Origin of the sequence: Tenacibaculum sp. MEBiC06402 (assembly GCF_049239625.1) — a bacterium.
Classification (GTDB): Bacteria; Bacteroidota; Bacteroidia; order Flavobacteriales; family Flavobacteriaceae; genus Polaribacter.
This window is the reverse complement of record NZ_JBMKKT010000089.1, coordinates 1-57,671: the sequence shown is the minus strand read 5'-3', so window position 1 is coordinate 57,671 and position 57,671 is coordinate 1. Positions and strand designations below refer to the sequence as shown.

The window sequence follows — 57,671 nt, the reverse complement described above, 5'->3', positions numbered from 1 at the left end:
TACGGAGCGCTACCCACAGAAGAAAATGTAAAGTTGTATACGCACTTGTCGATAAGAGAAGATGCGCATACGCTGTATGGTTTTATTGATAAGGTAGAAAGAGAAGTTTTTAAGTTGTTAATTTCTGTTTCTGGAGTAGGTCCAAGTATTGCTCGCACTATGTTGTCCTCTATGACAGCGGAAGATGTGCAACAAGCTATAGCATCTGAAAATGTAAAATTAATTCAATCGGTTAAAGGAATAGGAGCTAAAACTGCTCAAAGAGTTATTATTGATTTAAAGGAAAAAATTCTCAAAACCTTTGATATTGACGAAGTTTCAGTAGCTGAAAACAATACTAACAAAGAAGAAGCGTTATCTGCATTAGAGGTTTTAGGATTTGCCAGAAAGCAATCAGATAAGGTTATAACCAATATATTAAAAGAATCGCCATCAGCTTCAGTAGAAGAGCTGATAAAAAAGGCACTTAAAAACTTGTAAAAGAAGTTGAGAAAATATTTTCGTAATAGATTTTTTACAGCACTTGCTATTTTAGTAAGTGTTGTTTCATTTGCCCAAAACACAAATAAAAAAGACTCTATTTCCACAAAAAAAGATACGATTATTCCACTGAAGTACGACTTTAACTTTAATCAAAAAGGACATCTTTTTTTAAATAACCCAACAGATGTACAAGTCAGATATGATAAATCAATAAACAAGTTTGTAATTGTTGAAAAAATTGGGAATTACGTAATCGGAACTCCAATTTATTTGACACCTCGCGAGTATGATAAATATAAACTTAAAAATGATTTAAAATCGTATTTCAAAGAAAAAGTAGACGCTACCAATCCTAATAAAAAAGGAAACGATAATAAAAGAAAGAACTTACTTCCTAAGTACTACGTAAATTCAAAATTCTTCGAATCTGTTTTCGGTGGAAATACAGTAGAAGTAATTCCTACTGGTCAAATAAGTATTAAGCTAGGAGGTATTTATCAAAACACAGAAAATCCTCAAATTTCTGTTGAAAACCAAAGTAGTTTTACTTTCGATTTTGACCAGCAAATTAGTGCTAGTATCCAAGCAAAAGTCGGAAATCGATTACAAGTAACTGCTAACTATGATACACAATCTACATTCGATTTTCAAAATATTATAAAAGTTGAGTACGCACCAACCGAAGATGATATTATTCAAAAAATTGATGCAGGTAACGTAAACTTACCAATTAAAAACTCTTTAATTAATGGAGCGCAAGCTTTGTTCGGAATTCGTGCAGATTTTCAATTTGGTAAAACTACAATAAGAACAGCTTTTTCACAGCAAAACTCTCAATCTAGAAACGTGGTTGCCGAAGGTGGTGCAGTAATAGAACCTTTTGAATTACGCGTAACAGACTATGATAATGATAGACACTTTTTTTTATCACAATATTTTAGAGAAAATTATAGCAAAGCTTTAGCAAATTACCCATTAGTAAGCAGTCCAATCAACATAAACCGAATTGAAGTTTGGGTAACAAATAGAAATCAGAATGTTAGAGATTACAGGAGTATAGTTGCTTTTGCCGATTTAGGAGAATCAGATTTAGACAACATGGTAAGTGCCGATTTTACCTCTGGTACGGCGCAAGAAAATTATGTTGATGTGGTAACAAACCCAATTAATGTTCAAGGAACTCCGATTCCTTACAATGCAGTAAACGATATTAATGATTTGTTATCTCCTGGTTCTGGAATTAGAGACGTGAGTACTTTAGAATCTACAGTTCCTGCTGAAATGGGACAAGGTAGAGATTATTCGTACTTACAAAATGCAAGAAAGTTACAGCCGAATGAGTATACTTTGCATCCTCAACTTGGTTTTATCTCTTTAAATAGAAGATTAAATGACGGTGAAGTCTTAGCAGTTGCTTATGAGTATACAGTTGTAGGAGCATCAAATAATGAAACAATTTTTAAAGTTGGAGAATTCTCTAATGATGGAATTAATGCTCCAGCAAACATTGCAGTTAAATTATTACGTAGTGAGATTTTAACTACAAAACGTCAAGTAGGAACAGATTTTATACCTTTTCCAACATGGCGATTAATGATGAAGAACGTATATGCTTTAGGAGCGTATCCATTGCGTCAAGAAGGTTTCCGTTTTGAATTACTCTACCGTGATGATGAAACAGGAATTTTACAAAATACGCTACAAAACGCTCAGCAAATTGATTTACAAAATAGAACTTTAATTAATTTATTCAATATTGATAAGTTAGACCAAAGTCAGTTTAAGGTCGATGGAGGAGATGGTTTCTTTGATTTTGTAGAAGGAATTACAGTGAACTCTGCAAAAGGATTGATTTATTTTCCGGAGGCGGAACCTTTTGGAGTTGATTTGGAAGCTAAAATTACAGATGCAACAGATCAATCGAAGTATTTGTTTAAAGATTTATACCTAACAACTAAAATTCAAGCGAAAAACGAGTTTCAAAATAAAGACAAGTTTTTCTTAAAAGGATATTTTAAATCAGAAACAAGTAGAGGGATTTCATTAGGAGCTTTCAATATTCCTAGAGGTTCTGTAAGAGTTTCAGCTGGAGGAAGAACTTTGGTTGAAGGAGTTGATTATGTGGTAGATTATCAATTAGGTCGAGTTCAGATTTTAGATCCAGGATTAGAAGCTTCAGGAGTTCCTATCAACGCTTCTGTAGAGAACAACACCTTCTTTAATCAACAACGTAAAACTTTTTTAGGTGTTGATGTTGAACATAAGATTAACGAGAATTTTATTATCGGAGGAACATTTTTAAATGTTAGCGAAAGACCGATAACACCAAAAGTAAATTTCGGAGCTGAACCTATTGATAATGTAATGTTAGGATTCAACCTAGATTTCTCTTCCGAAATTCCATATTTTACCAAGTTGGCAAACAAACTTCCTTTTGTTGAAACTGATGCGCCTTCAAATATTTCTGTTCGTGCAGACATGGCTTATTTATTACCAGGTTCACCAAGTGGTATTGATGTAAATGGAACAGCAACATCGTATTTAGATGATTTTGAAGCTACACAAATTCCAATCAACTTAACAGCGCCTCAACAATGGTTTTTAGCAAGTACCCCTATTGGTGATGGTGCTGCAAATGATCCGTTTTTTGGACAGCAAAGTACTTTAGCATATAATTCAAAAAGAGCAAAAATATCGTGGTATAGTATTGACCAATTATTTTATTCAAATAGTAGTAATAGACCATCAAATATTAATGACATCGAACTTTCGAGAAACGAAGTTCGCCAAATCAGTTTTTCGGAATTATTCCCAAATACAGATTTAGATATTACACAATTGAATTTGGTCCGTACTCTTGATTTGGCTTATTTCCCAAACGAACGAGGACCTTATAATTTCAATACGGGAACTGATGTAAACAATGATGGGACGTTCGTAAATCCTAATGAAAACTGGGGAGGAATTATGCGTGCGTTAACAACAACCAATAATTTTGAGCAAGCGAATGTAGAATATATTCAGTTTTGGTTAATGGACCCTTATGAAGGATATTCTATTTCAAATGAAGAAGGATTGCCATCTGGAGTTGATCCACAAAACACTATAAATCAAGGTAAATTATTTATTAATTTAGGAAGTATCTCAGAAGATATTTTAAGAGATTCACAAAAACAATTCGAAAATGGTTTACCAGGTGATGGAGTTAAAGTAGCAAATAGTAATGTTCGAGAAACTATTTGGGGTAATGTGCCTATTAATCCATCTATTTTATATGCCTTTAGTGCAGATCAAAATGAAAGAATAAATCAGGATATTGGTTTAGATGGATTGGCGAATAATGAGGAAAGATTATTTATTGATAGATTGAATACCGAACAAGGAGCAAATATCGATATAAGCAAGTTAAATCTTGATGATCCAGCTGGAGATAATTTCCAATTTTTTAGAGGAGCAGAATTAGATGGAGTTAACGCTTCTATAATTACTAGGTATAAAAACTTTAATGGAACCGAAGGAAATTCACCAACTATAGATCAATCAGGTGAAGATTTTCCAACTTCTGGTTCGACTTATCCCGATACTGAAGATTTAAACCGAGATCAAACAATGGATCCAGTAAGTGCTTATTTTGAGTACGAAGTTTCATTAAAGAAAAATGATTTAGTTAAAGGTTCTAACTTTATCGTTGATGTAAAATCGGAACCAATAACTTTACCGAATGGTGAATCTAGAAGTACAACTTGGTATCAGTTTAGAATTCCAGTACGTAATGGGTTTACCCAAGCTGTTGGAGGAATTACAGATTTCAACAGTATTCGTTTTATGCGTATGTACCTAACGGAGTTTAATATGCCAGTGGTAATGCGTTTTGCTGAGCTAGAATTAGTTCGTGGAGATTGGAGACGCTATACAAGAACCTTAGATCCATCAATTCCTGAGCAAGATTTAGATAATGACGAACTAAATAATTTTGAAGTTGGTGTGGTGAGTATCGAACAAAATGATGATCGTTATGAATTACCTCCAGGAATTGTAAGAGAGCAATTACAAGGAACCAACCGAATTCAACGTCAAAATGAGCAATCTTCTACAATAACAGTAAATGATTTAGAGCCAGGGAAGGCCAGAGCTATTTTTAAGAATATTAGCATCGATTTACGACGTTATAAAAATTTAAGAATGTTCTTGCACGCGGAGCAAATTCCAGGAAAAACTGTTTCCAACGGAGACATGTCTGCGATTATTCGTTTAGGAACCGATTTGAATGAAAACTATTATGAAATTGAAAAGCCGTTGATTTTATCAACTTCAAGCTCTTCACCATTAGAAGTATGGCCAGAGGAAAATAATCTCGATATTCTAATGACCGATTTATCAACTTTAAAATTGGATAGAGATGGAGCAAACGTATCGGCTGCGGATATTTATTCTGGAACTGCATCTAACGGTTTAATCATAAAAGTAAAAGGTAATCCAACATTAGCACAAGTAAGAACTGTAATGTTAGGAGTTAAAAACACAACTATTAATGATAGAAGTGTAGAGGTATGGTTTAACGAATTGAGAGCTGTTGGTTTTGATAATCAAGGAGGTTGGGCAGCTGTTTTAAATGCTGACACTAATTTTGCGGATGTTATTGATTTATCTTTAGCAGGAAGAATGTCAACAGTAGGTTTTGGTAATGTTGACCAACGTGTACAAGAAAGAAGCCTTGAAGAACAAAAACAATATAATGTTTCTACGAATGTTCAGTTAGGTAAAATGATGCCTAAAAATTGGAACATGCAAGTTCCAATGAGTTACAGTTATGGAGAAGAATTTATTGATCCTAAATTCGATCCTCAATATCAAGATGTTGTACTTTCAGAAGCAAAATCAAGAGGTTCCGATCAAGCAAGAAGAAATGCTGAAAATGCTCAGGATTACACAAGAAGAAAGAGTATTAGTTTTATCAACGTAAAGAAAAATAGAAACCCTAAAAGTGATAAAAAACCAAAGTTTTATGATGTTGAAAATGTAGCTGTATCATATTCTTTTAGTGAAGAGTTTCATAAAGATTATAATATAGAACGTTTTGTAAACCAAAATTTAATGGCTGGGGTTAATTATAACTTTAATTTTAGTCCATTTGTAATAGAACCGTTTAAAAAGTCGGAGAAATTCAAGGGAAGGTATTGGCGTTTTATTAAAGATTTAAATTTTAATCCAGTACCGAAAAACCTTTCGATTAATTCAAAAATTAATAGAAATTATAATTTACAACAATCAAGAAACTTAATAGAAGGATTGACTGCACAACCTGAATTAATTCAACGAAGATTTTTATTTGATTGGGATTATACCATAGGTTTTGATTTAACAAAGTCTTTACAGCTAAACTTTAATGCAACTAATAATTACATCTATGATAGTTTTGGTCAAGATGAGAAACTAGAGATTTTTGATAAGTTCTTTACTTTTGGTCGTAGAAATCAATATCATCAAACCTTAAACGCTACCTATAAATTACCAATTAATAAGCTACCATATTTAAGCTTTATTACTTCTGATTATGGTTATACGGCAGATTTTGACTGGCAAGCATCATCAAGAAGTACAATCACAGAAGATATCAATGGAACTCCAGTAGAGGTAAGTATTGAAGATAAAGTTGGTAATATGATTCAAAATGCCAACAAACATAGTATTGGAGCAACCGTTGATTTTAAACGTTTTTATAAAACAATAGGCTTAGAAGATTTATTCTTTAAGAAGAAAAAACCTCAGTCAACTGCTAAAAAAGGAGTAGCCCTTGGAAGTAAACCTGTAAAGAAACAACCGATAAAATTAAAGAAGAATGCTTCATTTGGTAAAAAGCTTTTAAAAGGAACTTATGATGTGTTAACATCAATACAAAGAGCAAAGATTAATTTTACAAGTGAGAGTGGAACACTTTTACAAGGATTTAGGCCTTCGGTTGGTTTCTTAGGAAGAAGTAATTTTAACGGAAGTTTAGCGCCAACGTTAGGGTTTGTTTTCGGAAGTCAAACTGATATGTTGCGAGACGCTATTTCCAATGGATGGCTAGTTACAAGAGATGAAGGAGCTGATTATTTCAATAAAAATTACGGTAGGACAAAAAATGATAACTTAGATTATAATATTGCTATCAAACCGTTTAAAGATTTCACTATTGATTTAAGAGGAAATAGAACAAAAACTTCTAATATTACACAACAGTTAGATATTGTAAACTATACAACAGGAACGGCTCAAAATCCAGATTTAAAGGCTTTTGAAACAGGTAATTTTAGTACGAGTCATTTTATGCTTGGAACTATGTTTACGGATGGTGATCAATTATACCAAAATTTCCTAGACAATAGAGCAATTATTGCAAATCGAATAGGTAATCAAAATCCTACTTTACCTAATAATTCAGACCCAACCAATACAGATCCAGGTTTCAAAGAGAATGGTCAACAGGTTATGTTACCAGCATTTTTAGCTGCTTACACTGGAACAGATGCGAACTCTACAAGCACAGGTATCTTTAGAAATATTCCATTACCTAACTGGACAATGAGATATAATGGATTAATGAAGTTTAAGTGGTTTAAGAAAAACTTCTCATCTTTTACCTTATCACACAGCTACAAATCGTCATATAGTATACTTAATTATACAAATAATTTACAGTACGATAATTCGAATTTAAGCTTAACAAATAATTCAGGGAATTATCAACCAGAATTATTAATTTCGTCGGCAACATTAATAGATGAATTTTCACCACTTATTAAGGTGGATATGAAAATGCGAAACTCTTTTTCTTTACGTGGAGAGATTAAAAAAGATAGAAGTTTAACGTTGAATTTTAACAATAACACGTTAACCGATATTAAGGGAACAGAGTTTATCTTTGGTTTAGGATACCGAATTAAAGATGTTAAGATGGTTACTCATATTACTGGAAAGAAAGAAACATTAAAAGGAGATATTAACTTAAGAGCTGATGTTTCATTGAGAGATAACTTGACATTAATAAGATCGGTAGATGAGCAGAATAATCAAATCACTGGTGGTGAGAGATTATTCGGATTGAAATTTTTAGCGGATTATAACTTGAGTAGTAGCTTACGAGCATCTTTTTATTATAATCATAATACATTTGATTATGCTATTTCAACGAATTTCCCGCGCCAATCTATTAATGCAGGCTTTAACATTGTATATAACTTAGGAAATTAAAACTATAAACATATTAAATAAAATTACAAATGAATATTCCAGCTGAATTAAAGTATACTAAAGACCACGAGTGGGTTAAAGTTGATGGTGATGTTGCTATTATTGGTATTACTGATTTTGCACAAAGCGAATTAGGAGACATCGTTTATGTGGATGTTGACACCTTAGACGAAACTGTAGAAATCGAAGAAGTATTCGGTTCTGTAGAAGCAGTTAAGACGGTGTCGGATTTATTTATGCCATTAACTGGTGAAATTGTTGAGTTTAATGAAAAGTTAGAAGACGAGCCTGAATTGGTAAATTCTGATCCTTACGGTGAGGGATGGATGATTAAAGTTAAAATTTCTGATAATACTCAAATAGAAGGTTTATTAGATGCTGAGGCTTATAATGAAATTATTGCGGGGTAAAACCATTTTTTTCGCACTATTTATCACAATTACCATAGCGGTTTTAAGTCTTGTTAAGGTAGGAATCCAATCAATTAACTTTACTTATTTAGATAAAGTTGAACATTTTATAGCATACTTTGTGTTATGCTTTTTATGGTTAGTTTCGATTAAAAAAAGAGGCACGAAATTTGCAGTAATTTTAGCTGTTGTTCTATATGGAATTCTTTTAGAAGTTCTTCAATCTGTATTAACTGATTACAGAACTTTCGATTATATGGATATGTTGGCCAATACTTTTGGTGCGTTGTTCGCATTTTTGGCTTACAAACACATAGAAAAAAAGCATTTCAAATTGTTAAATAGCTTGTAAAAGTCGAAATAAATTACTTAAATTAGCAAACCTTATAAAAACTTTTAGGATGGAAATAAAGAAAAATCCAAAATTTAACCTTGAAAACTATAGTAAGTTGTTCATACAGCTAGGGTTAGTTTTGGCTTTGTTTGTAACTTATGTTGCAATTGAGCATAAAACGTATGACAAAACTTATGGCGATTTAGGGGTAGCAGACTTGGGAAATGAGATTGATGATGAGACGTTAGTTATTAATGCGCCACCACCACCGCCACCACCACCAGCAACTCCACCACCACCAACACCAGAGAAAATTGAGGTTGTTGAGGATGATAAAGAAATTGAAGAAACAGTTATCGAGTCTACTGAAACTGATGAGTCTGAGGCAGTGGAAGTTGATGAAATTGTTGAAGCAGTTGAAGAAGAAGAAGTTGTAGAGGATGTTCCGTTTTCTATTATCGAGGACGTACCTGTATTTCCGGGATGTACTGGAAGTAATCAACAAAAGAAAGAATGTTTAAACAAAAAAATGCGTAAACACGTTCAAAGACACTTTGATGCGGAATTAGCGAACGAATTAGGTTTACCATCAGGTAAAAAAAGAATCTATGTTCAATTTAAGATTGACAAAGACGGTTCAATTACTAGTATTCGTGCAAGAGCTCCACATCCGAGATTAAAGAAAGAAGCTGAGCGTATTGTTAGAAAATTACCGAGAATGAAGCCTGGAAGACAAAGAGGAAAGGCAGTAAGAGTTGGTTATACATTACCAATTACGTTTAACGTAGAATAGTATTTATACCTATATATTTAAAGGCAGCTCATCTGAGCTGCCTTTTTTTATGGCATGTTTTTTGGATTAAATTAGTTCTAATTTAAAACTATTACATTATGAAAAAGTCAAAAAAGCATCCAAGAAAACAGCTAGAAAATTTTTCAAATATTTTCATGCAACTAGGGTTGGTATTGGTTCTGTTTGTTGTTTTTGTAACACTTGAACATCAAACGGAAAAGGAATCAGAAAAGTACAGTTATCAATTTCCTAAACATGATGATAATACTACCTACACTATATCATCATTTACTAAGGTGCCGAAGCGTGTAGAAGTTAAGCAAGTGGAGCGAAAGGTTATTGTTAAAACTGTTCCATTAATTAAATTTAAATCGGTAAAGGATACGCCAAAAGCCATGGTAAATGAGCCGAATATTACTGTTCCAGATAATGCTCCTGTGATAAAAGCAGTTGTTCCTGTAGTAGTTAAGAAAGATACAGAGCCAAGTGGTCCCGTTTCAATGAATAGTGTTCAGAAAGCGCCTGTTTTTAAAGGATGTGAGGGCTTATCAGAAGTAGAAAATAGAAAGTGTTTTGAGAGTAGAATGAAGCAATTAGTATTGAGAAACTTTAATACAGAATTGGCAAATGAGTTGGGATTAAGAAGTGGTAAAAAGAGAATTATGACACAGTTCGTTATTGATAAGAATGGTTACGTTACTGATGTTCAAATTCGAGCTCCACACCCTAAACTTAAAAAGGAAGCGGGAAGAATTTTAGGTAAAATTCCTAAGTTAACCCCAGGTGTACAAAATGACAAAACTGTAAAAGTAAGATATACACTACCAATTAGTTTTATGGTAGAATAAATAGAAAAAACTCAATCATTCGATTGAGTTTTTTTAATTTTGATATATGAGTAAAACTAAAGATTATTTTTCGCACGAAACAGCTGTTGTTGATGATGGATGTATAATTGGAACAGGAACAAAGATTTGGCATTTTAGTCATATAATGCCAAATGCTACAATTGGTGAACAATGTAACTTGGGACAGAATGTAGTTGTTTCGCCAAATGTAGTTTTAGGTAAAAATGTAAAAGTGCAGAACAATGTATCTATTTACACAGGAGTAGTTTGTGAAGATGATGTTTTTCTTGGACCTTCAATGGTATTCACAAATGTGATTAATCCCAGAAGTGCTGTAAATAGAAAAGAAGAATTCAAAAATACTTTAGTTAAAAAGGGTGCTAGTATAGGAGCCAATGCGACAATAATTTGTGGAATAACCATTGGAGAATATGCTTTGATTGGGGCTGGAGCGGTTGTTACAAAAGATGTAGCTCCGTACTCTTTGGTGGTTGGAAACCCTTCGAAACCAATAGGATGGGTGAGTAAAAATGGACATCGTTTAAATTTTGACGAAAATGGCTTAGCAATTTGCCCGGAAACATCTGAAAGCTACGTACTTAGAGGTTCTCAGGTAATGTTAAAAAAATAATAATTTATTGTTAATTTATTTTGGACGAGAAGATTTATAGCATATATTTGTTATGTGGTTATAAACCACTTTCTTTTTCTTTTTCATAGCAATTTTTCCCACTCAAGTTTTGAGTGGGTTTTTTTATTTCATAAAGTAAATAACCATATACAATTAGATATTCCAAGGTAACAAACCATAAATTCTCCTGCCATGGTGAGTTAGAATAAGCTTGGTAGCTTAAAACAATTACAAAAGACCATACTAAAGGAAAAGTATATTTTGTAAAAATTGATAAAATTACTAATGTCGCCAAGTACCAAGGGTGCATTGTCGTTGTTGTAAAATAGTAAAAGGAAAAAACGACTAACATTGAAGTTATAATTTCTTCTGTTTTTTGATTCCTCTTATAGAAACTTATAAATAATAAAAAGAAGATTGTTAACACTGGTGCTATTTTACCGATAATTGCTATTTCATTATATCCTCGGAATAAGTAACCAATTTCTCGTAATAAATAATAAAAACTTGCATTAAATTCGAACGATCTAAACCAAAGTCCTACTGAATTTGTATAGCTTTCTATTAAAAATTCAGACACAAAAGGTAAAAATAAAATAACTGTTGTAATTATTATAATACCATAAAACAACATCAACTTGCCAATATTTTCTCCAAGAACAAGCTTTTCTTTTTTAACTAAAAACCTTTTTAAGAATATCGGGAGTATTAAAAGTGGAATCAATTTTATGCTAATTGAGAAAGCTAACATAAAAGCTGATAACATCCATTTTTTCTTTTGAAAAAGATATAAAGAAACTATTAAGAAAAATAGCATAACTGGTTCAAAGTGTAAATTGCCAGTAAGTTCAATAATAATAAATGGATTTAGAGCGTAAAAGAATATTCTATTTCGGTTAAGTCCGATTTTTTCCAATAGTTTAGCACCAAAATATAAGATACCGATATCAGCAAGTATAATCTGAATTCTCATTACTATTGCTGCTCCTAAAATGGATTTACCAGAGAATAATGCGGCTATATAAAAGCAAAACTGATTTAAAGGTGGATAGTTGGTGTAATGACTTCCATTCATTGGTCCCATACCCTTATAGAGTTCTTCAGCTTGTTCAATTAAAAGAATACCATCATCTATAAAGTTTTCGGGTAAAAATATATAAGGATTTAATCCTGTTAAAATCATCCGTCCATCCCATATAAAACGATAAAAATCTTGGGACAAATTGGGAATAGCAAACAAGAATATCAATCTGAAAAGTACTGCTATTATAGTTAAACTCTTGAAAGAATAATTTTTGTTAATTATGAAATAATAACAAACAAATAGACCACACCAAATAGTAGTTAATTTTACAAAAGAAGTTCTTTCTAAATGATAAGCGAAGAAGTAGTATAACAAACAAGAAATTACTGTAATCGCTATAAAAGAAAATCTCTTTTTAATCATTAGGCTTTTGAAAAAACAGATTTAAAGAAAACATAGCTGAAGCCAATAAATAACATCAAGTGAAATGGAAATAATCCAAAGTCTCCTCCTTGGTCACCAACAATAAAAGCACTATATAAACCAAAAGCAAAGTATAAAGCTAAAATTCCTTCAATAACAACATTTAAGGAAGGTCTTTTTTTGATATACTTATTATTTTTCCAGCTGTCTTTTAATGTTTTAATATTAAATTTTGGTGTTCTAACAAACTCACTTTTTTTACCAAAATGTCCTTCTAAGACGGCAATAGTATTGTGTAAAGAGAATCCCATTGCAATAGAAAAAAACGTAAAAAAAGCACCTATATATTTAATGAAATTTAGAATTCCACTACCAAAAGTTCTCTTGTACATGAACCAGTAGCAAATAAAGAATATCACTGTACTAGTTACGAAAAAGCTCATTATTAGAAAGTAAACTCTTAAGTGCGCGTATTCGTTTTTAATATATAGCATAGGAATACTTAAAACTCCCATTAAGAAAACACATGTAAACATCGAGCTATTTAACAGGTGCAAAACACTATGAACTTTAGTTTTAAAGTTTACATTTTTATTTGTCAGAATACGACCAAGCATTTTCTGAAAGTTTTCAGCTCCACCTTTATTCCATCTGAATTGTTGAGACCTAGCGGCACTTATCACCACAGGTAATTCAGCAGGAGTAACAACATCTTCTAAATATTTAAATTTCCATTTTTTTAATTGTGCGCGATAACTTAAATCTAGATCCTCAGTTAAAGTATCTCCTTCCCAATTTCCTGCATCAATGATACATTCCTTACGCCAAATACCAGCAGTACCATTAAAATTGATAAAATGCCCTTTACTATTTCTACCTACTTGCTCTAAAGAAAAGTGTGCATCTAAAGCAAAAGCCTGAACTTTTGTTAACGTAGAATAATTTCTATTAATATGTCCCCAACGTGTTTGGACAACACCAATTTCTGGGTTTTTAAAATAGATAACCGTTTTTTCAAGCCAGCAAGGTTTTGGTAAAAAATCTGCATCAAAAATGGCTATAAATTCTCCTTTAGCTATTTTTAAGCCTTCTTTTAAAGCACCAGCTTTAAATCCAACCCGATTTTCTCTTCGAATGTGTTGAATATCTAAACCAGTTTCTTGGAGTCTTTTTATATGAGCGCCTGTAGTTTCTACTGATTCATCTGTAGAATCGTCTAAAACTTGAATTTCTAACTTTTCTCTAGGATATCTTAATTCAGCAATATTATCTAACAGTCGTTCCATTACATACAATTCATTGAAAACAGGTAATTGAATCGTTACATATGGAACTTCTTCTTTTTTACTTAAATCAAAAGTTTCAGAATCATCTGTTTTTTTTCTAGCAGATAAATAATTAAAAAGCAAATTTAACTGCGCTAAAGCATACATGAATACTAGCAATAATGAAATGCTGTAAAGACTAATAATAATGTATTCGAGAATCATTATTTAAAACTGTATTTAAAGATCCAACTTAAAATTTTTACGCCCGCTAATATAGTTCCTTTTACGGTACCTGAAACTTTAGAAACGCCGATTCTATTTCTATATTTTACGGGTATTTCTAGATAAGAATATTTTCTTTTGATAGCTTTTAACTGCATCTCTACAGTCCAACCATACGTTTTATCCTCCATTTCTAGTGCTAATAACTTGTCATACTTTATAGCTCTAAAAGGACCTAAATCAGTGAATTTTGCTGCAAAAAAGACTTTCATTAAAAACGTAGCCAACCAGTTTCCAAAAACTTGTTGTGGAGTCATTGATCCTTTTTCACGTAGTCGTTTTACCCTTGAACCAATTACAAAATCGATATTATCATTAATAATTGGAGCAACAATTTCGGTAAGTTGTTCAGGATAATCGGAGTAATCTCCATCTAAGAAAATTATAATATCAGGATTTTTTGTTTGTTCAGAAATATAGTCCATACCCTTTAAACAAGCATATCCATATCCTTTCCTGTTTTCCTTTAGTACAGTGGCTCCAGCATTTTTTGCATTTATTTCTGTGTTGTCAGTAGAATTATTACTGACTACAATAACTTCATCTACATTTTTAGGAATATCATTAATCACTTTGGCAATAGAGTCTTCCTCATTATATGCCGGAATAATAACTTTAATTATGGGTTCCATGTACTATTTTAAATCGTTAAGATTATTTTCTCGTTTAAACGAAGAAAAATCTTTCCACTCTTTTATTTTTTTACCGTCTTTAAATTTAGAAGCTTTAATAAGTTTACGCCTTTTATAGATTAAACAATAACCATTTTTTTTATTGTTTTTTAATTGGCATTTATGGTTCACATTCCCGTCATTCCCATAAAATAACCACCACTTATTTTTCTGTCCTTTAACAAAATGTCCTTCTTTATCTTTTGACGAATTTCGGTTGTAAAAGTACCAATATTTATCTCTTAGACCTTTGATATAATGACCTTTCTCTTTAATATTCCCATTTTTATAATAGAAAACCCAATAATTTTCCTTTTTATCATTTTCTATCCATCCTTCAGACTTTATTTTGCCATTTTCAAAATAGTTTTTTTGATAAAACTTTTGAGCAAAGCAAGTTGAAGAAAGAATTAAGAGAAATAAAGCAATAACTAGTCTAATTTTCATTCATTAATTCTAATAAATCAACATCATTTCCTAATAAAATTTGAGTAGGATTAATTCTACCTTTTTCAGGACCATTTTCAAGTTTTAAAACTCCTCTTGGACATACAGCAGAGCAAATACCACATCCAACACAGCTTGAACGAACAATATTTTCTCCCTTTTGTGCATAAGAGCGAACATCAATTCCTTGTTCACAATACGTAGAACAGTTTCCACAAGAAATACATTGTCCACCGTTAGTTGTAATTCTGAATCTCGATTTGAAACGTTGCACTAATCCCATATAAGCAGCTAATGGACAACCAAAACGACACCAAACACGGTTACCTAAAATTGGATAAAAACCTGTTCCAATAACTCCAGAAAAAATAGATCCGATTAAGAATCCGTATGAACTTTGAATATCATAAGCAGATAACCCAAAAGCAACTTCTTTCCAACTTTCAATTTCTGCAAAATAGGTATATAAAGTCAAGGCAGTCATTAATGTAGCAAACACTAAAACCCCATGAATTAACCAACGTTCAACTTTCCACGAGAATAATGATTTACTTGATAATTGACGATAAGGATCTCCTAAAGTTTCGGCTAATCCACCACATCCACAAACCCAAGAACAGTACCATCTTTTTCCATAGAAGTAAACCATTACAGGAACAATTACCAATGTTAAAATGATTCCCCAAACCAACATAAATAAACCTAAGTTTCCACTTTGGAGTAAGTTATCTAAGTTATAATCAAAAAAGAAAGAATAGTTTAATGGCCAAGCGTTTTTAAAATCAAACCAAGGTTTGTTAAAAGCAACTAATATTTCTGGAATTAAAAAGGCAAATGCAATTTGAAAGAATAGAACAACAGCTGTTCTAACAATTTGATAGTTATTATGACGGTATTTTATGAACATACGTACAGCGAAAACTGTCATTACTGCACAATACATAAATCCATATAAAAACCACTGACTTGATTCATTTCCACTTAAGCTTTTACTAACGCCATTTACAGATAAAATTGGATTGATTAAGTAGTTAGGGAAGAAATACAACAACATATAAAATCCTACGAAAAACACGAATGCTACCATTCCAAGAATTCCTCTGTTTGTTGCCGAATGCCGAAAAATTCCATTGTTCTTAATTCCTGCTGGTCCTAATAATTTATAATCTGCACCAAAGAATATTAAACCTCCAATAATTGCAAAACCAAATGTTAACCAAAAAAACAAACCAGAATTATTACTAACCCAGCCAGTTGCGGAAGCTCGAGCAAGAGGATACACAAAGTCTTTGTATGTTTTATTCCACTTTACCCAGATAATTTTTTCCCAAGCTATTTCATCCTGACTTTTATGGTATTCATTTGATTTCTTTGCATTATCTAAAAGGATACTTGTTAATTCAGATGTACTTAACTCTTTATCAACAATATCTTTCTTAGCATTTTCAATAAAATACTCACTTTTTACTTGTTGCGAAGCCCATGTATTAAAGACATCTTCAGATACTTTATTTTTACCTGTGAAAATACTCAAAGTAAAAATCGTAAATCCTATTAAGCTAATTACAAGTCCTATATTTTTAATTACTTTCATTGTATTCTAATTTTTTATGCTTTGCTAAATATGCGTTTCCAACTTTTCTTTTTTACCTGAATACTAGTCCCATTTTCCCTATTGAATTTTGAAACTATTTCTTGTTCATACTGTTTATAAAACTCAGGATCAAAATTTGCATCGGCTAAATATTCAAGTACATGATTTACAGATTGCTTTTCCGATAAAACTTTATCAAAAAACTCATGACGCATTCTAATTCCAAAGGTGTTTATCCCAATAAATTCTTTAGAATCTTTATCAAAGTTTAAGTGAATGGCTTTCTTACCATCTTTATGCTGCCAAAAAAAACGAGCTTCATTTTCTCTTGGTTTTGCCCAAACCCAACCGTAGGTTTGGTATTCTATATCAATAAATTTAGCAGAGTTAAACCAATGCCCTGGTTTGTATTCGGTAGGATTTCCACAAATGGTTTGTGCAACAGTTTCTCCCATCATTCTTCCCGTATACCAAACAGCTTCAATTGGTCTTCTTTGTCCTATAGCTTCTCTTTGTTCTGCACAGTCACCAATTGCGTAAACATCCTTAATATTTGTCTCTAAAGAACGATTTACCAGTACGCCACGGTTTGTTTCAATTTCAGAATTTTTTACAAATTCTATGTTTGGAGAAACTCCAGCAGTTAAACCAACGACATTACATTCAATTTCTTCTCCTGTTTCAGCAATTACAATAGATCTAACTTGTCCTTTTTCATCAGATTTTATTTCTTTTAGATTTACTCCTAATCTTAAATCAATATGATTATCTAAAATTTCTTTATTAATCATTTCTGATTCTTCGTCTGGTAAAACTCCGTTCCAGAAACTTTTTTCTCTTACTAAAAAAGTAACAGGAATATTTCTGCTGTGAAGCATTTCAGCTAATTCAATTCCAATTAATCCACCACCAACAATTACAGCACGTTTACAAACTTTATTGTTTGGTGCATACTTTTCTAAGCTATCTAAATCTTGTTTATGGTACATTCCCATAACACCGTCTAAGTCTTGACCAGTCCAACCAAATTTATTCGGTTTAGAACCAGTAGCTATAATTAATTTATCATAGGCAAAAGATTCGTTGTTTTCAAGAATCAGATTTTTGTTTTTAGTATCAATACTAGCAACACGCGCTTGTTTTAATTCTATTCTGTTTTTTTTCCAAAACCAATCTTCATACGGTTTTGTGTTTTCAAACTTCATGTGCCCCATATAGATGTACATAAGTGCAGTTCTTGAGAAGAAGTGAGGTGTTTCAGAAGAGATAATGGTAATTTTTTTATCAGAAAGTTTTCGGATATGGCGTGCTGCCGTTACTCCAGAAATTCCATTACCAATAATAACGATGTGTTCCATGTTTTTGAGAATTACTTTTGCTTATGTCGATACAAAAGATAAGAATTTACGATTGGTCTAAATTTAGAATTGTTTTAAATAAGAGATAAAATGTAATTCATTGTAATTCCGTTCGACTTAGGAGGGGACTTTTTTACAAATACTAATAACAATGAAAAGAATTTCGATTTTAATAGCTGTGGCGCTTTTTAGCATTGCTTCATTTTCTCAGGAGGAAGAAAAAGAAGAAAAAAACAACTTACAAGTTTTTACACCTTCTAAATTATTAAACAAAGGACAATGGGATATTAAGTGGTTTAATGGTTTATATACAGAAACAAAACAAACAGGTCCAAATAGCAGTGATTCTAGAGAAATAGCAAGACAAAATTTCTTTACTTCTACGTTAGAAGTTTTTACTGGGGTATCTGAAAATAATAGAATAAATGTTGGAGGTATTATTGAGTATCGTTCGAATACATTTGGAGGACGACAAGCGCTTTCAGTATTTAGTTTAGAGGATACAAGTTCAGATAGAAAAGGAATATCATCTATTGCTCCTTCCGTTAAAATTCAACCATTCGAAAACATAGGAAACTTTTCTATTCAAAGTGCTATTCACATTCCTTTATTAGAGAGTGGAGATGAAGGAAATTCGGATGGATTTTTGGACCAAACTGCTTGGTCTTTTCAAAATAGATTCTTTTATGATTATACATTTCCAAGTGGAAAATGGCAATTATTTACTGAGTTAAATACCGAATACGGATTTGGTGATGATCAAAGTTTTGCAAATAATACTTTTTTAGTAGTTCCTGGAGCATTTATGAGCTATTTTCCAACTCAAGATGCAACGGTATTGGTTTTTGCTCAGCACTCTCAGCGTTTTGGAGATTTTGAACAAGATAACACAGCTTTAGGACTAGGTGGAAAATATCAACTTACAGATGTTTTAAATATTGAAGTTCTGTATAGTAATATTGTTCGCGGATATAATTTTCAAGGGCTAGGAGAAACATACAGCATTGGATTAAGAGCCTTATTTTAAGATTCTTTAATGAAGGAAAATGATTCTTAATCGTTATTTTTAACGTATGAAAGTGAGATTATTTTTCTTAATAATAGGTTTTACGTTTTTCCTTTCTTGCAACAGTCAGAAAAAAAAAATAAATGGATTAAGTTTCGTAGCGTCATCAGAAGCTATTAATGATAAACATACACAACCTGTTAAAAAGGCATCAGCAAATTATGTTTCGCTGATGCCTTTCGGTTTTATAAAAGATTTATCATCTCCAGAGGTTCGATACAATTCTAAATGGCAATGGTTTGGAGAAAAAAAAGAAGGGGTTCATCAATATGCATCGGCTTTTAAAAAAGAGCAAATAAAAATTATGTTGAAACCTCAAATTTGGGTTTCAAGAGGTGAATTTACGGGTTACATTGAAATGAAATCCGAAGAGCAATGGAAACAATTAGAAGAAACATATTCGAAGTTTATTTTAGATTATGCTAAAGTCGCTGAAGAAATAAATGCCGAGATTTTTTGTATTGGTACAGAGTTAGAAAAGTTTGTATTAAATAGACCTGTTTATTGGTCAAAATTGATTCAAGAAGTTAAAAAGGTTTATTCAGGTAAGTTAACCTATGCTGCAAATTGGGATGAATTTAAAAGAGTTCCGTTTTGGTCTGATTTAGATTATATCGGAGTAGATGCTTATTTCCCTTTAAGTGACCAAAAAACCCCAACAGTTGAAGAGTTTGAAGCCGGTTGGAATTCACATAAAACTGTAATTGGTAATCTTCAAAAGAAGTTTGATAAACCAATTTTGTTTACAGAATTCGGTTACAGAAGTGTTCATTATACAGGGAAAGAGCCGTGGAAATCGGATAGAATTAAAGGAGAAGTGGATTTACAAGCTCAAAGTAACGCCACCCAAGCAATTTATAATCAGTTTTGGAAAGAAGATTGGTTCGCAGGTGGTTTTTTATGGAAATGGTTTCACGATCATGAAAAAGTTGGTGGGACTAATAATAATAGATTTACACCTCAGAATAAACCCGTAGAAAAGTTAATTCAAAAATTATATGCGCAGTAGGATGCAGGTTTACAGGAGTTTTAAAAAGTTAGTATTGCTTTTTCTTTTTCTTACCTCATTGAGCGTGAAATCTCAAGAAAGTATAGTCTACGACATCAAAGTAAAGGGAGTAACAAAAACAAAACCTTCCTTTGTGAAAAGGTTATTAGAAACTAAATCGGGAAGTCCTTTAGATTCAATTACCTTAGATAAAGATATTACTGTTTTAAAAAGATTACCAGGAGTCGCGCATGCATACTATCAAGTTTTTCGTTCACATGATAACTTATATAATGTCTTTGTGTACATTCAAGAGAACTTTACCATTATTCCGGAATTAGCTTTTTGGACAACAACAAATAATCAGTTTGCTTACAAAATTGGAGTATATGAGTACAACTTTTTAGGTCGAAATATTGCTGTCGGAGGGTTTTATCAGAATAATGGCTACAATACCTATTCTTTTAATGTACGCGCTCCTAACTTGTTTACTAGAAAACTAGGTTTAGCATTTACGCATCAAAATTGGAAAAGTGAAGAACCTTTATTTTTTGACAATCAATCAGCAAATTATCTATACAACAATATCTCAACAGAAATTTTAGGATTATATCAAATCGACTTTAATCACCACTTAACTTTTGGAGTAAACTATTTCCAAGAGAAGTATGAATATTTACGAGGAGCTACAAGTCCGAATGTTCCACAGAATTTGAAAGTTGATAAAATTTTATACAAGCTATTGTATACCTATGAAGATTTGGATTATTATTATCATTATTTAGATGGATTCAAAAGCATCTTATATATGCAGTATGTTACTTCTCAGAATGATTTTCAAGATCAATTTATGATTGCCTGGAATGACTTTTTTTATTACGACAGAATTGGAAAAAAAGGAAATTGGGCTAACAGATTAAGAATTGGTTTCGCTTCGAATAATGAATCTCCTTTTGCTCCTTTCGCTTTGGATAATAATATTAATTTAAGAGGAGTTGGAATTATTGTAGATAGAGGAACTGCTAGTATTGTTTATAACACAGAATACAGACATACTTTATATGATAAAAAATGGTTTGCGCTACAAGCAAATGGCTTTATTGATGCTGGAACATGGAGAAAACCAGGAGGTGAAATAAATGATTTTTGGGAAGATCAAAATATTGAATTATTCTCTGGAGTAGGTTTACGATTTATCAATAAAAAAATCTACAATGCAATTTTTCGAATCGATTACGGATTTAGTTTGAAAGATAATACTAGCGGGTTAGTTTTTGGTATTGGGCAATATTTTTAATAATAATTGATTAAGACAGAAGAGCTTAAAATAATGAAAAAGAGTAAAGCTATTTTTGAGTAATTACATTTTAATTAACTTTGCCAAAAACTATGATAATTACCGGCAGTTTTTGTAAATGTCTACTATTAAAAATTTGCAAGTGAAAAAAAGACTACATTTTTTGATTATTCTACTTTCAATTTTGTGTAATTCAGAATTGTATAGCCAAGATATCCAAATAAAAAGAATGTCAGAGAATATTGAAATTAAAGAAGATTCTTCATTTGTAAGAAATGTTTCAGTTATTTTCCAAGAGACGGATAAACCATTTTTGTATCCTATTTTTTATGATGCCGAGTTAGAAAAAATTTCAAACGTTAAACTTTATGTCAAGAAAAAAAGACGTGATAAACCTATATCAAAAATAGAAACGTATGAAGAAGACGCGAAGTTAGATTTTATAACCAGTACAAAAATTAAATTTGTTATAATTCCTGCGAATAAGGAAATAAAACTTTCATATTCATCATCTTGCAAGGAGTTAATGTACTTCTCTAGTTTGCCATTTTTTTCGCATAACAAAATTGACACACTAAATTATAGAGTTCAAGTACCAAATCAATTCAATTTAGTACACAATACAATTTACAAAGAATCTTTATCTTTTTATAAAATCGATTCTACTAAAACTGAGTTAAACTCAGCATGGAATATAAAAGTATCTCCTAAGGAAATAGAGCCAGATCCTCTTCATTTTTTTAGAGTTTATAAAAACATGAAAAATCCTTTGATGCGAATTATTGTAACGCCAAATTCTTATAAAAATCGACCAACAAACTATATTAATGACTGGTATTTAGGAGAAGTTTCCTCAAAGAAAGGATTAAATAATGAAGTGAAGCAGAAAATAGATGCTTTGACGAAAAATGTAACAAATCCGTCCCAGATTGTAAATACACTATACAATTATGTAAGAAGTAACTTTAAGTATGTAATGATAGAGTTAGGCATGGGAGCTTTCGTTCCTACCCATGCAAACACGGTTTATTATAAGAAGGAAGGAGATTGTAAAGATCTTTCTAACTTTTTATCGGAAGCATTAAATTACAAAGGAATTAAAAGCGATATTGCTTTAGCAGCTACTTTTGATCATATCTCTGATTGTAACTTCCCTTCACTGAGTTCAGCAAATCATGTTATCACTACAGCATATGTTAATGATGAAGTTATCTTATTAGATCCTACTGATCCAATACATAGAGAAGGAACACCTGTTGAGAGTTTACAAGATCGAACAATACTTATAGTAAATAATAAAGGAGGAATTTATCACAAAGTAAAAAGTTTTACTCCTGAACAAAACAGAATTCTATATCAGTTAGATTTAAAGGTAGATAATACGGATATCAAAGGAGAATTTGAGGTTTTATACGAGGGAATTTCGAGCAATTTTTTGAAATATCGATTTAAGGATAAAAATAAAAAAGAGCGAATTGATTTTGAAAAAACGTTTTTCGAAGTAGTTTTTCGAAACCAAGCAATTTCGAATTTAGAATTACTTTACGACACTGAGAAGTTAGCTTACAAAGGAAATATTTCGGTAAGTAGTAAAACTTTTGATGATGATAAGAATAAATACTTATTTATAGATTTTTTACCTAAGATAATTGAGACTGAAAGCCGGGATTCATTTATAGAAGGTATAAATGCTGGAAATCCTTTTCATAAGATAGTACAAGCTAAAATAACTGTGAATGAACCTATAACGGATTTTAAACCAATCATTCATACTTACAAAGAAGAAGGAATTTCTTTAAACGTAACCATAAAACCAATTTCAAATTTAGAAATTGAATGTACATATGATTTTACTTTAAATCATATCTATTTGGAAGAAGAAAATGTGAATAAAGCAAATGAGATTTTAAAATCATTTAAAAAAATAATCAATGAACCTATTATCCTTGAAAAACAAAAAAGTTAGTTTACTCTTAATATGTACTTGCTTATTGTTTTATAGTTTCAATTCTGTCTTGAGTAATAACAACGATCCATTTTTAACGATTTGCAAAAAAGCAGATGGTTATTATACTTATTCATATACTGATGTAACTTATGCTAGTAATTGGGGAGGTTATAAAAGATACGTTTCTATAAGTAACAAGTTGGTGATAAATACATCTAAAGGAGTTGAAGATTATGCTTTTTTATATTTAACCGAAGATGAAAGTAATCATATAGAAAACATTAAAGTACGTACGCTAAAAGCGGATGGTACTATAGTTAATTTAGACTCTAGCCTTGTTTTTAAACGTGACTCTAAAAAGAAAAAATTTGGAGAAATAAAATATCCAATTCCTGGAGTAGAGCCTGGAGATACAATTGAAACAAATTACGTGTATTCTGAAAGATTAAATAGGAATGGTTTAAAAAACTATGTTAGTTTACAGACAGAACTTCCAAGCTTAAACTCACAATACTCAGTAAAAGCACATCCAGAAATGATGCTACGATACAAAGCCTACAACGGTTTTCCTGAACCATCAGTTGTAACCAATGATTCCCTGATTTATGCCCAGTTTTCAATGGATAAAGTCAAAGGAATTGTAAAAAATGATTTCAATTGTTTGCCATGTGAAAAACCATATTTGTATTATTCTCTTGATAAAAAAGGAAGCGAATTAATCACCTGGAAAAAAGTTTATAATGAAGAGTTTAATTTTGCTACCCAACCATTTGCATTGGATTATGACAGATTTTCTTATTACAAAAGATGGAAAAGAAGAGTAATTGGTAAAGCTAAGGATAGTTCCAAATATTATAAATTCAACTTATTACATGCTGAAGTTTTAAAGAATTTTAAAATGGAACCTGCTAAAGTAGAGGATTTAATAAAGTCTAGTGGTTATTTTTTAAAAGAGAAACGATTCGATCCGATAAGTATTAGGAGATTCTACAGACAAATATTAGAAGATTTAGAAATAGATTATTGGGCCGTATTTGCAAGAACTAAACACTTAGGAGCTATTAGTAAGCACTACATTAGAAAAGGAGAATTCGATCATATATTTTTTGCTTTTGAAGATGAAAAGGAAAATCTAGTTTTTTTATATCCACATGAGGATTATTTTAGATATCAAATAAATGAAGTTCCTACTTCTATTTACAATACCGATATAATTTTAGTGAAACCCCACTTAAAAAAGAAAAGAAAGAAAAAGGATAAGTTTATATCTCGAGATTTACAATTAGCAAAGGTAGATTCAGTTGCCGTTAAGTTCGCTAAGTTGCCAGGAATGAATTCAAACATTAATTACGGATATCAAGTCGTTTCTAGCAAAGTTGATATTGAAAAGAAAGAAACAACTTTTAAATCGAGGTTTAAAGTTTCAGGAGGATTATCTACCGAATTGAGAAGTTTTTATGGAATGTTAAATAAAAATGAAGAGGTTAGTAAGTATTATGATGCCTTAAATGAATTTAAAGGAATTGATACTACTTTAGATATAGATACAGTTACAAATATATCTTTAAACGGTAAGAAGCCTTTTGTTTTTAAAATTAATAGTGAGGGTACATTGAATAATGTAGTAACCTTTATAAACGATAGCCTTATTAGTATTTCTGTAGACAAGTTAGTAAGTCATAATCAACTTGAAGGTAGTTCTGATTCTGATGAGTTAAGTTATTATTTAGATTATGGATATAGTGATCTTTTAACCTATTATATAAACTTTCCGAGCGATATTGAGGTATTGGGATCTGAAAATTCAGATTTGAATTTTGAGAATAACTTTGGAAAATATTCTTTTGAGTTTAAGAAAACAAACAATAAACAAATTAGGTTAAAATCAGAGTATACAATTTTAAAAGACTTGATTCCTTTTGATAAACGAAATGAGATAGAGTTATTAAATGAAAAAGTTAAAGCAATTAAAAACAAACGATTCGTAATTAAACTAAAGAATACAAAATCATAAGAAAATAGAATAAATTCTTGTGAATTTAAAATATAAAAAAAGGATAATTCTACTGAATTATCCTTTTTAAGTTTATAATAATTATTGAGATATTACTTCTTCGGATGAACCAGTTTCATTTCATCAATTAAATGTTTTGCTCCTGCGTATTTATCAATAATGAATAAAATATAACGAGTATCCACCATGATGTTTCTACAAATTTCAGGATCGTAGTTCATATCACTCATGGTTCCTTCCCAAACACGATCGAAGTTTAGTCCAACTAAGTTACCATTTGCATCAATTGCTGGACTTCCAGAGTTCCCTCCTGTTGTATGATTTGTTCCTAAGAAACAAACAGGAACTTTTCCGTTTTTATCAGCGTATTGTCCGTAATCTTTCGTTTTATATAAATCTCTCAACTTTTGAGGAACATCAAATTCATAATCATCAGGAACGTATTTTTCAATAACTCCGTCTAAGTAACTTACCGGATTATAATATACCGCATCTCTAGGAGAATAACCTCTAACTTGACCATAAGTAACACGTAAAGTACTATTAGCATCTGGGAAATAACGAGCATTTGGTAAAGCTTCCATTAATGCCTTCATGTATTGTTTTTGTAACGCAACAATTGGTTGGTTTTTTTGTTGAAACTCAGGACTTATTTTAGTGTGAAACTCCTGAATCATAGGTTTTGCATAAGCGTAAGCTGCATCTTCATTTAGCTTTTTAACAACTTCATCTGGAGTACCTTCTAACAACTGTAAGGTTTTATCTAAATCTGTAAAACTTGTTGAGTCGTAAATAGAAGCATCGACATTTTTATTATACAAAGGCATTACATTTTTAAACACACCTTTATCTACATTTACATCGTAATTTTTATGAATTCCTTTTAATCTTCCGATTAGTGAATTCTTTACTTTATCGAATAATTCAGGTTTGTTTTTAACAGCCATTTCTAATTCAAATGCTCTAAAAGTCATTTGCATTAATTCGTTTGTTACTAGAAATACTTCTATGAAGTTTCTTCGTTTAATATTAATGCTAGCAAAATCTTTATACAACTTTTCAAACTCAGGTAAAATGCTTCCATATTTGTCTTCTAAGCCTTTTTCTTTTAGTGCTTTTTTAAAGATTTCTTCGAATTCAATTCGTTGTTGAATGGCATTACTTTTTTGAATTCCTAAGTTTTCACCAATCCATTTTTTCCATGCATTTGCAATTCTAGCTTGTTTTGAGGCGTATTTAATTCTAACAGCATCGCTAGCTTTCATTTGCGCATCAATTTCTTTCAAGGCCGCTTCTCTAATGGCTATATTACTTGGGTTGTATTCTTGGGTAATATGCTTAATTGCTGTTGCAGGCAAATACTCATTTGTTCTTCCTGGGAAACCAAAAACTAAGGTAAAATCTCCTTCTTCAACTCCATCTAAAGAAACTGGTAAAAAGTGTTTTGGTTTATAAGGCACATTATCTTTACTATACTTAGCAGGACGATTATTTTTATCAGCATAAATTCTGAATAAAGAGAAATCACCAGTATGACGAGGGAAAACCCAGTTGTCAGTATCACTACCAAATTTACCAATGCTTGTTGGAGGTGCACCAACTAAACGTATATCTTCAAAACGTTCGGTAACAAATAAGAAGTATTGGTTTCCTTTATAAAACGGACTTACTTTTACCAATTGCCAATCTTCTTTTGTTGTAGATTTTTTAATGACATTAATATTTTTGTCAATAGCTGATTGCTTTTCACGTTCAGTCATTGTATCTGTAACTCCTGCTAATGCTTTAGTTGTTATATCTTCAATACGAACGATAAATTCTACATATAAATCATTATTTGGCAATTCTTCATTTAAATTCATTGCCCAGAAACCGTTTTTTAGATAATCATTTTCTAAAGAAGAATGTGATTGAATTTGTCCGTAACCACAATGATGATTTGTTAAAATTAATCCTTTTGAAGAAATTACTTCACTAGTACAACCACCATTAAAATGTCCGATGGCATCTTTTAAACTAGATTTGTTTACGTCATAAATATCTTTTGCTGAAAGCTTACTTCCTAAAGATTTCATTTCTTTTTCATTCATCCCTTTTAATAAGGAAGGAATCCACATACCACCTTGTTGCGCGGTAACTTGTAAAAAAAGAAATAGGAATAAAAATTTTATATATCTCATTTGGTTTATTTGTTTATTCGATAAAGATACAAATAGCCAAATTATTTTTAATTATCATTTACATAACAAGTAATAAAAGAGAGATGTCAACCAGAATTTATTTCAGGTTCTCATTATGAAGAATTGCTTAGTAATATTATTAATATGGGATTCCGAATTAAATTCGGAATGACGTGAAAAATTATCTGTATAACTTGATGTAAAGATTCAGATTATTTTTTGTTAAGAGGATATAATTCTTGATTGATGAAGTCTTTAGGAAAGTGTTCATCTCCTTCAAAACCAATTTCAATGTCTCGTCCAGAATATGGAATATAATTGGTTTTAAAAAGATAATCCCAGATACTTAGGGTAATTCCGAAGTTTACTCCATTTTTTCTGTCTTCAGGTAGCTCTTTAGCATGATGCCAAATATGCATTTTAGGATTGTTTAAAATGTACTTCAAAAATCCATAATCCCAATTGATATTCGCATGATTTAAATGTCCAATGGTAATATTAAAGAAGTGAACAACTGCAACATCTTGCGCAGTAAATCCGCCCATTATAGCTAAAGGAATATACTTCATAGAATTGTATACCACAGGTTCCATCCAATGATAACGAAGATGAGCAGCAAACCCCATTTGTTTCACGGAATGGTGTACTTTATGAAAATTCCATAAAAACTCATATTTGTGCAACAATGTATGTGTATACCATTGCACAAAATCAATAATAATAAAGAAAGTAAAAATACGTAACCAATATGGGAATGAGTTGATATCAAACAATTGAAAACTTGAAACAGACAAACCAACTAAACCTAAAACATCATTAAATAATGCAGCAGCAGTATTCGATAATGCAATTAAAACGATGAGGTTTAATAGGAAAAAATTGAAGAACATATAAAAGGTATCCAACCAAAAATCTTTTCTAAAAGCAGGCTGATTTTTACGCCAAGGAAACGCAATTTCCAATCCCCAAACTATTAGAGAGATTAAAATTAATCCATAGAAATAATTCTCCCAATTCAGCTCGAAAAGAACAGATTGTTTGATGTAATTCCAATAATCAGAATACGATTTAGATATAAGGTCTAAGTACTTTTGCATCACAATATAAAAATACAACTATTAACTCAGATTTTATAGTCTTTTTTCAGCGCTATTCTTTACAGAAATTTGAAGTTAATTTAAATATGTATGCTACTGAGCCAATTTCCGTTGTCAATTTTGTGAAGTACATTTTTTACCGTGACATCCCCGTCGAAATTATGGCCAAAACCATCAATAGTTACTATATCATGCGGATTCACATATCCTGTTCCTTGAGTAATTATTATTCCATTCGCAACATTGCTCTTAGAATCATTAATTGATAAAGTTCCATCTATTACATTATTATCAAGAGATAATTGAAGTAACGAACTATCACTACCTTTATGCGTATTTAAGGATTTACAATAGACAATTAGTATTTTACCTATTTCTTTGTTAGTTTTAATGTCTACTCGTGTTATTAATGCCGAACAAATGGGGTTATTTTTACAATCATATCCTAATTTTATTTCTATCGAGTTTCCTATTTTAAAGGCTGAAGAATTAGCAATGGCAAATTTATCGTAGTCTACAATAGTTAATTTTATTTCATTATTTTTTGATAATAAAATTTCCATATCCGCTAACTCAACTATATTAGTAATATTAGTTCCATTAGAGAGTATTTCAAAGGTAACTAACCCACCTTGCTCATGTAGCTTGTTTTTTATCATGAGTTTAAGATAATAAATTAAAACATGTGAAATAAGGTTATCATTAGTTTAATGATATCTTTAGTTATATTTTTCATAACATTAAACACAATAGCTTGAATTCAATTCAAACTGTTGTGTTTAATTTGGTTTGTATAAGAATTAATTCCAAACTCCTGTTTTTGCAGTTTCTACAGCATATTCTGTAAATGTTTTAGCCTTTCTTCCAAGAACTTTTTCAATATCTGTTGAAATAAGTTGATTGTTAGGATTTGTCAATACATTACTAAACAAGTATTCAATTAACCAAACTACATCAGCAGGAATTTGTGCTTTACGCATTCCGTCAAGGTATTGTTCTAATGTAATTTCATGAAAGTTGAATTTTTTGTGAATAGCAAGTCCGATTGTAGAGACAACGTCTTTGAATGTAATTAATTCCGGACCTGTAACTTCAATGATTTCTCCATTAAAATTATCATTTAATAGAACTTCCGTGGCTACTTCTGCAATGTCATCAGCATCCACATAAGGAATTAAAACATCGGACATTGGTAAGGCAACATCTCCAGAAAGAATGGCATCTAAAAAGAAACTTTCACTCCAATTTTGATTGAACCATGAAGCTCTAACTATTGTGTAATCTAAGCCTGAATTCGCAACAATTTGCTCACAAGCTTCAGCTTCAACTTCTCCTTTTCCAGATAAAAGAACTACTTTTTTTACACCTAATTCTTTGGCTAAAGTGGTTAAGCTTTGAATAGCTTCTTTGGCTCCCGGAATTGCTAAGTCGGGATAATAGGTAACGTACATTCTTTCAATTCCTTCTAATGATTTTACCCACGTATTTTTATCATTCCAGTCGAAACTAGGTGATGCATTTCTTGATCCGATTCTTGGTTCAATTCCTTTGTTTTTTAATTGTTCTACTACTCGGCGACCAGTTTTACCGGTACCTCCGATAACTAAAATATTTGTGTTCATAATTGTTTGTGTTTTATTTTTTTATAAAAATTGAGATTAGTAATAATAGGAATGATATGAAACCAGCAATGGTTCTGACGTTATGAAATCCATTCCAATATCTTTCATAATAGGCTCTAAAACTTTTCAGTTCAGAGAGGTTTAATTTTTTGAGATTTAAAGAGTCTAATTCATTATTTAATGGAACATTTCCAAAAGCTGTAAATCCGAAAGTTCCAACGGCATATATGAGCATCGCAGATAAGACTAACCAGAATGTAGGTTTGTGATGAAACTGAGTTATTGAGTTGATAACTAAGAAAACTAAGCTTCCAAAGAATACAGCAAAGAATACAGGGTTTAGTATTTCTTTGTTGATGCTTTGCATGGTTTCTAAATAGGTGACATCTGTAATTTTTTTGGTTCCTGGAATAACTGAAACAGACCATGCGAAAAAGATTCCAGCAGATAAGGCAGTTAATACAACTGTTATAAAAAAGATGATAGTTTTCATACTTGTTGTTTTTTAATGAAATAGTTACCAAAGTATGTTGTGATGCAATAGAATTCTACCATAATGATGTAAAACATAGGATCACTAAAGAATACGGCATAACTTCCACCAGCAGGAATGATAAATATTGGAACCGTAATTAGAACATCTAGGATTGCCGCTGTACTCATAAAAATTAGCGCCAACTTTGCTGGTGTAATTTTTCCTTTTTTATAGTACATATAAGTTCCCAAAAAAACTGATGGAATAATGGCAAGGACCAGAGTAATATTAGCTTGTAAATCTGGATTACTCAAAACAGAAAATGAATAGGAAAGGAGGAAAGCGGTAACGCCTACTATCCAAACCAAAATAGCGGAAAGAATTGCTCTTGTTTTATTGTGAATCATAATTTTACTTTTTAATTATGACACAAAACTATAGTGACTGTAAAACAGTTACTTATTCGAAAAGAACAATGATTTATTCGAAAAGAATTTTAAACCTGACTTGGTCTGTAACCAAACTTTTTTTCAAAGGCATTTGAGAAAGATCCTAAACTATCATAACCAACTGCCCAAGCAGCTTCTTGAATAGTTTTTTGTTCTTTCTTAATAAGGTTGTAGGCTTTTTTTAATCGCTCATTTTGAAGATATTTAAAAACAGGAACTCCAAATTGTGCTTTAAATTCTTTCTTAAGTTTATTAGTGTTAGTTCCTATTTTCTGAGCGAGTTCTGTTAACGAAGGAGGGTTTTCCAAATCCGCAAGTAATATTTCCTGAGCGAGATTTATTTTTTCTAATTGAGAAGTTTCAATTATGGTAGATTTTTGACTTGCTAGTTGCCCAAAATAATGAGATAACAATGCACTCATATGACTCTTATAAAACATCATTTTAATTCCGCCTTCATAAGAATTATTGAAAAACTGCTCAACCAAAACAAACATTTCTGGAGTCATTTTAAAAACGGGACCTTCAACATAGTGGTCTTTTGGATGTACCAACTGTGATAAAAACTGTTCTAGGAATTCTCCTTCGCCATTCGGAAGTTTATCAAGGTTTCTAACAGTAGTGGCAATTACTAAGCATTGTAAAGGTTTTTCGTTAGAAACATGATGTTCAAAAGCAACTTTTTCATCTGCATAAAAAGACAAAATCATTCCTTTTGTTTGCTGAAATTCTTTTGTCTTTCCGTCATATTTTACTTTCAATCCAACATCACCAGAACCGTAAAAAGCAATAGCAATAACAGGTTCATCAAAATAACAAGTATCGACGAGTTTTGTACTGTTAGTAGTTGCTTCTTCTAATAGAATTGTACAATCGTTTATGTCTATAATTTCACGATTCATTTTTTAATTTATGCTGTAAATGGATAAAATAATACTTATACTAAGATAGTCGATTATTTTATAAAAAACACAAACAGCAAAATTTACTAGTTTATGAATCTTTAAAATGGTTTTTAAAACGAATACTTCAATCCTAATTGTGCTTTCCATCTAGAATTGATCACATCAAGAACCCAAGGTTTTGCATTTTCATCTAATGTGAATTGATATACAGGTTGATTGTTTTGTATTCCTTGAAATTCCAATAAGTTAAAGTTTGAATTTACAACATTAGGTACAAAAACTAAACGCCCCCAGTTTTTATTTAACAAATTCAATACATTAAAAATATCAAAGCTTACTTGTAAATTATCGTTATTTTTAAATGGAATATTCAATACAAATTTTGCATCTAATTGATGATTCCAAGGAGTTCTTCCTCCATTTCTTTCGGCATAACTTCCTCTGTTTTCTCTCAAATAGTCATTATTATTAATGAAGTTGTCTAATCGAGTCCATTGTTCTTGAGCGGAAACCAAAACATTTCCGTTAGTATCGGTAATATCTGTTAATTGAATTTCACTTTGGTTTGCAGGAATATATACCAAATCATTTCTTGAAGATCCATCTCTATTTACATCTCCTTGATAAACCACAGAATATGGACTTCCTGATGTTCCTGTGTATAATGCAGAAACTTGTAATTGATAGTTATTCTTAAAATCAAAATTGTAGCTATGAGAAGAAACAATTTTATGACGAAGATCAAAGTTAGAAAAAGACACATCTGGATCATGTGAATTTATAGCTTGATTCCATTCGAAGTTTGCTGCAGACGAATTACGAACTGTACTGGAAACATCTTTACTTTTCCCATTCGTGTATCCTAAGAAACCAGCATAATTTTCTGTTTCTTTTGAAAGTCCGAAATTGATATTGTAACGATATCCTCTATTGGTATTGCTTAATAAAAACACATTGGTAAAATCATCGTTAACTCGAGTTCCATTGTAGAATAAACGATTGTCTGCTCCTGAATAATTTCCAAATTCTTGACGTCTATTTATCGATTGAAAAAAGATTCCTTTTAAAACATCTGTATAGGTTGCTTCTACAGAAAAACGAAAGTTTTGAGGAAGCTTAGCTTCAAAACTCAATCGAGTTTTCCACTCTCTTGGCAATTCAAAATCGTTGTCAATTAAGTTGATTTCGGTTAATCCTGGTTGTTGATTGGCTAAGACACCTAGATTTTCTTCTAATTGAACAACATTCCCATTTGGTCGGATATCAACATTAAAATAATCAGTCCCAGAAATGTATTCAGCATAAGCAAACCATAAATATGGAATTCTTCCCGTAAATATTCCACTTCCTCCACTGAGTGTGTACTTTTTATCTTCATCTAGCATGTAGGTGAAACTTACTCTTGGATTGATATGTGGATTCACATCAATTTTATTAGTAAACTGACTAAACTCTGGAGTATTGGTAACTAAAGGACTTAAAGGTAAATCGTCTAATAACAATTGATTGTCTAAACGAACACCAGCATTTACAGTAAATTTATCGTTGATTTTAATTTTATCCTGAATGTAAAAAGTAGTGGTAAGTACATCTATTGTAGCCGATGGTTGGCTATTTACAAAATCGAAAGTATTATTGGAAACATGATAAACTCCACGAATTCTTGATGGCATATCATTTAAAAAATCATCAACAGAATTGTAAGCCCAACGTCCATTCCAAGCGGTTAAAAAACCGTAATCAATATCATTGTATTGCAATAATAATCCACCTGTAATAGTATGATTGTTTTTATAATAGGTGAGCTTATCCGTTAACTGAAAAGTATTCAAGTTGGTGTTATAAATAGAGGCTTCTCTATATGTTCCTGCAAAAATTCTATTTGAAGAATCGTTAATTTCTAAATGTGGAAAAACACGACCATCGTAAGAACGATCTTCTTTTACTTTGTTATAACCTAAAGTTAAGATGTTAGAGGTGTTTTCTGATAAACTAGAATTTAGCTCGAAAGTTGTACTATTTAAAATGCTATTATGACGATATCCTTGATTCCCAAAATTAAATACTGCCTGATTCCATTCTAAATTGTCAGCAAAACTTTTTACAAAGTTGTTCCTCAAAGTTAGTTTGTGATTTTCAGATAAATTATAATCTAATCTCGCGAATATTTTGGTTGAAGCAGTTTGAATATCAGCATTCTCAAATGCACCCGGATCATAATTATAATCGTTTCTTAATTTATCGGCAATAGCAATTACTGTGGATTGATCAATATTAGATGCATTGGTTCCAGGAGCTCCTAAAACTGGAGTTTTACTTATAGCTTGCTCTACGTTTAGGTAATAGAATAATTTATCTTTTTTAATAGCGCCACCTAGTCCAGCACCAAACTGAACATCATAAAAGCTATCAACATTTTGCTCATTTCCTTCTGCAAATTTTCCAATTAAAAGCTGGTTGTTTCCGTATCCATAAACTTCACCTTGCGTTGTATTAGTCCCGTTTTTAGTTACCACATTAATATTGGCTCCTGTGAAATTTCCAATGCTAACATCAAACGGAGCTATTTTTACAGAAAGTTCTTTAATGGCTCCAAAACTTATAGGCTGACTTCTTGAAAGGCTTCCTGGTGTTCCATTGGCTGATGATCCTGAAGCGCCACTTGCAGGTTCTTGAAAACCAACAACATCATTACTCGCAATTCCATCCACATTAAAATTGTTAAAACGATTACTTGCACCACCGAATGAATTCAAATTTGCATCAGATAAATTGCGTGTTACATCTTGAACACTTCTACTAATTGATGGGGTTTTAAGCAATTGCTCCGTAGAAATATTTCTAGTTTTTATAGTTACAGAAGAATTAATAACAACTTCATCGAGAGCTGTGCTTTCTTCAGTTAATACGATATCTAAAGTTGTTGTTTTTCCTAAGTTGATTTGAATGTTAGATTTCTGATATGTGTGAAAACCGATAAATTGAATTTCTAATTGATATTGATTTCCAGGAGGAATATTTGCAATTAAATAATGACCAGATTCTTGAGAGGTTGTGGTGTATTTTGAGTTGGTATCTAAATCAGTAAGAATTACTGCCGCATAAGGAACAGAAGTTTTCGTATTATCAGTAATTTTTCCTTCTAGAATACCTGTAGTTTCTTGTGCAAAAGTGAATTGTATCGTAAATAATAAAACTATAAAAATTGAAATTTTCATGTTTGTAATAATGTGTTTCAGTAAATGAATTGGTTTGATGTTCAGTCACGACAATTCTATGGTAAGAACTTAGATGAAATATCATTCATGAAAATTCTGTTCATAGGAACACAGCGACGTAATAATTGAGTTTGTTATGAAATCACAATTGAAGGAGAACCTTTGTTGAAGGTGTCAGAAGAGTATGTTGAATTGTAGGTTTTGAAAATTTTTACTACAAACTCTTTAGGAAAAGAAAGGATTGAAAGTATAAGATGTTTTAGAATCAGACTGGTATTTCTGAATCTATTTATGAAATAATATAAATCTTTTGTTTCATCAACATCCTTTAAAATTTCAATATGCTTCGTAGTATGCTTTTTTGATTTTAAATACTGTTCTAAAGCAGTAAAAAGATGATTGCTTTGCCAAGGTAACTTCTGAAATTCTTCGGTATTGAAAGTACTTTTTGAAAGTGTAATTAAATAAGATCCACCATCCATAGAAGGTCCCAAAGTGAGAATTTGATTCTGAAGATTCTCATTGGCAGAAAGTAAATGCTGAGTTTTTAAATCAGGAGTATCGTTTCCAATAGTAATTACAGCATCATAACCTTGTTTAAAAACTGATGCTATGGCATTACTAAAGCGTTCACCAAAGTTTTTTCCAACCTGATTTACATCTGAGAAAAGCACAACATCTAAACCCGTTTGTTTAGCTTTTAATAGTGTTTCTTCATTAAAATATTCATACAGATTTTTAGAACCTGATATATTTTTTTGTTTCAATTCTTCTTCAGGAGAATTGGCAAAAAGTAAAATTGCAGTATGAATATTCTTGTAATGCATTAATTAGTTTCGACACATTAAGTCGAGGTAAATCCTATGAAATTACGATACAAAGTATAAAAAATAAAAAACTGTCTAAAAAGATTGTAAATCAAGTCATTACGAAAAATTTTAATTTTGAAGTAATCTGTAAATTATGGAGTAAAATTCAATAGATTCCTTAACTTTGTTCGGAATGACAACTTTTTTAGACAGTCTGTTTTATAAGATTTTAAATCAATGTTGATTTAGCAACATCCTCCACCATCATAATGGAAAGTAGATTCTGAAATGAAAATATCTTTTCTTCCTAAATCTGCTATAGCACCTGCAGTTTTATCACAGATAGCTAAAGGTTGATTTTTTAGTAATGTATGTCCTTTACCATCATCAAAATACTCTTCTTCTCCGAAGTAAATTGCTGCTTTACCAGTAAAAATACAAGGTCCGTCTTCTGGCATTGGATCTTTAATAGCAGCAACTTCAATTGATTCAATGTAAATCAGTTCTTCAGTAGGATAATTTACAGGATCTAAAATTCTATATGGTTTTCTTGCTCTAATTTCTATCGTACCGAAACCAGCATCCGTTAACATTTTAACGTATTCTGCAATTGGTAAACTTCCACTTAAACATAATGCACGTAAACGTTCATCATTACGTAATGTTTCATTCATTGGTTGTTCACAAGTTGGATCACTCATAACTAAACGTCCGTGTGGTTTTAAAACACGATACATTTCAGCAATAGCTTTCTTTAAATCATCTGCTTTAAAAATATTAAACAAGCAGTTTTGTGCAGCAACATCAATTGAATTATCTTCAACAGGTAAATTCATTGCATCACCTTTACGTAGGTCAACAAATTCACTTTTGAACCAATCGTTTTGTTCCTCAGCTTCAATAAAGTTTTTACGTGAAGCTTCCAACATTTCATCAACTACATCTAAACCAATTACACCGCCTTTATTTCTATTGAAATAGGCAAATTGTAGTAATTCCATTCCACCACCAACACCAACATATAGCATTTTAGGGTTGTTAGTTAAATCTCTTGCATGCACAGTAGAACCACAACCGTAGTTCATTTCTTGCATAATTTTAGGGATTTTTAATCCTGGAAGTTCCCAAATAGGATTTGTAGTACAGCATAATCCAACGTCTGGAGTTAATGCTGCTTCTTTATATACATCTTTTGTTGTTTCTAAATAACTCATATTGTTTAGTATTTAGTTCACAGTAAATAGTTGGCAGTAATTAGTGCCTAATGTTGTTTTACTGATTTTTTTTAGTCTATTATATTTATGAATTAAATTTTCAAATCACGGTGGCTGAGCGGAGTCGAAGCTATAATTCATTTTAAAATTCGATTTCGACTTCGCTCAATCACCAAATTTTATGATTTTCTAACTTCTAACTTAAAGCTGTTTTATCAATTCTTTAAAAATTGTAACCAATTTTGGTTCTGCTTTACCCGCAACTGCAATAATATCTGCAATATCTACAGGTTGTAAATTTTTAGGGTTGCATTCATCAGTTAAAACTGAAATCGCACAACAAGGAATATCTAATTGTTTAGCTACAATTACTTCAGGAACAGTACTCATTCCAACAGCGTCTGTTTCTAGTATTTGAAGCATTCTGTATTCCGCACGTGTCTCTAATTGCGGACCTAATACACTTGCATAAATCCCTTCATGTAGGGTTATGTCGTTCTGTTTTGCGATAACTTTCAGGTGGTCGTTTAATTTTTTTGAATACGGTTCTAACATGTCTGCAAAAATGTTCCCGAATTCTTTTGCTTGTTTAAAAGCTAATGGAGAACTACCTTGTAAATTGATATGGTCTTCAATTAACATTAAATCTCCTTTTTTGTAAGAAAGATTTATTGCTCCGGCTGCATTTGAAATTAAAAGAGTTTTAATTCCTAATCCGTGCATTGTTCTAATTCCATAAGTAGCTTCCCAAGGAGTATAACCTTCATACAAATGAAAACGACCAGACATTACAACTACATTTTTACCTGATAATTTTCCAAAAATTAATTTTCCTGAATGGAATTCAACCGTTGCTTCTGGAAAGTTTGGAATTTCACTGTATTGAATTTCTTGAGTGATTTCTATATCGTCAACTAACTTACCTAAACCTGTTCCTAATACGATTCCTACTTCTGGAGTATCAATATTTTTATCGGTTAGATATTTTATAGTTTCTTGCAGTTGTTGCTGTTTCATGAATTTAAAAATTGTGTGAATGCTGGATGATTTTGAATGTCTTCAATAACATCAACATCGTTAAGTATTGGCAATAAAAATACACTTTGTTTTTTTAAGTCGTTTAAAGTGGCTTCTCGAACAGATGAGGTTCCCCAATTTTTATTTTTAAAAATATCTGGATACACTTGCCTTGAGGCTAATAGATAATATCCACCATCTTCTGCTGGACCAATAACAACATCATTTGAGTTCAATTGATTAAATGCTTCATCGATATGATGTGATTCTAAATCGTATAAATCACTCCCAATTATGGCAACTTTTTCATATCCCATTGAGAAAGCAGCGGTGAATGCATTTTGCATTCGTTCTCCTAAATCATCACCTTCTTGTTGTAATTTTTGAAATATGGTAGCATCCCATATATCATTATCTCTCACCTTAACAGAATAAAACACAGCCTTATCAGATGATGTTTGCTGTGTTACTTCTTTTGTTCTGTTTAATAAGAATTTATAGATCTCAAGTGCTTTTTCATCACCTAGAGATTTTGCAAGTCGAGTTTTTACCTTTCCTAATTCAGGATTTCTGGTAAAAATCATCAACAAATTTTTACTCATATATCTTAATTCCTTTCGTTAACCATACTCCCCATTTTTTATTGAAAGCATGGACTTCTTCTGTGGGTTTATTGTTTTTGTTTAAAACCCTTTTCCCATTATTTTTCCATTCAAAAATACCTCCATATAAGTTGAATACGTTTGTGTATCCTGCTTTTTTAAGTTGTTCAGCAACATCTTCTGAACGAATACCTAGAGAACAATATACTACTATTTTGGTGTTTTTATCTTCTGGTAATTGTTGTAGTGTTTTTTGTAAATCGAAATGGTCATACCCAACACAAATAGCTTTGTTTAGATGACTTACTTCAAATTCTCTTGGTTCACGAGCGTCTAATAAAACAGTATTTTCATCTTTATCATTTAAATTTTCAACATGAATATAAGGAACTGATTCTTGGTTGAATTTTTTCAATAGTTGTTTTAAATTCTTCTGAGAAAAAGAATTTAACGATGTTAAAACGATAAGAAAAATAATTTTTTTCATTGTTTAGAACATCTCGACTGCGCTCGATGTGACATTGTTATTTACTAAATTAATTCACTATAATTATTTGAAAAATACAGAAAAACGTCAACCTGAATTTATTTCAGGTTCTCATCATAAATATTTGCTTAACAGCGTTATGAGATTCCGAAATAAATTCGGAATGACGCCAAAACGTTATTTATGACTTAAAACGGATATTCATTACTAAAAATAACCAAAATTTATATGGTCATTTTTTAACTTTTTCAAAATAAGCTTAAAGATATTGAAAATAGTAGCACGAAAACTTCTTAAAAAGATTATGTGTGAAGTATGTTAATAATTAATCATAATCTATTACATAGAAATTGAGCTTCCCTCCTATGATTACTTCAGTTAAAAAGTATTTTATTGCAACATAATACAAATTTTTCATAAGAAAAGAAATAATAAAAGTTTGTCTTAAAAGAAGTTTTTGCCAAAACAAAAAGATACCCTTCAACTTTGTTATGGATAAACTGACATAAAACATTAAATAAAAAAATGCCCAGTAAATAAGAATAGCTTTATACATTTAATAGTTATGATGTGCTATCGTAAAATTACCGTTACCGAGCGCTTTATTATTTTACAAAATTAAAAGGTTTTAGTTTTGTAATTATTTCGTTTTATAAATTCTCGTTGAAAAAGTTTTCGATATCTATTATCATTAGGTATTAGCTAATAAGGTTTAATATTTTTTTAGCTACATTTTATTTTTCAACTATTAAGAATTCAAGATACCTCAAGGCAGAAACAATTAAATTATTGCGATTTTTAGCTTGTTTTTCAAAATTATCGAGGTTCTCTCTATTTAATTTTCTTCCCTTTATAAAAACAGCCGAAGGATTTTGTAACGTAGTCAAATTTAGTAAAGGATTATCGTCTATTAACAGAAGGTTAGCCATTTTACCAACTTCTACAGTTCCCATATCATTCATAATTGAATGAGTTTTTGAAGCATTTACTGTGGCAGTTTTCAATATTTCATAATTAGAAAGCCCTGCTTGTTTGTAAAAAGAAAATTCTTGATGAATTGAAAATCCGGGTATTGTAATACCTATTCCAGCATCAGTGCCACAAATAAAGGTAACATTAACTTCATGCAGTTTTTTGATGATACTTATATGAAAATCATGCTGTTTTTTTATAACATTAACAACAGAAGAATCTTTTAATTTTGCAGCAGACCACCTTTCAAATTCTGCTTCACTATCGACCATTTTAATCAGAGGATTCATAAATTGTAATTGCTCTAATTCTAAAATATTATCATCAATGAGCATTTGATAAATGTTATTATAAACCGTTAATGTTGGACTAAAGGAAGTATGTTTTGATTTTGCAAAATCCTTAATAACTTCTTTTAATTTTAGTGTATCCAAAGTATAGTTTAATGGTTGCTGTATTATATCTTCTACATGTTCAATAGATTTTATTTGTCTATTAAAATGATAGGAATAAGGTACTTTTTGGGAAGGATGAGCAATTATATCCATATCATTAATCTTTGCCTGTTTAATAATTGTGTCAAAGATATCCTCGGTTAAGCCATAAAAAGTTTTAATAAAATCATACCCTCTTTTCTTGTATGAAATTATTTTTTCTTTGGCATCACTTGGATTTAATAATTGTAAATTATCATCTCCTAAATATTCTGGCCCTGTAAGTTTAGGAGTTGTTGTGAAAAATATTGGAGAAATAATTTCATCATTATTTATAGCTTCTTTAAGTCTTAAATGCATTGGCATTCCCCACAAGTTTCTAACTGCAGTAACACCATTAGATAAATATAAACCAAGCTCATATTTATCCCATAAATGAACGTGCATATCTATAAGACCAGGTGTTAAATATTTATTTTTTGCATCAATAATTTTAACATCACTGATTTCAATTTTGTTGGCTATGTTCTTGATTACACCATTTTTTATATACACCATTTTGTTGACTAAAATAGTGTCTTGATTCATTGGAACAATATTTACATTCTTAATTAGATAGGAATTAGTTTTTGCAAATTCATTGTTCTCTACTTTTAGGTAATTAGTATTTTGGCTATCAACGAATATTATAATAACTATTGTCAATAATAAAATCCCAATAAGTATGCTAATAAATTTAAGAATTCGTTTTACTATTCTCATGTTATATTTAATAGTTGTTAAGTGTTTGGTATAACCATCAGTTAGGGGTTAATATGATTTAATTTCGTCTTTAACAAAGGTGTTGTAATTTCGAGTGGATTCGGACGAAGTTGAACCTACCTCAGTTGCTATTATACGTTGTTGTGTGTAATTTTTCTATTCAAAATTCAGTTTTAGCTGTCCATTTTCAGGTATTAAATTCCATTTTTGGCAAAGTTTATCAAATTCCGATTTCATTCTTTCAATATCTGTTAAATTCATATCAGGAACTACGATTCCATTAATGTTTTGAGCCTCCCAATTTATTAATTCAATGAATTGTTCGGTTTTCGCAGCACCAGAACTAATAGCTTGAAGATTTCTTGCCATAATTTCAGATAACCAAGTTTCAGTACCTAAATTTTTGATTATTTCTTTGTCAGACAACTCTTCAATGGTCATTCCAGATTTTATATTTCCATAAAAACCATTTTCCAACTTAAATTCCTTTTCAACTATATAATGAGCAATATCATGGTTCGGAATATCTGGTCCAAGATTAAGACTTGTTGAAGTTCCGTCTTTTCTTTTACAAGTAAGAGTATTTCTGTTTTCACCTTTTGTTATTAATATTTCCATTTTTCAAATCCCATACAACTTGTTGTTCTTAAATACTTTACAAGCCATGTTTTATATTGGTTTTAGTGTCTTTCTTTAAGATTGTCCATGTTAAAATTGCTGATATTAAAGTTAACAGTGATAAAATTCTCTCAAAATTGGTTTGAGCAAAAAGGTTTGCAATTGTATTCAAAACGACAAAACAAGAAAAATCCATAAAACTGTATTTATTAGCATTAAAGGTATATCTAATTCTAAATATTTTCCTTGAACTAATAAAATAAAAAATAGAAGCAGATTAATACTAATTGAAATTCCTTCAAAAAAGTACATTTCAATATCATTTTTCAATCTTCCACCCCAAGTTATTTCATAAGATACAATTTTTAGTATGATGCAAAAATGAAAAAACAACACAAAAGTTAATAACCCCAGCATCAATCTGATTGCTTGCTTCGAATTTATTTTCAATTATTTGTTAGATTTAAACTATTTAATATCCTTATTATATTAAAAGCGATATCCTATTCTCAAATGTAAATTCACGGCTATATCACTTTTATTACTTAAATATCCTGCTTCTTTAGCAAAACTATATCTGTAACCAATTCCAAATCCAGTTTCGTAAGTGAAATGACCTCCTACACTTCTTCTAATTCCCCACGTTGGAACTATTGAAATATCACTTATAATTTTCACATCATCTGTATTTGAAATTACGAACCAATCAGGATGATAACTCGTTTTTAATGAGATGAAATTTCCACTATTACCATTGATTACTCTTGATTTCTTTATACGTTTGTTTAAATTATAATAAAATCTAGGTTCCATTGTAATTACAGGTGCTAATAAAAAACCGACTTCATTATAAAAATTTCCGCTCCAAATACTACTATCAAATCCTATTTCAGATCTTAATGTAATCGAATTTGTGAGTTTTAATTCATTATGAGCCCAAACTCCTAAGAATCCAGTTTGTATTCCATATGTTGAATTTTCAACACTTATATTTTGAGATTTTACGTAAATGGTAAATCCACAAAAAAATAAACTCAAGGCTATTCTTCTCATAAATAATTTTAAGATTAAGTTATGATTAATAATGATTTAAGAATAAGCTTAACATCAATTAACCTTCTTTCTTAATCTGCAAATTTATTTTGTAGAAGTGAAATAAATATTGAGATATATCAAAAAACAAAAAAATCTAAGGAACTTTTAATTGTATATTTTCAACTAATCTTTTGGCGTTTTCAGAATCATGTGAGGAAAGAAAAATAGTGTTATTATTTCTAGCAAACTCAATAATAGCATCGCAACTATTTCTGTTTTCTTTTTGACTTTTAATAGTAGAAGAAAATTGTTTATTGAAAAGCCTATATTCATTATAAGCAACATCTCCTCCAAACACTATAAATTGGTTTTCATTAATTTTTAATATAATTGAACAATGACCGCGTGTATGACCTGGAGTTTCAATCATAATTAAATCTTTAGCATCAGTTACAAAATGGGCATTGTTAAAATTCTCAAATGAATCAGCCATTTTAACTTTACTGAAAATCTGATTTTTAGGAAACAATTTAGGGAAAGAACTATCCATAGTATCCCACTCCTTTTGATTTACTAAAATCTCATTTGAAGGAAAATATTTTAAACCCGAAGTATGATCAACATGTAAATGTGTGAGAATAACCTTGTCAATAACCTCTGTTTTGAGTCCGATAGTATGTAATTGATTATGAATCTCCTCCTCTACTCTAACATCAAAAAGCATTTGGTTTGTAAAGTAGTATCTAGAAACGACATCTATGTTTTTGAAATGAGCCTTTTTTTTGACATCGGAAGTAATTCCGGTATCAATCAAAAATACTCCTTCAGGGTGTTCGATTAAAAAAGTATATACGGGTAGCCACTCACAATAGTTTTTATCCCAAAAAGATTTTAGTGTACTTAAAAATCCTTGCTTTTGAGTATTATACACACTTTCTTTAACAGCTAATTTTCCCGTTTGAATACAAGATATTTTAATAATACCGTTTTTGCTTCTAAATTCTTTAGTAATTATATCCATATGTAGAAATAAAAGTATTTAATAGCAGCAACATGGTTATTGATAAATATCAAAAAATCATTTTTGAGCTCTTATTCGACTCAGTGTTTCTTGAGTCATTCCTAGATAAGAGGCAATCATACTTAATGGAACCCTTTGCAGTATATTAGGGTGTGTCTTGGTGAAAATCTCATAACGCTCTGCCGCAGTATTAAAATGAATGTTATCAAGTCTCTTGTCTAACAATAAAATTCCTTGATTGCTAAATATGCGCCCTATTTTTTCAAGTTCTCTACTAGAAGAAAATAATTCTTCTAATTTGGCGTAATCAAATTTCCATAAGACACATGGTTCTAAAGTTTCTATCCATTTATTACTGGGCTCTTGAGTAAAAAAGCTACCTATAGCACCAACAAATTCATTTTCTGGTCCTATCCAGCAAGTAACATCTTTACCATCTTTATAACAAAAAATTCTGGTTAAGCCTTTTTCTATAAAATAAAGACTGCTACAAACTCTACCCTCTTCAAGAAGAATTGTTTTCGAAGGATATTCTACCCTTTCAATAGTAGCGAGTAATAACTTTTCATTTTCGGGAGATAAATTTCCAATATCTCTGAAGGCTTTTAATAGGTTTTCCATTACATTTTTACTTTAGAGTTTAGCTCTTCATTTAGACCTTAAAATTAAACATTTGTTACAGAATTCATTTTTTCTATTCTTTCATAATCAAAATTCATTATTTGATAAATGTCAAATGTTTTCAATATCCATATAATCATATTTGCCATTCATTTATCAATTTAAATAAATGTACAGTGTTAAATAATAGATTAATTAAAAACCAATATAAATTATGAAAAAAATACCACTATTACTAACTGTTTGTTTCTTGAGTTTTACAAATTATATTGCAGCTCAAAATGTTGATTTCGGTCTAAAAGGAGGTTTAAATATTGCTAATGTTAATGTACCTGATATTGATGAGGATTTAAATAATTTATTAAGTTTTCATGTAGGAACATTTGCTGAATTTAAGTTTAATGAAAAAATTTCGCTTCAACCAGAATTATTATACACAAGACAAGGTAGTGAAGTAGTTGAGAATAATTCGAAAGTTAAAATTGATTATTTAGCGATGCCTATTTTAGCAAAATACTACTTTTTCGAGAACTTAAGCCTCGAGGTTGGACCACAAATATCATTTTTAATTAATGATAAGATTGAATATATAGATAGCTCTATACCTGATGAAGAAACAGATGCTTCAAGTTTTGATTTCTCACTAAACTTCGGATTAGGTTATAACCTAGGTTCCAATATGATTATTCAAACCAGATATTGTTATGGAGTTTCTGCGGTATATGAAAATCCAGATGCAAAAAATAGTGTATTCCAAATTTCATTGGGTTATAAATTTTAGACCAAAGGTAGAAGGTATTATACTAGAAATAATATTTGAAAAAGAAAAAATAAAACAAACTTAATATTCAATGTAGTTCATCCCACCGAAGTGTATAAAATACAACAAGAAAAAACGGAGGTTTTGAACGGTTGGGATGCTGCATTGAAATATTAGAATAACTCTAGCCTTTCTATAAAATGATATGATTATTTGATATATATCAAATACTTATTGTAATCATATCTTCATATTTGTTACTTAATAATCGATACTATAATGATGAAAAAAAGTATTTTATTCTCTCTACTCTGTTTAATCTATATTTCAACAGTAAACTGTCAAAAAACGATACATCCATTAAATCTCAAAATCGACAAAGTTCTATCTTTTCCTGAAAAATACACGATGAGTATGTTTTTTGTTGCTAATTCTCAAAAAAAAACAATAGGGAAAATTCATACTTCATTAGTTAAAACAAACGAAAATATTTCAATCATAACAAAATTACAAATACCTAATCAAGCCAATAATCAATGGGTTGATAGTATAGTCGTAAACTCTGCAAATTTTGAACCTTTATATCATTCATCTATTAATCCTCAAAGGGAAATGGTCATGAAGTATGGAAAAAAAATCAATGGCTATTTTAAAAATTTAAAGACTAATTCTACAACAGAAATTCTAGAAACCACTAATAAACCTTATTTCGATAGTAATTCTTATCCTCATATAATAAGATTACTACCACTAAAAGATAATTATACCGCTATCATAAACATTTTTGATTACAATCCAAAATCAAAAGTTGGGGTTATGAATGTAAATATTAAAAATACAGAATCTTCAATTCTAGATTTTAATGGAGAGCAACGAAAAGTATGGAAAGTTGATACTACCACTGATATTTCTGATAACAAAATACTAACTACCTTTTTTATCGATAAACTAACCAAAAAAGTCCTAAAACAAATTACAAATAACATGATGGGGCAATTAATTATGGAACGTCAAGAACTTTAAATTAAAAAATAGCAAAATGGATACATCAAAAAATACATTAAGTATAAAAAGAACGTTTGACTCTCCTATTGATTTAGTCTGGGATTGTTATACAAATCCCGATTATATTATAAAATGGTTTAGTCCTAATGGAATGAAAACAGAAATAAAAGAGTATAATTTCAACATTGATGGTAATTGGGAATATATAATGTCAATGCAAAACGGATTGGAATTTGTAGCAGAAGGTGTTTTTACAGAAATTAAACCGAAAGAACGAATAACGCGAGAAGCGAATTTTAGACCAAAGACAGAAGGTGTTATACTAGAAACAATATTTGAAAAAGAAAAAAATAAAACAAACTTAATATTCAATGTAGTTCATCCCACCTAAGCGTATAAAATACAACAAGAAAAAACGGGGGTTTTGAACGGTTGGGATGCTGCATTGGATAGATTTTCTGAATTACTTTGGAATTTAACTTAATACAGGTAAAGTCTATTTATAATATACCTACAAACAATAAAATACTTTAATGAAAAATCTTATTTATACATTCTTAGTTCTTTCAACCATGTTACAATCCTTTAAGAAGAAGATTACAAACAAAAATATGGAAACACAAGAGATTTCGGAGTCTTCTTACTATTACAATAATGAAACAAAAGAGCAGGATAATTATTATTGTAAAGTTACCATTGGAATGGATACAGGCATTACTTCGGATTATATTATGAGTAGCAGTAATGCTATGAAAAAAGAAAGTATTCTTACATTATTTGGAGTGACATTGACTCAGGCTATGGAAGAGAAATATCAATTGAACTTTAGTTTTAGAAGAACACATAACTCTCTTAATCCCAAATTGGAAATTGGAACTTATCCCATAGTAACTCTCGATACAAATGTTGATGAAAATAATTTCTCGATTATAGAAAATGTAATTAGTGAGCGAACTTATAAAGATGCTATAATTAATAACATGCTAGAAGATATATCTGATAGTTATGTGCTAGTATCAAACCACCCGAACCAATTAAAGATTAACGATGTAATTGATTTGGGGGTTACTGAAAAAGGAACGTATTATACAACTGGGAAATACAGAGTTAAAGGAAATGTTAGTCTTTGTTTATTGAGTGTAGATACAAAAGAAAAACTTGTCGTTTCAATAGAATTTGATTTGGAACAAGAGTGGTATTTAAGTAAGTAAAGGAAACAATTTAAGAATTAAGTATCATACATATACTAAAATTAAAAATGAGTAAAATAATTTCACTTTCGTTAATAATATTCATGGCTTTTGTAGCTTATAAAAATGATAAAAAAGTAAAAGAGCCTCTTAAAAAAGAAGAACTCAAATCCATTAATCAAAAGCAAGAAGAAAAGTCCTCAAATGGTCTTCTTGAAAAATTCTCTTGGGACAAAATAAGTGAATCTAATTCTGAAATAGGAGCTTTCCCATATATCACTCCTCCAAAGAATATGATTGTCAATGAGAATGAATCCGAATCTTATGAGTTTGATAAACTCGAGTTTTTCAATGGAGCTAATTTTTTCGTACTCGATGGTAAGGTCAAAAGAATGAAAGTTGAAATGGAAGGTCAAAAACAATTTGAAAAATATTATTTTGAGAAGAGTGTTTCAGAATACTTAAAAAGTATTGGAGCGGTATTAATTTTTGATGGCCAAATGACTACTGAATTTACTTCAAAATGGGGAGAAGATCCAAATAGTATTTATGATCATATGCATGAGTTTTATTCAGGAGATGTAGTTAATTATCCGGTAAGCCTTTATTTACTTAAAACACCAAATAAAAAAATAGGATTTCAGGTTTCTTCCAGTTCTAAATCAATTGGAGTTGTTGAGCAGAAAGTTTTCGAACAAACCATTGAAAAAATAACTGCAGATAAAATGATAAACGATATAAATAGCCAAGGCTACGTTAGTTTATCTATCAATTTCGATATGGGTAAATCAAGAATAAAGGCTGAATCTTATGAAATAATCAACGAGATTTCTAAAATGCTAAAATCTAATCCTGATTTAAAAATAAGTATTGAAGGACATACAGATAATACAGGAGATGAAAATACAAATCTTAAACTCTCTAATAATAGAGCTAAATCAGTACTTATAGCTTTGTTAGATGAGGGTATTGACGAATCTCGATTAACAAGTAAAGGTTTCGGTCAAACTAAACCAATAGAAGACAATTCAACTGAAGATGATAGGGCAAAAAACCGAAGAGTGGAATTAAGAAAAATTTAGAGGAAATTAATTAAGTCTTACTATGCTATTAAACCATTTCTCAAATGTAAGTACCTTAATGGAATAAGCCTATGATTTAAGAGATAATCAAGAATTACACTCTTCGGTAATTATTAATTTAGAAAAAGGTTTTTTAAACGTAAATTGTTTAAAAACAACATATGATGAAACAAAGCATATCGTATTATCTAACACTCGGAATAATTAAACTAAAAGGAATTAAAAAAAGTTTTAGTAATGATCCTGTAGATTATAAAACCATACGAAAAGAAGATGTTTACCAACCAAAAGGTTCCTTTTTTAAAAAGTATACCACTAAACTATTTAAAGTATTAGAAAGTCTGGTTACTCAGATTGAATACAAAAGCGGTGATTCAAAAAAGCTTTTAATCTTTGTTCACGGTGGTGCCTTTATTTCTGGGCCTTCAAAGCATCATTGGGATACCGTTAAAACCTTAGCAAAGAATACTGATTTTACAATATGGTTATGTAACTACCCAAAAGCACCTGAGTTTAAAATAAGGCAAATTTCCAATAATATTGATGCTATATATAATCGAGCTTTGAAAAATTATAAAGCTGAGAATATTATTCTAATTGGAGATTCAGTAGGTGGAACTTTAGTAACTGCATTAACGCAACGATTAATTGCTAAAACTAAAGAATTACCTAAAAAATTAATTTTAGTATCTCCCGTTATGGATGCCTCAATGTCTAATACAGATATTCCTATAATTGAAAATGTAGATCCAATGCTTTCGATGAAAGGAATATTGAGTGCAAAAAAGATGTGTGCAGGTGAGGTTTCTTTAGAAGATAATATGATTTCTCCTATATATGGAAGCTTTAAAAACTTCCCAGAAACTATTCTGTTCATTTCAGAAAATGACATTATGTATCCTGATCAACTTCTAGCTATCAACAAGTTAAAAAATGAAAACATTCTACATCAGGTAATTATTGGAAAAAACATGCCTCACATATGGCCCTTTTTACCAGTTATGAAAGAAGCTAAAATAGCCTTAAATCAAATAATTAATGAGCTAAATTCCTGAAATAAATTAGGGATAAAAAAATAGTTGACTTTTGTTTACAACTTATTTCATGTTTCATTTTTAAAATTCAATCGTCATCTAATTATTAAATACATCTTTGAATAATGAAAAATATATCTTCTACACTTCGCGTTTTATATCCTATTTGGATGATAGTAGGAATGTTTGCTTTAATGTATATTCCTTCAGTTTTTATAGTTAATGAAAATTCAATTGAGACAGCAAACAATATTAGAGCAAACCAATTACTTTTTAGAATAGGAATATTTAGTAGTATTTGTACACAATTATTAGTGGTAGTTATACCTGTTTTACTTTACAAACTTTTCAAAAATATAAATGATTCTCAAGCTTTGTTTATGTTAGTTTTTAGTTTAGTCGCAGCACCTATAGCTTTATTTGGAGATGTTCACAGTTTACAAGCTCTTTCAACGGTTGAAAATCCAGAGGTTATGATGAATCACTTAGATATAAAATGGTATAGTTTGACCATAGCAACAATTTTCTGGGGGCTTTGGTTATTTCCATTGGGAAGTTTGGTTGTTCAATCTAGTTATTTTCACACTTGGATTGGATACTGTCTATATTTCGCTGGAATTGGATATATTTTGAGTGCTTTCGTAAAAATTATAAACCCGGAATTAGATATTATATTTGAAATATCAGAGATATTAACTATCGGAGAAGTAATTTTTATTCTATGGTTTGTCATTAAAGGACCTAAAATAGTTAGTGCTAGTGAGTAAATTATTCATTTATTTAAGTAAAATAAAAACATACAAAAAAAGCTTTTGATGGAAATTTCATTGACAAATTTTTTAACTTCTATTATCAAACTTTCAGAAGAAGAAATTTCACTTTTGAGTAAAAAGCTATTAAATAAACAACTTAAAAAAGGTGATACAATTTTAAACAAAGGTGATGTCTGTTCATCAGTTTATTTTATTATATGCGGAAGCTTATATGAATATTATTTAGATAATGATTTTAATATAAATGTGATAGATCTTTATTGTAATCAGGATTGGGTGCTAAATCACAAAAGCTTTGTATCTAGAAAGCCATCACAATACTCTATTGAAGCTTTTGAAGATAGTCAGGTATATGAATTAACTATAGAAGGCATCCATGAATTAATAGGAGTATCACAAAGTTTTTTGAAACTAGGTAAAATTTTAAACAAAGCAAATAATCGACTTGATTTTTTTGATAAAAATAAATCTGCGGATGAGAAATATAAATATGTTTTAAATAATAAACCAATGTTACTTCAAAAATTCCCTTTGGGAATGATAGCTTCTTATCTTAAAATTTCACCAGAAACACTAAGTCGTGTTCGTAATCGAATAAATTAATTATATTTTTTTGATTTAGGTCAAGTGAACTTTTTTACATTACCATAGATATTTGCGCTAACTTAAAATTTTAAATCAATGAAAAATAAATTTTATAAAAGTAGCGGAATCTCATTAACAATAGGTTCATTTCTTGCGATTATTACTATGATTTTGCATCCTTCGGGTGGTTCATTATCAGATATTATAAATCAATCTTCTCAAATACAAATAGCCCACTCCATTGCCATATGTTGTGTACCTTTTATGATTTTTGGTTTTTATGGCTTATCAGATAAACTTCATGGACAAATGAGGTTGTCTAAGTTAGCATTAATAATAGTGACTTTAGGGTTATTGGCTGCATTGTTGGCTGCCTTATTCAATGGTTTAATATTACCTAATTTTTTGAATAAATATTCACAGACATTAAAGCAAAACGAATCTGTTTTAAATATTATAGTAAGTTATGGTTTTACAATAAATAAAGCTCTAGATTACGTTTTTATAATAGCGCTAAGCGTTGGTATTTTAGTGTATTCATATACAATAATTAAGTTACAAGAACTATCTAGCTATATTGGTTATTTTGGAATGCTAATTTTGATCTTTTCATTAATTGGAGGTATTACTGGTTTTGCTTTTATTAGTTTAATTGGATTTAGAATCTTTGTGTTTAGTATCTCTGCATGGATTCTGTGGTCGGGACTCGCACTGATTCTTTCAAAAAATTAAATCATACGATATCCCTTACAATCACAAAGAAATAATGAGAAAAACGATAAATATTACTAACCAAAGTATTACTTTAAAAGATAAAAGGTTGTTAGGTTTTGCAGAATATGGAAATCCTAATGGTTATCCAATTATTTATTGTCATGGTTCTCAAAGCTCAAGATTAGAGATGCATTACGATCTTTCATTTGTAATTAAAAACAATTTAAAAATTATAACAATTGATAGACCAGGGCATGGATTATCAGAATTCAACCCAAATGGTTCTATCCTTAATTTTGCTAAAGATGTAAAGCAATTGATTGATTTTTTACAAATAGAGCAGTTTTCTGTGGTAGGAATGTCAGCAGGAGCACCTTTTGCATTGGGAATAAGTTATTTATATCCTGATAGGATTTATAAAGTAGCAATAATTAGTGGGTTCATTCCGCTTAATAAAGGAAGTAAAAAGTATTTATCCAAAGAAGTTAAATCATTACTTTTAATTGCCGAATTATTTCCTTTTGCATTAAAATTAGCCTTAAAAATTCAATATAAGAAAATAACAAAAAGCCCAAAATTAGCACTAGAAAGTTTTATAAAAATCATGAGTGAATCTGATAAAAAATTGTTGGAAAATGATTTAGTAATTAAATTGTTAGAAAATACATTTAAGGAGGCTTTTAGAAACGGAAGCAAAGGAGTTGCTTTTGAGATTTCTAAAATTCTAGTTAAAGATTGGAACTTTGAGCTAAGTAAAATTCAAGTACCTGTAACAATTTGGCATGGAGAAAAAGATAATAATGTTCCTGTTAAGTGGGCTGAATTATTAAAAGATGAAATTAATGAGGCTCGTTTAAAACTATATCCTCATAAAGGTCATTTACTAATTTTTGAATTCACAGAAGAAATTTTTTCAAATTTAAAACCAAGCTCTTTTATATAGGTTAGGTATTTAACTTTTTAAGCTTTGTTTTAGTGTAACTTATAATAAAGAAATGAATAAAATAATCGTGATTACAGCTTTAATTTTTATTGGTTGTAAAACTAAAACCAGAAACCATTTATATAATATAGAGGAATTACCTGGAAAAATCCCTAATGAGTTTAAAAACGAAATTGTACCAAATGGAATGATAATACACAAAGGTGTTTTCAGTCCAGACTTTGAAGAATATTATTACACATTATCTGATGAAAAGTTTCAAAATTTTGATGTTTTTGCAATTAAGTTTTTCAATGGAAAATGGTCTCAACCCGAAGAAGCTTTTTTTAACACAGAATATAATGAGCATGGTATGAGTTTTTCACCGGATGGGAAAAAAGTATATTTCAGTTCAACCAGACCGGTTACTAGTAATGGAATAAGTAATACTTGGCATATCTGGATGTCCGAAAAGATTAACGGGCAATGGAGTGAGCCAGTTTTTATAGACATTCCTAATTTGAGAAATAAGCTAGTGTCTCATCCAACAATAACATCTAACGGTGTACTCTATTTTCATTCAAGTAATTTAGATTATAGTGAAATGAATATTTACAGATCAAAGGAGTACGAAGGGAAGTTTAGTAATGCAGTAAAATTTATTCCCTCAAATAAATTAGATAATGGAGCTTGCACTCCTTATGTTAGTCCAAAAGAGGATTATCTAATTTTTGCGAGAATTGGTCATCAGTTGGATTTAATGATAAGCTTTAATGATGGTAGAGGAAATTGGTCTAATCCAAAAGAGTTAAATAAGAACATAAATATGAAAGGTCAAGGAAATCCCTACGTAACTCCGGATAATAGATTTTTATTTTTTACTGTAGGAGAACATTCAGATAATCAATGGAGAATTAAATGGGTTAATATTGAATCTGAATTAAAAATTAAAAGTTGAGAAAAATCCAAATCAATTATTGGAAAATATTGATAGTATAAATACATATCTATTTTTTTAGTTACTCAACAATTAATGGATACTGTTTTCATAGTCGAAAGCTCATTATTTGATAAATATCAAATATTTTTAATGTCCATTTGTTCATATTTGATAATATATTTATCAAATTAATTTACATGTTTAAAATATTGTTCTTTATTACTTTTTCTATTATTAATCTTCTCGCAATTGTATCTCAAAACGCTCTAAAACAAGTTAATTTTAAAACTGACAGTACTTTCTTCCTAAGTAAAATATATCATAATTAAGTTTTATAATCCTAGTAACAAAAACTAAATAGTGAATAAAATGAAGTTATGGTAAAGAAAATTAGAATTAGTTTATTGCTATTCCTAGTGCCCATTAGTATTGGATTTGCACAACAAGAAAAGGATAGCTTAATAAATAACTTATCAGAAATTAAAATAACTAAAACTACAGAAAAATCAAAAAGATATTCTATTCCTGTAGAAACAATGTTTGGTCATCGTCAGGTAAATTATTTATCAATTTTAAATATGAAGCTAGGAAATAGTGAGAGGTTTGGTTATTTCAGTGTTATTACAGTTGCTACTCCTTATAATAATACTAATCAACCTAACGAACTAATTATTTCAAATGCATTAACATATAAAATAAGCAATAAATTGTTTGCCACTATAGGTCCGCAATATCATTTTATAAAGGGTATTGTTCCTACTGCTGGATTACAGTTCCTTTCTGTAAACTCAAAATGGTTATTTGTTCTCAGCACGGGTATCGCTTTTGCAACAAATACTAGTTTTCAAAATGTTGGGATTGCCGAATTTAAACCTAGGATTTCAAAATCATTAAAACTGTATACTAGAGTTCAAGGAATTTACAATTATAAATTAAAAAATGCCATTCATGAGAGGAGTTTGCTCTATTTTCGTAGTGGAATTACTTTCAAAAAAACTAGTCTAGGTCTAGGTTTCAATATTGATTTTTATGGGTCAGGAAAAATTAGTCGAGAAAACATCGGGGTTTTTATTCATCAGATTTTATAGCTGTAAAAAAATGAAACTCAAATTGAAAATTAACAAAAAAAAATGATTTATAATTTTAAAAAGACAGACAGCTTTTTAGTCGTTTGGGTGTTGTTAACGATTTTTAGCTGCAAAAAAGCTAAAGTTTCATATTTTGATCAACACCCCCCTTCTACGATACCGAAATTATTCGCTCCATCGTTTGTCAACACTGATAATATCGAATTGAATGTGGTTTTTAATTATGATCATACGGAGATGTTCTTCTCTAGAATTGTAGATAATAGCTTTATTATTCATCATTCTGAACTTATAAATGGTAAATGGTCCGACATTGAACCGATTAAGATGTATGGAGATACTATTTTAATTTCAGTTGCCTGTGATCCTACAATTACAAAAGACGGAATGACCATGTACTTCCTCGGTGTTGATCCAAAACTTTATAATAATGACATTTCACGAGAAGAGCTTTATGCAATACCTCCAGATATTTATATGAGCAGAAAGGTGGATGGAAAATGGAGTTTAGCTTCTAAAGTAAAATTTTCTATTTCTACAGAATATATCGAAACCTATCCTGTTGTTACTGCAGAAGGGAGTTTATACTTTCGTTCCAATAGACCGAACAAAAAAGGAGGAATGCAGACATATCGTGCACAATATTTAGGGAATGGAAAATTTGAAGCACCTGTTATTATAAATGTTAAAACAGAAAACAAGGAATTAATAACATATGTTTCACCCGATGAACGTTACGCTATTACAAATGGACAAGGTAAGTTTCAAATAACATTTAATGAGAATGGAGAATGGACAAAACCTAAAGAAATATCACTAAAATACGAGAGTAATTGGCGTTATTATTGTCCTTATATGTCTTCAGATGAAAAATATTTCATCTATTCTAGAAGGTATAATACCCCAGATAAAAAAGGTTAGGCAGGAGTCGAAAAAGGAGAAGTTTATTGGGTAAATGCTGATATACTTTTCGATACAAAATAAATACCAATAGAACAATATATAATCAATAGGCGTTGAAGTGAAGAAAAAACTATCAAATATAGTTGTAAGTATTATTCAATGAAATAAAATATGAACACAAAACTATTAATGACTTCAAGTTCAATTTTCTTAATCACTATTTTCTTGTACATAGTTTTTTCTCTGTTTTTCCGCTATGATTTTATGAATAATCCTTACAAAGTAAAATGATTAAAATGAAAAAAGTATTACTAGCAATCTTATTCATAGGATTATTGATGTTTATATATGCCAGCACTGATAAAAGCCCTGATGAAAATACAATTAGCGAAAAACTTAAGAAATGGAAATCTTCCTCTAAAACTTTCAAATTTAAAAATTTCAATATTTCATATCACGATACGAATGATAGTTCAAAGGAGGTAATATTATTACTTCATGGTTATCCTTCTTCTTCTTTTGATTGGAATTTACTATGGGATGAATTAAAAAAAGAATATAGATTAGTCGCAATTGATATGTTAGGCTTTGGATTGTCTGATAAGCCGAATGATATTGACTATTCCATTTCAATTCAAACTGATATTCAAGAAGCATTTTTAAAACAATTAGGAATTAAACGATTTCATATTTTAGCTCATGATTATGGAGATAATGTTGCCCAAGAGTTGATAGCTCGATTAATTGATAATGAATTAGAATATCCTTTTAAAATTAGATCAGTTACACTACTTAACGGAGGATTATTTCCAGAAACACATCAAGCAACTGTAATTCAGACTTTATTAGGTAGTCCAATAGGAAGTTATGTTTCATCACTTATAAACAAGCCTCTTTTTGATAATAGTTTTAAGAAGGTGTTTGGAGAAAATACAAAACCTTCAAAACAAGATTTAATAGATCAGTGGTATTTAATATGCAAAAATAAAGGCAATAGGATTAATAACAAACTAGTTCATGCTATTAAAGATCGGATTGTTAATAAAGAACGTTGGGAAAATTCAATTAAATATGAGAAAATCCCGATTGTATTTATAAACGGATTACAAGATCCAGTTACTGGTAAATCAACTGTTGATAGGTATATGGCAATAGTGCCTAATCCTAACGTTATTAAATTAAAATCTATTGGTCATTTTCCCCAATTAGAATCTCCAGAATTGATAGTTAAACACGTTACTGAATTTATAAACACCATATATTAGATTCTATTCAACATTATTTATATGTTTGTCATGTTGATAATTTAGAGTTAAGCAAACATTTAAGCTTTAGAGAATATTTGAGAAATAATAAAATAGAAGGACAGTTATATGAAGAACTAAAACTTAAAATAGCAAAAAAAGCAAACCAAAATCATAAAGAATATGATGTACTCAAAGAACTCCTTGCAAAAGATTTTATTGAGGATATTATAAAAAAATCAAACAAAGAAAAGGCTTACTCCACTACTCTACCTGACAGAATTAACGTTCATATTTAATAAAATATCAGACCGAACTTGTTAAGTTTTATAGACATAGAATTTATTAAAAATTTTTCTCCGAATACTTACCTAATTGATATGCTATTAAAATAGGTATAAGTGAAAAAGGTATGTATTTTTCCAAGAGCTTGTATTCCGATAGAATTATTAATATTAGAGTCGAGACAACAATAAAGACTGTATCAAAAAATATTTTTTTCGTTTTCATTTAATAAATAGTGTAAATTAAATAGAAAATAGCCGCATACATTAATAGTAATGTGATTTCAAAAGCGTATTTATCTTTACTTTTTTTAAACATTTTATTGACTTTACTCAAAACTAGATAATTATACTTTTTTATAGTTTTTTTTTCTTCTGAATGGCTTTAAAAAATTGTTGAATGAAAAAAAGCGCTGATTTTACTCAACGCTTCACATTAAAAGTCAATTATAATTTAATAATTAACCCGTCCCCTAAATTTAAATTTCTTATTCTTT

51 protein-coding genes (1 of these 51 running past the window's edge) are annotated in these 57,671 nt (G+C 30.2%); 27 read left to right on the top strand and 24 right to left on the bottom strand.

Translation table 11 applies throughout. From position 1 onward, the window contains the following. The 7 genes from ruvA to ACOSP6_RS05125 all read left to right on the top strand — a co-directional run. Positions 1 to 480: the 3' portion of a Holliday junction branch migration protein RuvA gene (gene ruvA, locus ACOSP6_RS05155; protein ID WP_422095024.1), read on the top strand. It extends 102 nt beyond the left edge of the window; the window shows 480 of its 582 coding nt (coding positions 103-582); its start codon lies beyond the left edge, outside the window; its stop codon occupies positions 478 to 480. Positions 481 to 486: 6 nt separating this feature from the next. Further along, positions 487 to 7,716 (top strand): cell surface protein SprA, encoded by a 7,230-nt coding sequence (gene sprA / locus ACOSP6_RS05150; protein WP_422095025.1) that lies wholly within the window; start codon positions 487 to 489, stop codon positions 7,714 to 7,716. A gap of 29 nt (positions 7,717 to 7,745) precedes the next feature. After that, the gene (gcvH, locus tag ACOSP6_RS05145) at positions 7,746 to 8,126 is read left to right on the top strand and encodes a glycine cleavage system protein GcvH (RefSeq protein WP_422095026.1); all 381 of its coding nucleotides are present in this window, start codon (positions 7,746 to 7,748) and stop codon (positions 8,124 to 8,126) included. After that, on the top strand, positions 8,107 to 8,478 hold the full coding sequence (locus tag ACOSP6_RS05140; protein ID WP_422095027.1) for a VanZ family protein: 372 nt from the start codon (positions 8,107 to 8,109) through the stop codon (positions 8,476 to 8,478). The genes gcvH and ACOSP6_RS05140 overlap by 20 nt, the downstream gene beginning before the upstream one ends. A gap of 49 nt (positions 8,479 to 8,527) precedes the next feature. Further along, on the top strand, positions 8,528 to 9,253 hold the full coding sequence (locus ACOSP6_RS05135; protein WP_422095028.1) for an energy transducer TonB: 726 nt from the start codon (positions 8,528 to 8,530) through the stop codon (positions 9,251 to 9,253). A 98-nt stretch (positions 9,254 to 9,351) separates the two neighbouring features. Continuing rightward, positions 9,352 to 10,101: an energy transducer TonB gene (locus tag ACOSP6_RS05130; protein WP_422095029.1), complete on the top strand. Its 750-nt coding sequence runs from the start codon at positions 9,352 to 9,354 to the stop codon at positions 10,099 to 10,101. Positions 10,102 to 10,147: 46 nt separating this feature from the next. Beyond that, positions 10,148 to 10,732 carry a DapH/DapD/GlmU-related protein gene (locus ACOSP6_RS05125; protein WP_422095030.1) on the top strand — a complete coding sequence of 195 codons (585 nt, stop codon included), beginning with the start codon at positions 10,148 to 10,150 and terminating at the stop codon, positions 10,730 to 10,732. Between the two features lie 58 nt (positions 10,733 to 10,790). Here ACOSP6_RS05125 and ACOSP6_RS05120 read toward each other — a convergent pair whose 3' ends face one another. The 6 genes from ACOSP6_RS05120 to ACOSP6_RS05095 all read right to left on the bottom strand — a co-directional run bounded on the left by ACOSP6_RS05120 (position 10,791) and on the right by ACOSP6_RS05095 (position 17,799). Beyond that, positions 10,791 to 11,972 carry a mannosyltransferase gene (locus tag ACOSP6_RS05120; RefSeq protein ID WP_422095704.1) on the bottom strand — a complete coding sequence of 394 codons (1,182 nt, stop codon included), beginning with the start codon at positions 11,970 to 11,972 and terminating at the stop codon, positions 10,791 to 10,793. Between the two features lie 206 nt (positions 11,973 to 12,178). Continuing rightward, positions 12,179 to 13,669 carry a cellulose synthase family protein gene (locus tag ACOSP6_RS05115; RefSeq protein ID WP_422095032.1) on the bottom strand — a complete coding sequence of 497 codons (1,491 nt, stop codon included), beginning with the start codon at positions 13,667 to 13,669 and terminating at the stop codon, positions 12,179 to 12,181. Then, on the bottom strand, positions 13,669 to 14,361 hold the full coding sequence (locus tag ACOSP6_RS05110; protein WP_422095033.1) for a glycosyltransferase family 2 protein: 693 nt from the start codon (positions 14,359 to 14,361) through the stop codon (positions 13,669 to 13,671). Before ACOSP6_RS05110 ends, ACOSP6_RS05115 begins: the two co-directional genes overlap by 1 nt. A 3-nt stretch (positions 14,362 to 14,364) precedes the next feature. Further along, a complete protein-coding gene (locus tag ACOSP6_RS05105) occupies positions 14,365 to 14,847 on the bottom strand; it encodes a toxin-antitoxin system YwqK family antitoxin (protein WP_422095034.1) in 483 nt (160 codons plus the stop codon). After that, complete coding sequence (locus ACOSP6_RS05100; RefSeq protein ID WP_422095035.1) at positions 14,837 to 16,441, bottom strand: 4Fe-4S binding protein; 1,605 nt, start codon at positions 16,439 to 16,441, stop codon at positions 14,837 to 14,839. The genes ACOSP6_RS05105 and ACOSP6_RS05100 overlap by 11 nt, the downstream gene beginning before the upstream one ends. A gap of 14 nt (positions 16,442 to 16,455) precedes the next feature. Continuing rightward, on the bottom strand, positions 16,456 to 17,799 hold the full coding sequence (locus ACOSP6_RS05095; RefSeq protein WP_422095036.1) for an NAD(P)/FAD-dependent oxidoreductase: 1,344 nt from the start codon (positions 17,797 to 17,799) through the stop codon (positions 16,456 to 16,458). 151 nt (positions 17,800 to 17,950) lie between these two features. On the opposite strand from ACOSP6_RS05095, the gene ACOSP6_RS05090 reads away from it, so the two are divergent. The 5 genes from ACOSP6_RS05090 (at position 17,951) to ACOSP6_RS05070 (ending at position 25,112) form a co-directional block, all read left to right on the top strand. Continuing rightward, complete coding sequence (locus tag ACOSP6_RS05090) at positions 17,951 to 18,826, top strand: hypothetical protein (protein WP_422095037.1); 876 nt, start codon at positions 17,951 to 17,953, stop codon at positions 18,824 to 18,826. A 46-nt stretch (positions 18,827 to 18,872) separates the two neighbouring features. Beyond that, positions 18,873 to 19,874 (top strand): glycoside hydrolase family 113, encoded by a 1,002-nt coding sequence (locus tag ACOSP6_RS05085; RefSeq protein WP_422095038.1) that lies wholly within the window; start codon positions 18,873 to 18,875, stop codon positions 19,872 to 19,874. A 133-nt stretch (positions 19,875 to 20,007) separates the two neighbouring features. Next, positions 20,008 to 21,150 (top strand): outer membrane protein assembly factor, encoded by a 1,143-nt coding sequence (locus tag ACOSP6_RS05080; protein ID WP_422095039.1) that lies wholly within the window; start codon positions 20,008 to 20,010, stop codon positions 21,148 to 21,150. A 229-nt stretch (positions 21,151 to 21,379) separates the two neighbouring features. Continuing rightward, positions 21,380 to 23,116 carry a transglutaminase-like domain-containing protein gene (locus tag ACOSP6_RS05075; protein WP_422095040.1) on the top strand — a complete coding sequence of 579 codons (1,737 nt, stop codon included), beginning with the start codon at positions 21,380 to 21,382 and terminating at the stop codon, positions 23,114 to 23,116. Positions 23,117 to 23,165: 49 nt separating this feature from the next. Then, on the top strand, positions 23,166 to 25,112 hold the full coding sequence (locus ACOSP6_RS05070) for a DUF3857 domain-containing protein (RefSeq protein ID WP_422095041.1): 1,947 nt from the start codon (positions 23,166 to 23,168) through the stop codon (positions 25,110 to 25,112). A 92-nt stretch (positions 25,113 to 25,204) separates the two neighbouring features. Here the strand turns inward: ACOSP6_RS05070 and ACOSP6_RS05065 are convergent, their stop codons facing one another. The 18 genes from ACOSP6_RS05065 to ACOSP6_RS04980 form a co-directional block, all read right to left on the bottom strand. Continuing rightward, the gene (locus ACOSP6_RS05065; protein WP_422095042.1) at positions 25,205 to 27,292 is read right to left on the bottom strand and encodes a S46 family peptidase; all 2,088 of its coding nucleotides are present in this window, start codon (positions 27,290 to 27,292) and stop codon (positions 25,205 to 25,207) included. Positions 27,293 to 27,504: 212 nt separating this feature from the next. After that, a complete protein-coding gene (locus tag ACOSP6_RS05060; protein ID WP_422095590.1) occupies positions 27,505 to 28,389 on the bottom strand; it encodes a sterol desaturase family protein in 885 nt (294 codons plus the stop codon). Between the two features lie 80 nt (positions 28,390 to 28,469). Continuing rightward, positions 28,470 to 29,048, bottom strand: a complete 579-nt coding sequence (locus ACOSP6_RS05055) for a hypothetical protein (protein ID WP_422095043.1) — start codon at positions 29,046 to 29,048, stop codon at positions 28,470 to 28,472. A gap of 141 nt (positions 29,049 to 29,189) precedes the next feature. Then, positions 29,190 to 30,011: an SDR family oxidoreductase gene (locus ACOSP6_RS05050; protein ID WP_422095044.1), complete on the bottom strand. Its 822-nt coding sequence runs from the start codon at positions 30,009 to 30,011 to the stop codon at positions 29,190 to 29,192. 13 nt (positions 30,012 to 30,024) lie between these two features. After that, positions 30,025 to 30,504, bottom strand: coding sequence for a DUF1772 domain-containing protein (locus ACOSP6_RS05045; protein ID WP_422095045.1), 480 nt, complete (start codon positions 30,502 to 30,504; stop codon positions 30,025 to 30,027). Next, on the bottom strand, positions 30,501 to 30,893 hold the full coding sequence (locus tag ACOSP6_RS05040; protein ID WP_422095046.1) for a DUF5367 family protein: 393 nt from the start codon (positions 30,891 to 30,893) through the stop codon (positions 30,501 to 30,503). Before ACOSP6_RS05040 ends, ACOSP6_RS05045 begins: the two co-directional genes overlap by 4 nt. 89 nt (positions 30,894 to 30,982) lie before the next feature. Continuing rightward, a complete protein-coding gene (locus ACOSP6_RS05035) occupies positions 30,983 to 31,837 on the bottom strand; it encodes a helix-turn-helix domain-containing protein (protein WP_422095047.1) in 855 nt (284 codons plus the stop codon). Positions 31,838 to 31,950: 113 nt separating this feature from the next. Further along, positions 31,951 to 35,058, bottom strand: a complete 3,108-nt coding sequence (locus ACOSP6_RS05030; RefSeq protein ID WP_422095048.1) for a carboxypeptidase regulatory-like domain-containing protein — start codon at positions 35,056 to 35,058, stop codon at positions 31,951 to 31,953. 134 nt (positions 35,059 to 35,192) lie between these two features. Further along, entirely contained in the window at positions 35,193 to 35,885 is a 693-nt protein-coding gene (locus tag ACOSP6_RS05025) for a DUF2064 domain-containing protein (protein WP_422095049.1), read from the bottom strand. A gap of 227 nt (positions 35,886 to 36,112) precedes the next feature. After that, positions 36,113 to 37,081 (bottom strand): arsenosugar biosynthesis arsenite methyltransferase ArsM, encoded by a 969-nt coding sequence (gene arsM, locus ACOSP6_RS05020; RefSeq protein ID WP_348710475.1) that lies wholly within the window; start codon positions 37,079 to 37,081, stop codon positions 36,113 to 36,115. 201 nt (positions 37,082 to 37,282) lie between these two features. Continuing rightward, on the bottom strand, positions 37,283 to 38,098 hold the full coding sequence (locus ACOSP6_RS05015; RefSeq protein ID WP_422095050.1) for a purine-nucleoside phosphorylase: 816 nt from the start codon (positions 38,096 to 38,098) through the stop codon (positions 37,283 to 37,285). After that, on the bottom strand, positions 38,095 to 38,682 hold the full coding sequence (locus tag ACOSP6_RS05010; RefSeq protein WP_422095051.1) for a TIGR04282 family arsenosugar biosynthesis glycosyltransferase: 588 nt from the start codon (positions 38,680 to 38,682) through the stop codon (positions 38,095 to 38,097). The genes ACOSP6_RS05015 and ACOSP6_RS05010 overlap by 4 nt, the downstream gene beginning before the upstream one ends. A 10-nt stretch (positions 38,683 to 38,692) precedes the next feature. Further along, a complete protein-coding gene (locus ACOSP6_RS05005; RefSeq protein ID WP_422095052.1) occupies positions 38,693 to 39,187 on the bottom strand; it encodes a rhodanese-like domain-containing protein in 495 nt (164 codons plus the stop codon). 734 nt (positions 39,188 to 39,921) lie between these two features. Further along, positions 39,922 to 41,355: an amidohydrolase family protein gene (locus tag ACOSP6_RS05000; protein ID WP_422092625.1), complete on the bottom strand. Its 1,434-nt coding sequence runs from the start codon at positions 41,353 to 41,355 to the stop codon at positions 39,922 to 39,924. A 156-nt stretch (positions 41,356 to 41,511) separates the two neighbouring features. Further along, positions 41,512 to 41,973, bottom strand: coding sequence for a hypothetical protein (locus ACOSP6_RS04995; protein WP_422092624.1), 462 nt, complete (start codon positions 41,971 to 41,973; stop codon positions 41,512 to 41,514). 489 nt (positions 41,974 to 42,462) lie between these two features. Continuing rightward, complete coding sequence (locus tag ACOSP6_RS04990) at positions 42,463 to 43,026, bottom strand: hypothetical protein (RefSeq protein WP_422092623.1); 564 nt, start codon at positions 43,024 to 43,026, stop codon at positions 42,463 to 42,465. Positions 43,027 to 43,162: 136 nt separating this feature from the next. Continuing rightward, complete coding sequence (locus ACOSP6_RS04985; protein ID WP_422092622.1) at positions 43,163 to 44,029, bottom strand: MBL fold metallo-hydrolase; 867 nt, start codon at positions 44,027 to 44,029, stop codon at positions 43,163 to 43,165. A 57-nt stretch (positions 44,030 to 44,086) separates the two neighbouring features. Then, positions 44,087 to 44,650, bottom strand: a complete 564-nt coding sequence (locus tag ACOSP6_RS04980) for a Crp/Fnr family transcriptional regulator (RefSeq protein ID WP_422092621.1) — start codon at positions 44,648 to 44,650, stop codon at positions 44,087 to 44,089. Positions 44,651 to 44,864: 214 nt separating this feature from the next. Between ACOSP6_RS04980 and ACOSP6_RS04975 the strand changes: the two genes are divergently transcribed. The 15 genes from ACOSP6_RS04975 (at position 44,865) to ACOSP6_RS04905 (ending at position 57,189) form a co-directional block, all read left to right on the top strand. Continuing rightward, the gene (locus ACOSP6_RS04975) at positions 44,865 to 45,431 is read left to right on the top strand and encodes a porin family protein (protein WP_422092620.1); all 567 of its coding nucleotides are present in this window, start codon (positions 44,865 to 44,867) and stop codon (positions 45,429 to 45,431) included. A 258-nt stretch (positions 45,432 to 45,689) separates the two neighbouring features. Further along, positions 45,690 to 46,433 (top strand): hypothetical protein, encoded by a 744-nt coding sequence (locus ACOSP6_RS04970; protein WP_422092619.1) that lies wholly within the window; start codon positions 45,690 to 45,692, stop codon positions 46,431 to 46,433. A gap of 16 nt (positions 46,434 to 46,449) precedes the next feature. Beyond that, positions 46,450 to 46,806 carry an SRPBCC domain-containing protein gene (locus tag ACOSP6_RS04965; protein ID WP_422092618.1) on the top strand — a complete coding sequence of 119 codons (357 nt, stop codon included), beginning with the start codon at positions 46,450 to 46,452 and terminating at the stop codon, positions 46,804 to 46,806. A gap of 142 nt (positions 46,807 to 46,948) precedes the next feature. Beyond that, positions 46,949 to 47,626: a hypothetical protein gene (locus ACOSP6_RS04960; RefSeq protein ID WP_422092617.1), complete on the top strand. Its 678-nt coding sequence runs from the start codon at positions 46,949 to 46,951 to the stop codon at positions 47,624 to 47,626. A gap of 47 nt (positions 47,627 to 47,673) precedes the next feature. Then, positions 47,674 to 48,687: an OmpA family protein gene (locus ACOSP6_RS04955; RefSeq protein WP_422092616.1), complete on the top strand. Its 1,014-nt coding sequence runs from the start codon at positions 47,674 to 47,676 to the stop codon at positions 48,685 to 48,687. A gap of 161 nt (positions 48,688 to 48,848) precedes the next feature. Beyond that, positions 48,849 to 49,742: an alpha/beta hydrolase gene (locus ACOSP6_RS04950; RefSeq protein ID WP_422095703.1), complete on the top strand. Its 894-nt coding sequence runs from the start codon at positions 48,849 to 48,851 to the stop codon at positions 49,740 to 49,742. 104 nt (positions 49,743 to 49,846) lie between these two features. Beyond that, on the top strand, positions 49,847 to 50,488 hold the full coding sequence (locus ACOSP6_RS04945; protein ID WP_422092614.1) for a DUF4386 domain-containing protein: 642 nt from the start codon (positions 49,847 to 49,849) through the stop codon (positions 50,486 to 50,488). A gap of 48 nt (positions 50,489 to 50,536) precedes the next feature. Then, entirely contained in the window at positions 50,537 to 51,097 is a 561-nt protein-coding gene (locus ACOSP6_RS04940; RefSeq protein ID WP_422092613.1) for a Crp/Fnr family transcriptional regulator, read from the top strand. Positions 51,098 to 51,175: 78 nt separating this feature from the next. Continuing rightward, on the top strand, positions 51,176 to 51,811 hold the full coding sequence (locus ACOSP6_RS04935) for a hypothetical protein (protein WP_422092612.1): 636 nt from the start codon (positions 51,176 to 51,178) through the stop codon (positions 51,809 to 51,811). 34 nt (positions 51,812 to 51,845) lie between these two features. After that, positions 51,846 to 52,736 carry an alpha/beta fold hydrolase gene (locus ACOSP6_RS04930; RefSeq protein WP_422092611.1) on the top strand — a complete coding sequence of 297 codons (891 nt, stop codon included), beginning with the start codon at positions 51,846 to 51,848 and terminating at the stop codon, positions 52,734 to 52,736. 52 nt (positions 52,737 to 52,788) lie between these two features. Beyond that, a complete protein-coding gene (locus ACOSP6_RS04925) occupies positions 52,789 to 53,673 on the top strand; it encodes a hypothetical protein (protein WP_422092610.1) in 885 nt (294 codons plus the stop codon). A 359-nt stretch (positions 53,674 to 54,032) separates the two neighbouring features. Then, the gene (locus ACOSP6_RS04920; RefSeq protein ID WP_422092609.1) at positions 54,033 to 54,743 is read left to right on the top strand and encodes a hypothetical protein; all 711 of its coding nucleotides are present in this window, start codon (positions 54,033 to 54,035) and stop codon (positions 54,741 to 54,743) included. 42 nt (positions 54,744 to 54,785) lie between these two features. Next, a complete protein-coding gene (locus ACOSP6_RS04915; protein WP_422092608.1) occupies positions 54,786 to 55,664 on the top strand; it encodes a hypothetical protein in 879 nt (292 codons plus the stop codon). Between the two features lie 278 nt (positions 55,665 to 55,942). Continuing rightward, on the top strand, positions 55,943 to 56,911 hold the full coding sequence (locus ACOSP6_RS04910) for an alpha/beta fold hydrolase (RefSeq protein WP_422092607.1): 969 nt from the start codon (positions 55,943 to 55,945) through the stop codon (positions 56,909 to 56,911). Further along, a complete protein-coding gene (locus tag ACOSP6_RS04905; RefSeq protein WP_422092683.1) occupies positions 56,890 to 57,189 on the top strand; it encodes a GrpB family protein in 300 nt (99 codons plus the stop codon). The genes ACOSP6_RS04910 and ACOSP6_RS04905 overlap by 22 nt, the downstream gene beginning before the upstream one ends. The last annotated feature ends 482 nt before the right edge of the window (positions 57,190 to 57,671 follow it).

Excerpts from the sequence above, each read along its gene's own strand:
- ACOSP6_RS05055 (WP_422095043.1), bottom strand. The coding sequence starts at position 29,048 with ATGATAAAAAACAAGCTACATGAGCAAGGTGGGTTAGTTACCTTTGAA.
- ACOSP6_RS04985 (WP_422092622.1), bottom strand. The coding sequence starts at position 44,029 with ATGGATATAATTACTAAAGAATTTAGAAGCAAAAACGGTATTATTAAA.
- ACOSP6_RS04970 (WP_422092619.1), top strand. The coding sequence starts at position 45,690 with ATGATGAAAAAAAGTATTTTATTCTCTCTACTCTGTTTAATCTATATT.
- ACOSP6_RS04925 (WP_422092610.1), top strand. The coding sequence starts at position 52,789 with ATGAATAAAATAATCGTGATTACAGCTTTAATTTTTATTGGTTGTAAA.
- ACOSP6_RS04950 (WP_422095703.1), top strand. The coding sequence starts at position 48,849 with ATGATGAAACAAAGCATATCGTATTATCTAACACTCGGAATAATTAAA.
- ACOSP6_RS04940 (WP_422092613.1), top strand. The coding sequence starts at position 50,537 with ATGGAAATTTCATTGACAAATTTTTTAACTTCTATTATCAAACTTTCA.
- ACOSP6_RS04995 (WP_422092624.1), bottom strand. The coding sequence starts at position 41,973 with ATGGAAATATTAATAACAAAAGGTGAAAACAGAAATACTCTTACTTGT.
- ACOSP6_RS04945 (WP_422092614.1), top strand. The coding sequence starts at position 49,847 with ATGAAAAATATATCTTCTACACTTCGCGTTTTATATCCTATTTGGATG.
- ACOSP6_RS04975 (WP_422092620.1), top strand. The coding sequence starts at position 44,865 with ATGAAAAAAATACCACTATTACTAACTGTTTGTTTCTTGAGTTTTACA.
- ACOSP6_RS05090 (WP_422095037.1), top strand. The coding sequence starts at position 17,951 with ATGAAAAGAATTTCGATTTTAATAGCTGTGGCGCTTTTTAGCATTGCT.
- ACOSP6_RS05135 (WP_422095028.1), top strand. The coding sequence starts at position 8,528 with ATGGAAATAAAGAAAAATCCAAAATTTAACCTTGAAAACTATAGTAAG.
- ACOSP6_RS05035 (WP_422095047.1), bottom strand. The coding sequence starts at position 31,837 with ATGAATCGTGAAATTATAGACATAAACGATTGTACAATTCTATTAGAA.
- ACOSP6_RS05000 (WP_422092625.1), bottom strand. The coding sequence starts at position 41,355 with ATGAGAATAGTAAAACGAATTCTTAAATTTATTAGCATACTTATTGGG.
- ACOSP6_RS04930 (WP_422092611.1), top strand. The coding sequence starts at position 51,846 with ATGAGAAAAACGATAAATATTACTAACCAAAGTATTACTTTAAAAGAT.
- ACOSP6_RS05105 (WP_422095034.1), bottom strand. The coding sequence starts at position 14,847 with ATGAAAATTAGACTAGTTATTGCTTTATTTCTCTTAATTCTTTCTTCA.
- ACOSP6_RS04935 (WP_422092612.1), top strand. The coding sequence starts at position 51,176 with ATGAAAAATAAATTTTATAAAAGTAGCGGAATCTCATTAACAATAGGT.
- ACOSP6_RS05085 (WP_422095038.1), top strand. The coding sequence starts at position 18,873 with ATGAAAGTGAGATTATTTTTCTTAATAATAGGTTTTACGTTTTTCCTT.
- ACOSP6_RS05050 (WP_422095044.1), bottom strand. The coding sequence starts at position 30,011 with ATGAACACAAATATTTTAGTTATCGGAGGTACCGGTAAAACTGGTCGC.
- ACOSP6_RS05115 (WP_422095032.1), bottom strand. The coding sequence starts at position 13,669 with ATGATTCTCGAATACATTATTATTAGTCTTTACAGCATTTCATTATTG.
- ACOSP6_RS04920 (WP_422092609.1), top strand. The coding sequence starts at position 54,033 with ATGGTAAAGAAAATTAGAATTAGTTTATTGCTATTCCTAGTGCCCATT.
- ACOSP6_RS05130 (WP_422095029.1), top strand. The coding sequence starts at position 9,352 with ATGAAAAAGTCAAAAAAGCATCCAAGAAAACAGCTAGAAAATTTTTCA.
- ACOSP6_RS05065 (WP_422095042.1), bottom strand. The coding sequence starts at position 27,292 with ATGAGATATATAAAATTTTTATTCCTATTTCTTTTTTTACAAGTTACC.
- arsM (WP_348710475.1), bottom strand. The coding sequence starts at position 37,081 with ATGAGTTATTTAGAAACAACAAAAGATGTATATAAAGAAGCAGCATTA.
- ACOSP6_RS05010 (WP_422095051.1), bottom strand. The coding sequence starts at position 38,682 with ATGATTTTTACCAGAAATCCTGAATTAGGAAAGGTAAAAACTCGACTT.
- ACOSP6_RS04980 (WP_422092621.1), bottom strand. The coding sequence starts at position 44,650 with ATGGAAAACCTATTAAAAGCCTTCAGAGATATTGGAAATTTATCTCCC.
- ACOSP6_RS05005 (WP_422095052.1), bottom strand. The coding sequence starts at position 39,187 with ATGAAAAAAATTATTTTTCTTATCGTTTTAACATCGTTAAATTCTTTT.
- ACOSP6_RS05095 (WP_422095036.1), bottom strand. The coding sequence starts at position 17,799 with ATGGAACACATCGTTATTATTGGTAATGGAATTTCTGGAGTAACGGCA.
- gcvH (WP_422095026.1), top strand. The coding sequence starts at position 7,746 with ATGAATATTCCAGCTGAATTAAAGTATACTAAAGACCACGAGTGGGTT.
- ACOSP6_RS04990 (WP_422092623.1), bottom strand. The coding sequence starts at position 43,026 with ATGAGAAGAATAGCCTTGAGTTTATTTTTTTGTGGATTTACCATTTAC.
- ACOSP6_RS05015 (WP_422095050.1), bottom strand. The coding sequence starts at position 38,098 with ATGAAACAGCAACAACTGCAAGAAACTATAAAATATCTAACCGATAAA.
- ACOSP6_RS05030 (WP_422095048.1), bottom strand. The coding sequence starts at position 35,058 with ATGAAAATTTCAATTTTTATAGTTTTATTATTTACGATACAATTCACT.
- ACOSP6_RS05025 (WP_422095049.1), bottom strand. The coding sequence starts at position 35,885 with ATGCATTACAAGAATATTCATACTGCAATTTTACTTTTTGCCAATTCT.
- ACOSP6_RS04955 (WP_422092616.1), top strand. The coding sequence starts at position 47,674 with ATGAGTAAAATAATTTCACTTTCGTTAATAATATTCATGGCTTTTGTA.
- ACOSP6_RS05060 (WP_422095590.1), bottom strand. The coding sequence starts at position 28,389 with ATGCAAAAGTACTTAGACCTTATATCTAAATCGTATTCTGATTATTGG.
- ACOSP6_RS04915 (WP_422092608.1), top strand. The coding sequence starts at position 54,786 with ATGATTTATAATTTTAAAAAGACAGACAGCTTTTTAGTCGTTTGGGTG.
- ACOSP6_RS05140 (WP_422095027.1), top strand. The coding sequence starts at position 8,107 with ATGAAATTATTGCGGGGTAAAACCATTTTTTTCGCACTATTTATCACA.
- ACOSP6_RS05075 (WP_422095040.1), top strand. The coding sequence starts at position 21,380 with ATGTCAGAGAATATTGAAATTAAAGAAGATTCTTCATTTGTAAGAAAT.
- ACOSP6_RS04910 (WP_422092607.1), top strand. The coding sequence starts at position 55,943 with ATGAAAAAAGTATTACTAGCAATCTTATTCATAGGATTATTGATGTTT.
- ACOSP6_RS05125 (WP_422095030.1), top strand. The coding sequence starts at position 10,148 with ATGAGTAAAACTAAAGATTATTTTTCGCACGAAACAGCTGTTGTTGAT.
- ACOSP6_RS04965 (WP_422092618.1), top strand. The coding sequence starts at position 46,450 with ATGGATACATCAAAAAATACATTAAGTATAAAAAGAACGTTTGACTCT.
- ACOSP6_RS05040 (WP_422095046.1), bottom strand. The coding sequence starts at position 30,893 with ATGATTCACAATAAAACAAGAGCAATTCTTTCCGCTATTTTGGTTTGG.
- ACOSP6_RS05100 (WP_422095035.1), bottom strand. The coding sequence starts at position 16,441 with ATGAAAGTAATTAAAAATATAGGACTTGTAATTAGCTTAATAGGATTT.
- ACOSP6_RS05110 (WP_422095033.1), bottom strand. The coding sequence starts at position 14,361 with ATGGAACCCATAATTAAAGTTATTATTCCGGCATATAATGAGGAAGAC.
- ACOSP6_RS04960 (WP_422092617.1), top strand. The coding sequence starts at position 46,949 with ATGAAAAATCTTATTTATACATTCTTAGTTCTTTCAACCATGTTACAA.
- ACOSP6_RS05045 (WP_422095045.1), bottom strand. The coding sequence starts at position 30,504 with ATGAAAACTATCATCTTTTTTATAACAGTTGTATTAACTGCCTTATCT.